Source organism: Arthrobacter glacialis (genome assembly GCF_002909415.1).
In the GTDB taxonomy this organism is placed as follows: domain Bacteria; phylum Actinomycetota; class Actinomycetes; order Actinomycetales; family Micrococcaceae; genus Specibacter; species Specibacter glacialis.
In genome coordinates this window covers 56,416-112,723 of the sequence record NZ_PPXB01000010.1, presented here as the reverse complement: position 1 = coordinate 112,723, position 56,308 = coordinate 56,416, and the positions used below count along the sequence as shown (strand labels likewise).

The 56,308-nt window shown below is 61.6% G+C and carries 59 protein-coding genes (2 of these 59 running past the window's edge); 44 read left to right on the top strand and 15 right to left on the bottom strand.

The genetic code is table 11. The features are described 5' to 3' along the window. The 3 genes from CVS28_RS19755 to CVS28_RS13265 all read right to left on the bottom strand — a co-directional run. Positions 1–25, bottom strand: the 5' end (the start) of a protein-coding gene (locus tag CVS28_RS19755) for a hypothetical protein (RefSeq protein WP_165788156.1). It extends 545 nt beyond the left edge of the window; only the first 25 of its 570 coding nucleotides appear in the window; its start codon is at positions 23–25; its stop codon lies off the left edge, out of view. A 92-nt stretch (positions 26–117) separates the two neighbouring features. Further along, positions 118–1,605: a WXG100 family type VII secretion target gene (locus CVS28_RS13270; RefSeq protein WP_133159136.1), complete on the bottom strand. Its 1,488-nt coding sequence runs from the start codon at positions 1,603–1,605 to the stop codon at positions 118–120. An 80-nt stretch (positions 1,606–1,685) separates the two neighbouring features. Further along, the gene (locus CVS28_RS13265) at positions 1,686–2,465 is read right to left on the bottom strand and encodes a hypothetical protein (protein WP_103466360.1); all 780 of its coding nucleotides are present in this window, start codon (positions 2,463–2,465) and stop codon (positions 1,686–1,688) included. A gap of 123 nt (positions 2,466–2,588) precedes the next feature. Here CVS28_RS13265 and truB point away from each other — a divergent pair, with 123 nt between their 5' ends. The 8 genes from truB to CVS28_RS13225 all read left to right on the top strand — a co-directional run bounded on the left by truB (position 2,589) and on the right by CVS28_RS13225 (position 10,953). Continuing rightward, the gene (truB, locus tag CVS28_RS13260; RefSeq protein WP_207797210.1) at positions 2,589–3,554 is read left to right on the top strand and encodes a tRNA pseudouridine(55) synthase TruB; all 966 of its coding nucleotides are present in this window, start codon (positions 2,589–2,591) and stop codon (positions 3,552–3,554) included. Next, positions 3,551–3,973, top strand: a complete 423-nt coding sequence (locus CVS28_RS13255; RefSeq protein ID WP_243399886.1) for a hypothetical protein — start codon at positions 3,551–3,553, stop codon at positions 3,971–3,973. The genes truB and CVS28_RS13255 overlap by 4 nt, the downstream gene beginning before the upstream one ends. Further along, positions 3,970–4,395 carry a hypothetical protein gene (locus tag CVS28_RS13250; protein ID WP_103466483.1) on the top strand — a complete coding sequence of 142 codons (426 nt, stop codon included), beginning with the start codon at positions 3,970–3,972 and terminating at the stop codon, positions 4,393–4,395. The genes CVS28_RS13255 and CVS28_RS13250 overlap by 4 nt, the downstream gene beginning before the upstream one ends. Further along, positions 4,392–5,606, top strand: a complete 1,215-nt coding sequence (locus CVS28_RS13245) for a GNAT family N-acetyltransferase (protein WP_165788155.1) — start codon at positions 4,392–4,394, stop codon at positions 5,604–5,606. Before CVS28_RS13250 ends, CVS28_RS13245 begins: the two co-directional genes overlap by 4 nt. 72 nt (positions 5,607–5,678) lie before the next feature. After that, entirely contained in the window at positions 5,679–6,626 is a 948-nt protein-coding gene (locus CVS28_RS13240) for a bifunctional riboflavin kinase/FAD synthetase (protein ID WP_103481820.1), read from the top strand. Between the two features lie 161 nt (positions 6,627–6,787). Next, the gene (rpsO, locus tag CVS28_RS13235) at positions 6,788–7,057 is read left to right on the top strand and encodes a 30S ribosomal protein S15 (protein ID WP_103466364.1); all 270 of its coding nucleotides are present in this window, start codon (positions 6,788–6,790) and stop codon (positions 7,055–7,057) included. Between the two features lie 293 nt (positions 7,058–7,350). Beyond that, positions 7,351–9,591, top strand: coding sequence for a polyribonucleotide nucleotidyltransferase (locus tag CVS28_RS13230; protein ID WP_103466365.1), 2,241 nt, complete (start codon positions 7,351–7,353; stop codon positions 9,589–9,591). Between the two features lie 3 nt (positions 9,592–9,594). Then, on the top strand, positions 9,595–10,953 hold the full coding sequence (locus CVS28_RS13225; RefSeq protein WP_103481819.1) for a M16 family metallopeptidase: 1,359 nt from the start codon (positions 9,595–9,597) through the stop codon (positions 10,951–10,953). A gap of 84 nt (positions 10,954–11,037) precedes the next feature. Here CVS28_RS13225 and CVS28_RS13220 read toward each other — a convergent pair whose 3' ends face one another. Continuing rightward, positions 11,038–12,006, bottom strand: coding sequence for an AraC family transcriptional regulator (locus CVS28_RS13220; protein WP_103481818.1), 969 nt, complete (start codon positions 12,004–12,006; stop codon positions 11,038–11,040). 80 nt (positions 12,007–12,086) lie between these two features. On the opposite strand from CVS28_RS13220, the gene CVS28_RS13215 reads away from it, so the two are divergent. After that, positions 12,087–12,929 carry a Rossmann-fold NAD(P)-binding domain-containing protein gene (locus tag CVS28_RS13215; protein WP_103481846.1) on the top strand — a complete coding sequence of 281 codons (843 nt, stop codon included), beginning with the start codon at positions 12,087–12,089 and terminating at the stop codon, positions 12,927–12,929. Then, positions 12,926–13,411, top strand: coding sequence for an anthrone oxygenase family protein (locus CVS28_RS13210; protein ID WP_103481817.1), 486 nt, complete (start codon positions 12,926–12,928; stop codon positions 13,409–13,411). The genes CVS28_RS13215 and CVS28_RS13210 overlap by 4 nt, the downstream gene beginning before the upstream one ends. Positions 13,412–13,428: 17 nt before the next feature. Here the strand turns inward: CVS28_RS13210 and CVS28_RS13205 are convergent, their stop codons facing one another. After that, positions 13,429–14,397 carry a helix-turn-helix transcriptional regulator gene (locus tag CVS28_RS13205; RefSeq protein WP_103481816.1) on the bottom strand — a complete coding sequence of 323 codons (969 nt, stop codon included), beginning with the start codon at positions 14,395–14,397 and terminating at the stop codon, positions 13,429–13,431. Between the two features lie 61 nt (positions 14,398–14,458). Between CVS28_RS13205 and CVS28_RS13200 the strand changes: the two genes are divergently transcribed. From CVS28_RS13200 to CVS28_RS13185, 4 genes are all read left to right on the top strand, one after another. After that, the gene (locus tag CVS28_RS13200) at positions 14,459–15,493 is read left to right on the top strand and encodes an ABC transporter ATP-binding protein (RefSeq protein WP_207797209.1); all 1,035 of its coding nucleotides are present in this window, start codon (positions 14,459–14,461) and stop codon (positions 15,491–15,493) included. After that, positions 15,490–16,281, top strand: a complete 792-nt coding sequence (locus CVS28_RS13195) for an ABC transporter permease (RefSeq protein ID WP_103481815.1) — start codon at positions 15,490–15,492, stop codon at positions 16,279–16,281. The genes CVS28_RS13200 and CVS28_RS13195 overlap by 4 nt, the downstream gene beginning before the upstream one ends. Positions 16,282–16,383: 102 nt before the next feature. Beyond that, the gene (locus CVS28_RS13190; RefSeq protein WP_207797208.1) at positions 16,384–17,907 is read left to right on the top strand and encodes an amidase family protein; all 1,524 of its coding nucleotides are present in this window, start codon (positions 16,384–16,386) and stop codon (positions 17,905–17,907) included. After that, a complete protein-coding gene (locus tag CVS28_RS13185; protein ID WP_103466371.1) occupies positions 17,904–18,647 on the top strand; it encodes a DNA alkylation repair protein in 744 nt (247 codons plus the stop codon). Before CVS28_RS13190 ends, CVS28_RS13185 begins: the two co-directional genes overlap by 4 nt. Here the strand turns inward: CVS28_RS13185 and CVS28_RS13180 are convergent. Further along, positions 18,641–18,940 carry a hypothetical protein gene (locus tag CVS28_RS13180; protein WP_103466372.1) on the bottom strand — a complete coding sequence of 100 codons (300 nt, stop codon included), beginning with the start codon at positions 18,938–18,940 and terminating at the stop codon, positions 18,641–18,643. The two genes, CVS28_RS13185 and CVS28_RS13180, sit on opposite strands and share 7 nt — an antisense overlap. A gap of 122 nt (positions 18,941–19,062) precedes the next feature. Between CVS28_RS13180 and CVS28_RS13175 the strand changes: the two genes are divergently transcribed. Then, entirely contained in the window at positions 19,063–20,154 is a 1,092-nt protein-coding gene (locus CVS28_RS13175) for a helix-turn-helix transcriptional regulator (protein WP_103481814.1), read from the top strand. 569 nt (positions 20,155–20,723) lie between these two features. Here CVS28_RS13175 and CVS28_RS13170 read toward each other — a convergent pair. Together CVS28_RS13170 and moaA are read right to left on the bottom strand one after the other, a co-directional pair. Beyond that, positions 20,724–21,005 (bottom strand): MoaD/ThiS family protein, encoded by a 282-nt coding sequence (locus CVS28_RS13170; protein WP_103481813.1) that lies wholly within the window; start codon positions 21,003–21,005, stop codon positions 20,724–20,726. 2 nt (positions 21,006–21,007) lie between these two features. Beyond that, complete coding sequence (gene moaA, locus CVS28_RS13165) at positions 21,008–22,123, bottom strand: GTP 3',8-cyclase MoaA (RefSeq protein WP_103466375.1); 1,116 nt, start codon at positions 22,121–22,123, stop codon at positions 21,008–21,010. Positions 22,124–22,627: 504 nt separating this feature from the next. Here moaA and CVS28_RS13160 point away from each other — a divergent pair. From CVS28_RS13160 to CVS28_RS13135, 6 genes are all read left to right on the top strand, one after another. After that, entirely contained in the window at positions 22,628–23,152 is a 525-nt protein-coding gene (locus CVS28_RS13160; protein ID WP_103481812.1) for a GNAT family N-acetyltransferase, read from the top strand. A gap of 217 nt (positions 23,153–23,369) precedes the next feature. After that, on the top strand, positions 23,370–23,912 hold the full coding sequence (locus tag CVS28_RS13155; protein WP_165788154.1) for a Type 1 glutamine amidotransferase-like domain-containing protein: 543 nt from the start codon (positions 23,370–23,372) through the stop codon (positions 23,910–23,912). A gap of 77 nt (positions 23,913–23,989) precedes the next feature. Then, entirely contained in the window at positions 23,990–24,826 is an 837-nt protein-coding gene (locus tag CVS28_RS13150; RefSeq protein WP_103481810.1) for an alpha/beta hydrolase, read from the top strand. Between the two features lie 129 nt (positions 24,827–24,955). Continuing rightward, complete coding sequence (locus tag CVS28_RS13145; RefSeq protein ID WP_341476410.1) at positions 24,956–25,705, top strand: alpha/beta fold hydrolase; 750 nt, start codon at positions 24,956–24,958, stop codon at positions 25,703–25,705. Positions 25,706–26,003: 298 nt separating this feature from the next. Beyond that, positions 26,004–26,741: a metallophosphoesterase gene (locus CVS28_RS13140; protein WP_165788153.1), complete on the top strand. Its 738-nt coding sequence runs from the start codon at positions 26,004–26,006 to the stop codon at positions 26,739–26,741. Further along, entirely contained in the window at positions 26,735–27,361 is a 627-nt protein-coding gene (locus CVS28_RS13135) for a LysE family translocator (protein WP_103481807.1), read from the top strand. Before CVS28_RS13140 ends, CVS28_RS13135 begins: the two co-directional genes overlap by 7 nt. Positions 27,362–27,537: 176 nt before the next feature. On the opposite strand, the gene CVS28_RS13130 is transcribed toward CVS28_RS13135, so the two are convergent. Continuing rightward, positions 27,538–27,948 (bottom strand): hypothetical protein, encoded by a 411-nt coding sequence (locus CVS28_RS13130; RefSeq protein WP_133159135.1) that lies wholly within the window; start codon positions 27,946–27,948, stop codon positions 27,538–27,540. 130 nt (positions 27,949–28,078) lie between these two features. Next, positions 28,079–28,861 (bottom strand): hypothetical protein, encoded by a 783-nt coding sequence (locus CVS28_RS13125; RefSeq protein ID WP_133159134.1) that lies wholly within the window; start codon positions 28,859–28,861, stop codon positions 28,079–28,081. A 354-nt stretch (positions 28,862–29,215) separates the two neighbouring features. On the opposite strand from CVS28_RS13125, the gene CVS28_RS13120 reads away from it, so the two are divergent. Continuing rightward, a complete protein-coding gene (locus CVS28_RS13120; RefSeq protein ID WP_243399884.1) occupies positions 29,216–29,701 on the top strand; it encodes a GNAT family N-acetyltransferase in 486 nt (161 codons plus the stop codon). A 195-nt stretch (positions 29,702–29,896) separates the two neighbouring features. Here CVS28_RS13120 and CVS28_RS20160 read toward each other — a convergent pair whose 3' ends face one another. Then, complete coding sequence (locus CVS28_RS20160; protein ID WP_243399883.1) at positions 29,897–30,148, bottom strand: hypothetical protein; 252 nt, start codon at positions 30,146–30,148, stop codon at positions 29,897–29,899. A 455-nt stretch (positions 30,149–30,603) separates the two neighbouring features. Next, positions 30,604–31,074 (bottom strand): hypothetical protein, encoded by a 471-nt coding sequence (locus CVS28_RS13110; protein ID WP_103481802.1) that lies wholly within the window; start codon positions 31,072–31,074, stop codon positions 30,604–30,606. A gap of 91 nt (positions 31,075–31,165) precedes the next feature. Here CVS28_RS13110 and CVS28_RS13105 point away from each other — a divergent pair, with 91 nt between their 5' ends. Genes CVS28_RS13105 through CVS28_RS13075 form a run of 7 tightly spaced genes read left to right on the top strand, consistent with a single transcriptional unit; the run spans position 31,166 to position 35,998 of the window. Next, the gene (locus tag CVS28_RS13105) at positions 31,166–32,485 is read left to right on the top strand and encodes a molybdopterin molybdotransferase MoeA (RefSeq protein WP_103481801.1); all 1,320 of its coding nucleotides are present in this window, start codon (positions 31,166–31,168) and stop codon (positions 32,483–32,485) included. Continuing rightward, complete coding sequence (moaC, locus tag CVS28_RS13100; protein WP_423716405.1) at positions 32,482–33,009, top strand: cyclic pyranopterin monophosphate synthase MoaC; 528 nt, start codon at positions 32,482–32,484, stop codon at positions 33,007–33,009. The genes CVS28_RS13105 and moaC overlap by 4 nt, the downstream gene beginning before the upstream one ends. Continuing rightward, complete coding sequence (locus CVS28_RS13095; protein ID WP_103466379.1) at positions 33,006–33,506, top strand: MogA/MoaB family molybdenum cofactor biosynthesis protein; 501 nt, start codon at positions 33,006–33,008, stop codon at positions 33,504–33,506. The genes moaC and CVS28_RS13095 overlap by 4 nt, the downstream gene beginning before the upstream one ends. Further along, positions 33,496–33,975 carry a molybdenum cofactor biosynthesis protein MoaE gene (locus CVS28_RS13090; protein ID WP_103481800.1) on the top strand — a complete coding sequence of 160 codons (480 nt, stop codon included), beginning with the start codon at positions 33,496–33,498 and terminating at the stop codon, positions 33,973–33,975. Before CVS28_RS13095 ends, CVS28_RS13090 begins: the two co-directional genes overlap by 11 nt. Before the next feature lie 10 nt (positions 33,976–33,985). Next, a complete protein-coding gene (gene dapB / locus CVS28_RS13085) occupies positions 33,986–34,744 on the top strand; it encodes a 4-hydroxy-tetrahydrodipicolinate reductase (RefSeq protein ID WP_103481799.1) in 759 nt (252 codons plus the stop codon). Between the two features lie 4 nt (positions 34,745–34,748). Further along, positions 34,749–35,207: a hypothetical protein gene (locus CVS28_RS13080; RefSeq protein WP_103481798.1), complete on the top strand. Its 459-nt coding sequence runs from the start codon at positions 34,749–34,751 to the stop codon at positions 35,205–35,207. 2 nt (positions 35,208–35,209) lie between these two features. After that, entirely contained in the window at positions 35,210–35,998 is a 789-nt protein-coding gene (locus CVS28_RS13075) for an alpha/beta fold hydrolase (protein ID WP_103481797.1), read from the top strand. A gap of 50 nt (positions 35,999–36,048) precedes the next feature. Here CVS28_RS13075 and CVS28_RS13070 read toward each other — a convergent pair whose 3' ends face one another. Continuing rightward, the gene (locus tag CVS28_RS13070; RefSeq protein ID WP_103481796.1) at positions 36,049–36,897 is read right to left on the bottom strand and encodes an SGNH/GDSL hydrolase family protein; all 849 of its coding nucleotides are present in this window, start codon (positions 36,895–36,897) and stop codon (positions 36,049–36,051) included. A gap of 100 nt (positions 36,898–36,997) precedes the next feature. Between CVS28_RS13070 and dapA the strand changes: the two genes are divergently transcribed. The 6 genes from dapA (at position 36,998) to CVS28_RS13040 (ending at position 44,396) form a co-directional block, all read left to right on the top strand. After that, complete coding sequence (gene dapA, locus CVS28_RS13065) at positions 36,998–37,903, top strand: 4-hydroxy-tetrahydrodipicolinate synthase (protein WP_103466384.1); 906 nt, start codon at positions 36,998–37,000, stop codon at positions 37,901–37,903. 2 nt (positions 37,904–37,905) lie between these two features. Continuing rightward, positions 37,906–39,597: a ribonuclease J gene (locus CVS28_RS13060; RefSeq protein ID WP_103481795.1), complete on the top strand. Its 1,692-nt coding sequence runs from the start codon at positions 37,906–37,908 to the stop codon at positions 39,595–39,597. Between the two features lie 197 nt (positions 39,598–39,794). Further along, positions 39,795–42,659, top strand: a complete 2,865-nt coding sequence (locus CVS28_RS13055; protein ID WP_103481794.1) for an FtsK/SpoIIIE family DNA translocase — start codon at positions 39,795–39,797, stop codon at positions 42,657–42,659. A gap of 58 nt (positions 42,660–42,717) precedes the next feature. Further along, positions 42,718–43,317 (top strand): CDP-diacylglycerol--glycerol-3-phosphate 3-phosphatidyltransferase, encoded by a 600-nt coding sequence (gene pgsA, locus CVS28_RS13050; RefSeq protein WP_103466388.1) that lies wholly within the window; start codon positions 42,718–42,720, stop codon positions 43,315–43,317. Next, positions 43,317–43,808, top strand: a complete 492-nt coding sequence (locus tag CVS28_RS13045) for a CinA family protein (RefSeq protein WP_103466390.1) — start codon at positions 43,317–43,319, stop codon at positions 43,806–43,808. The genes pgsA and CVS28_RS13045 overlap by 1 nt, the downstream gene beginning before the upstream one ends. Before the next feature lie 147 nt (positions 43,809–43,955). Then, positions 43,956–44,396 carry a helix-turn-helix domain-containing protein gene (locus CVS28_RS13040; RefSeq protein WP_103466391.1) on the top strand — a complete coding sequence of 147 codons (441 nt, stop codon included), beginning with the start codon at positions 43,956–43,958 and terminating at the stop codon, positions 44,394–44,396. Between the two features lie 118 nt (positions 44,397–44,514). On the opposite strand, the gene CVS28_RS13035 is transcribed toward CVS28_RS13040, so the two are convergent. Continuing rightward, a complete protein-coding gene (locus tag CVS28_RS13035; RefSeq protein WP_103466393.1) occupies positions 44,515–44,982 on the bottom strand; it encodes a MarR family winged helix-turn-helix transcriptional regulator in 468 nt (155 codons plus the stop codon). 70 nt (positions 44,983–45,052) lie between these two features. Between CVS28_RS13035 and CVS28_RS13030 the strand changes: the two genes are divergently transcribed. The 7 genes from CVS28_RS13030 (at position 45,053) to dapF (ending at position 52,301) form a co-directional block, all read left to right on the top strand. After that, positions 45,053–45,274 (top strand): DUF3046 domain-containing protein, encoded by a 222-nt coding sequence (locus tag CVS28_RS13030; RefSeq protein WP_103466395.1) that lies wholly within the window; start codon positions 45,053–45,055, stop codon positions 45,272–45,274. A 363-nt stretch (positions 45,275–45,637) separates the two neighbouring features. Beyond that, positions 45,638–46,690 (top strand): recombinase RecA, encoded by a 1,053-nt coding sequence (gene recA, locus CVS28_RS13025; RefSeq protein WP_103466397.1) that lies wholly within the window; start codon positions 45,638–45,640, stop codon positions 46,688–46,690. Between the two features lie 9 nt (positions 46,691–46,699). Then, positions 46,700–47,227, top strand: a complete 528-nt coding sequence (locus CVS28_RS13020) for a regulatory protein RecX (protein WP_243399882.1) — start codon at positions 46,700–46,702, stop codon at positions 47,225–47,227. 83 nt (positions 47,228–47,310) lie between these two features. Further along, a complete protein-coding gene (locus CVS28_RS13015; RefSeq protein ID WP_103481793.1) occupies positions 47,311–48,618 on the top strand; it encodes an aggregation-promoting factor C-terminal-like domain-containing protein in 1,308 nt (435 codons plus the stop codon). A 157-nt stretch (positions 48,619–48,775) separates the two neighbouring features. Continuing rightward, positions 48,776–50,386: a tRNA (N6-isopentenyl adenosine(37)-C2)-methylthiotransferase MiaB gene (miaB, locus tag CVS28_RS13010; RefSeq protein WP_423716404.1), complete on the top strand. Its 1,611-nt coding sequence runs from the start codon at positions 48,776–48,778 to the stop codon at positions 50,384–50,386. After that, positions 50,383–51,306: a tRNA (adenosine(37)-N6)-dimethylallyltransferase MiaA gene (gene miaA / locus CVS28_RS13005; RefSeq protein WP_103481792.1), complete on the top strand. Its 924-nt coding sequence runs from the start codon at positions 50,383–50,385 to the stop codon at positions 51,304–51,306. The genes miaB and miaA overlap by 4 nt, the downstream gene beginning before the upstream one ends. A 62-nt stretch (positions 51,307–51,368) precedes the next feature. Further along, on the top strand, positions 51,369–52,301 hold the full coding sequence (gene dapF, locus CVS28_RS13000; RefSeq protein WP_103481791.1) for a diaminopimelate epimerase: 933 nt from the start codon (positions 51,369–51,371) through the stop codon (positions 52,299–52,301). 84 nt (positions 52,302–52,385) lie between these two features. Here dapF and CVS28_RS12995 read toward each other — a convergent pair whose 3' ends face one another. Next, positions 52,386–52,973: a class I SAM-dependent methyltransferase gene (locus CVS28_RS12995; protein ID WP_243399881.1), complete on the bottom strand. Its 588-nt coding sequence runs from the start codon at positions 52,971–52,973 to the stop codon at positions 52,386–52,388. 209 nt (positions 52,974–53,182) lie between these two features. On the opposite strand from CVS28_RS12995, the gene hflX reads away from it, so the two are divergent. Beyond that, positions 53,183–54,844: a GTPase HflX gene (gene hflX, locus CVS28_RS12990; protein ID WP_103466406.1), complete on the top strand. Its 1,662-nt coding sequence runs from the start codon at positions 53,183–53,185 to the stop codon at positions 54,842–54,844. Beyond that, positions 54,837–56,308: the 5' portion of an ATP-dependent DNA helicase gene (locus CVS28_RS12985; protein WP_103481789.1), read on the top strand. The gene runs 556 nt beyond the window's last position; the window shows 1,472 of its 2,028 coding nt (coding positions 1–1,472); its start codon is at positions 54,837–54,839; its stop codon lies off the right edge, out of view. Before hflX ends, CVS28_RS12985 begins: the two co-directional genes overlap by 8 nt.

Here is a 56,308-nt window from a genome sequence, read left to right as displayed (position 1 = left end):
TGAACTGTGAATTGCCATTGACCACGACGGAGGGCTCCTTGGATGCAGGTGAGGTTGGAAGCAGGGAACAGCCGCCCAAGAGGACCACTGCAAGTATCGCTGCACTTAGACTTCGCTTCATGGTGCCCCCAGAAGATCACGGACTGGTTTGGGTACCATACGGTACTCGTCTACTCGCTCAGGCATAGGCTTCACCATCTCACCATAGGGGTTGTCCCGGCCGTGCAGCCAATCCTCGTAAGCTCCCAGGGTGTCCTGGTCAATCAATGCCCATCGGTCTTCCCGCACGGAGATGTTACCGTGGTGGACATCCACGCCAAGGGGCGGGATCCTGCCAAAGTCAAGGTATGGATCTGCTGCCGGGAACTGCTCATAGTAGGAGTCGGCGCCCACAATGCTCGGTTTGCCCAGAACCGTCATGGCCTCGGTAAAGGCAACACCCGAGGGCCGGTCCCTGATGTTGTCGTAGTCGTCAGCAATGACAAAGTTCTGCTCTCGGTCAGCAATGTTGTAGGAAGCCTTGTGCAGAAGTTGCTTCTGGGTTGTTGTCAGACCGTGATAGTCCTGTGGATTTGAGTACTGCGGCACCGAATCAATATTGCGCCACGCTTGATCCATGGGATCCGTGACAAGCCCGGCAGCCCGCATTCGTTCAATTTCGGCGAGGCCGCCCTGTTGAAAGGCAAAGTGTTGTGAGCCAATATCGGTGAAGATTTGTTTTTGCATCGACAGGAAAGTTGTCTCGTAGTAAGCCAAATCTTCAGCGCCCAAGTTCATCAAGCTTTGCAACGCCGCGTATCGCGCGGGATCCATGTCCGCAAGGAACTCGCTTGCGTCCTGCCCGGCATCGGCCATCTTGTGCAGCACGGCAAGATCTTCAAAGCCGGCAATGAAGGTGGGGCCCACTTGGTTGGCCATGCCGATCCATTCCATGCGGGGATCGTTCTTGTAGAGCTCTGCATAAAACGCGTAGACCTTGTAGATGTCTTCGCGATTGTAGTCAACGCCTTTCGCAGGGTCCCAGTGTGCTGGATCAATCCCGGCTTGGCGCATGGCTGATTCCGCCCAATACTGCTCCAAGAATTTGCCGTAGCCGTTGGGCTTGTCAGTGAGGCGGAGCGATGCAAACTGGCCGGAGTCTGCGAGTTTGTCCAGCACGGTCTTCGCGGCGTCAGCATTGGCCTGGGTCGCACGCACCCACTTCTCAAACTCTTCGGAGCTCAGATACTTCTGAATCTCTTCCGCGCTCATCCCGGCCAGCTTGTTTTCCAAGTCTGCTCCCGGAGTGCCACTTGCGGTGGCAGTCATTGAACTGCCGCCGGTGTCTAGGGATGCCGCTGAGCTGGCCTGGTGCTGCTCGTCGGCATTGCGCAGCAGCATTTGCGCCGCCGTCTCCAGCTCGGCACTAACGCTACGAATGCTCTTTAAGTGGGATGTGCTCCAGTCCCGGCGGAAACGATCGCTGTCCTGGCCCTTCCATTGCAATGCCGCCAGTGCGCTGCCCAGAGAGGAAGAAATCGTCGTCAGACGCTTCGAGCACGCTGAGAGGTCTTGGGCAAAACCGCGCAGTTCCGCCACGTCAGCGCCATAAAATGTACCGGACAAAAGTTCCGCCTAACGGGTTGAGGCTGGTGCCTCAAGCACCTCCCCGCGGGACGGAGAGGTGCTTGCAGGAAAACAGAAGGTCAGTTGCCCCAGATGATCGGGTTGTCCCGGTAGGGGTTGTCGCCGTACTTGACGTAATTGTAGTTCGAGTCATCGTAGCTGGCGGTCGTAATGGCGTCACCCTTGGGTGCCAGGAACACCGTGCACATAGTTTTGCTGGAGCCTACGACGTAGGTGAAGGCGTCATCCTCGCCAGTTGTTTCAAAGCTGTCGCTCTTGCAATCGTCCATGGTGCCGAAAACAATGAGCTTTTGCGCGTCGGTGCCGTCCTTAAGCTGGGCGCTGATCCGGGGATCACCAATTCCAGCCGAGGGGCTGCTCAGTGAGGTCAACTTGACGTCCGTGTAGACGTAGTAGGGCACCTGGCCGGCAAACTTGGCGGCGTCCTTGAAGTCGGCAAGATCGGCTTCGCTGCCTGCCACAATTTTGGTGACGTTGGTCTCGTGTGTGGATTCCTTGTACTTGGGTGTATCGCGTTCTCCGCTGTTGCTGTGCGTGTTGGCAACCTGGCCAAACTTCAATTTGGTCCCCGGGGCCGTCAATGTGCCGGCAGCTGCAGGTGCCGCCGCGGCAGGCGTAGATTCCTCAGTGGCCGCCATGGTGGATTCGCTTCCGCCCCGGGCGCCACCTGTTGCGGATTTGCTGTCAGCAGGCGTCGCGCTCTGGGTTGCTGCTGATTTCGGGGCATCCTTGGGTGCGGCCGCGCCGGGCAAGCACCCGGTCAAGGCGATCAGCACCGCTGCGCCGGCGCCGAGTGCTGTCAACGATCGCTTGTAGCTGTTGGAAGCTGGGGTGTTCATGATTCTCCGTCTCAAAGGGTGGCCGCACAATTACTACTTTCAATAGCGTAACCAGGGTGGCCGGAGTCGGCCATGGGGACAAGTCACCATGGGCCATGCCCGGGTGCGGATATACTTCAAAGCGTGCTTTCTGGACTGGTAATTGTAGACAAACCGCAGGGATGGACCAGCCATGACGTGGTGGGTCGGATGCGAAGGCTGGCGGGGACCCGAAAAGTGGGCCACGCCGGCACCTTGGACCCCATGGCCACGGGAGTTTTGGTGGTGGGCATCAACAAGGCCACCCGCCTGCTGACCTACATCGTGGGCACCTCCAAAACCTACGAGGCCACGATCCGCCTGGGTGCCACCACCATCACGGACGACGCCGAGGGCGATGTCACCGGGACCTCCTCCACGGCGGCAGTCACCGATGAGGCCATCGAAGCCGGCATTGCGAAACTCCGCGGCCCCATTTCGCAGGTTCCCAGCAGCGTCAGCGCCATCAAGGTCAACGGTGAACGCGCCTACGCCAGGGTGCGCGCCGGCGAAGACGTCAAGCTCGCCTCCAGGCCGGTCACCATTCACACCTTTGACGTCCTGGCCATCCGCCATGGAGTTACAGCTGTTGCCACGGACGCTTCCACGCGCGACGGCGTAAGCTACGTCGACATTGACGTCACCGTGCGCTGTTCTTCCGGCACGTACATCCGCGCGCTGGCCCGGGACCTAGGCGCCGATCTGGGCGTTGGTGGTCACCTCACCGCCCTGCGCCGCAGCGCCGTTGGGCCGTACACTCTTGACCGTGCCCGCACTCTTGAAGAATTGGCCGAAAATCTGGAAATTCTCGACATTGCCGACGCGGCCCGCGCGCTCATGCCGGTGCGCGAGCTGACCGCCGCCGAAGCAAATGAGCTTTCCTTCGGGCGCCGCATTCCGGCCAGCCCCGAAGGCACCCACACAGTTGACGCGCCGGCAGCAGCTTTTGCGCCTGATGGAACCCTCGTGGCACTGCTGGCCGACGCCGGCAAGCATGCCAAGCCTGTGCTGGTTTTCCCGCCGGACCCCGAAGCTAAAACCGCTGTCGTCACCGAGGGGCCAAGCCAGTGATCCTTGACGCCTGGTTTATTATTGGCGCCATCGTTGGGTTGACCTCCACCGTTGTTTGTGTCGTTGCGGCGGTGATGAAAAAGAAACCCAACGACGTCACGCTTCTGGCGTTGATCGCCGTCGAACTTTTCATCGTGGCCTACGCCATCGGTTCGATCATTCGGCTGGCAAATGGGGAACCTCTTGCAGGGGAGCCCTGGGAATTTTGGGGCTACATGTTCACCGCGGCGGCGCTGCCCGTGGCCGGTTTCTACTGGGCCATGATGGAACGCACGCACTGGTCGAACTACGTCATGAGCGCAGTGGGCGTCACAGTGGTTGTCATGCTGGCCCGAATGGCACAGATTTGGTATGGCACGGGCCTCTCCGCACAAGCCGCGCCGGCACTGGAATCACTTCAGCAAGGACTTGGAATATGAGCACTCCCAACACAGCCAAAAAGGAAACACCAACGGGGCGAACATCGGGCCCCGGTCGGCTGCTGATCACGGTCTATGGTGTGTTTGCCATCTCGGCCACGGCCCGGGCGCTCCTTCAGATCGCCACAAAGTTTGACGAAGCCCCCGTGGCCTACACCCTTTCCGCCTTCGCCGCGATCGTTTATATCGTGGCAACCGTCTCGCTGGCCAAGCCGGGCGCGAAATGGGCCACGGTTGCCACAGTTGCCATCTGCATCGAACTTCTCGGCGTCCTGGTGGTGGGGGCCTTGAGCCTGGTTGATCCGGCCGCATTCCAGCACGCTAGCGTATGGAGCAAGTTTGGCCAGGGCTACGGCTACATTCCGCTGCTGCTGCCCATCATTGGTTTGATTTGGCTGTACCGTCACAGGGAAGCCAAGTGAGGGTTTTGGAACACACTGTGCCCAGCCCGGTCCTCTCCGACGGCTTCACCACGCTGCGTCGTTTCACCGTGGAGGATGCGCAGGCTTTTGCAGCCATCCACCACGACCCCTTGAACGTGACCTGGACAGCCTCCGACGCCACCATGAGCCGAGCCCGTGCCGCCGAGTTCATCACCGGATCCATCGCCGCCGGCTGGCATGCAGGCAGCGATCTCCGCTTCGCCATCGTGGATACGCGCTTGGGCACCGATGGTAGTGCCGGCGATATAGTCGGCACCCTGAGCCTGCACGAGATCTTTTCAACCTCCCGCGGCGGCTCCGCCAGCGTTGGCATCAAGATGCTCCCGGCCGGCCGTGGGACGGGCAGCGCACAACGGGCCATCGAACTGTTGTGCGGCTACGCCTTCGGCAACCTGGGTCTGGAAATTCTCCACTGGCGCACCACCAGCGCCAACGCCGGAAGCAATTCCCTGGCCAAACGCTGCGGATTTGTCCTGGCCGCCGAGATTCCCGGCTACGGCCACCAAGACGCACAGGTTGCCGACGGCATGGTGTTCAGCCAAAGCCTGCGTCAATTCCAGGCCAGGGACCAAGGCGCTGCCGAGCCTGAAAAAGCCGCCGTGGAGATTGCCCCAGTGGTTCCCGTCCTCCGTAACGACGCCGTGGTGCTGCGGGCGCTGACCATGGCTGATGCCACGCAATTGGTGGAAAACTGCATCAACGAAGATTCCGTACGCTGGACCACCGTGCCGCTGAATTACACCATGGAGCACGCGGAGTTCTTCATCAACACCCTCACCCCACAGGGCTGGGCCTCAGGGGAAACCCTGACCTTTGCGGTGGTGGAACCAGCCACGGACGGCCTTCTTGGCACGGTGGACCTGCAGTGCAAAAATCCGGGTGCCGCCAGCATTGGCATCAACTTCGGGCCCCACGCCCGGGGCACGGGAGCAGCGGAAGCGTCCGTCCGCCTGCTGCTGGACTACGCGTTCAACCAGCTCAACCTCAGCTATGTGCATTGGCATGCCTTGGCGCCCAACTGGGGAAGCCGGAAGCTGGCATGGAAACTCGGATTCACCTTTGACGGCGAAATTCGCGGGGACTACAACGACCGCGGCACACCGGCGGACCGATGGGTGCTTTCACTGGCAGCAACCGATCCCCAGACTCCCCAACATCCCTGGACAGGCCCGGGGCCTGTCAGCAGGTAATCTGGAAGCGGTATTGGGGACTTAGGGCATGAATGCCCGTTTGGTCATGAACTTAGTGGATGAGGAAAAGTAGTGCAGATTTGGAACTCATTGAATGAGGTTCCCCAGGATTTTGGCCCCTGTGTGGTCACCCTGGGGAACTTTGATGGGCTGCACCGCGGGCACCAGGAGGTCCTGGCCCAGGTCCGGGCCGAAGCCGCCGCGCGCAACGCCCGTTCGGTTGCGCTGACCTTTGACCCCCATCCGGCACTGATTCACAGGCCTGAATCGGCGCCGGCACAAATCATGGGCCTGGCGGACAAGATGGTTGCCATGGGTGATTTGGGCCTGGACGGCGTGCTGGTCATGCCCTACAGCCTGGAGTTCGCCCAGCAGAGCCCCGAGGAGTTCGTCAAAAGCGTGTTTGTCGACGCACTGGGTGCCTGCGCCGTCGTGGTGGGCCACGATGTCCGCTTTGGCAGGGGCAACACGGGGGATCTGAACACCATGGTGGGCCTGGGCGCGGAGCTGGGCTTCGACGTCGTGGTGGTCGATGACGAAGGCCACGACCGCCGCTGGTCCTCCACCTGGGTGCGCGAGGCGCTGGGCAAGGGCGACGTTGACACGGCGGCACAAGTCCTGGGCCGTCGGCACTCCATGAGCGGGGAAGTGGTGCACGGCGCCGCGCGTGGCCGCGAGCTGGGTTTCCCCACAGCCAACTTGTCGCCCGATGCGTGCGGGATCATCCCGGCCGACGGCGTGTACGCCGGCTGGTTGGTTGACGCCGATCAGCACCGCTGGCCCGCCGCCATCTCCGTTGGCTCCAACCCCACCTTTGTGGGTGTCAACCGGCAGGTTGAGGCCTACGTGCTGGACAGGCCGGCGGAGCCTGTTGAAGCCTTTGACCTCTACGGGCAGCATGTTGTGGTGGAATTCGTGCAGCGGCTGCGCGGCATGGTGGCCTACACAGGCCCGGAAGCGTTGATTGAGCAGATGCACCAGGATGTGCTCGACAGCCGGGAAATTCTTCGCGAACACTAAAGAGCCATTGCTCACTTCGCTTCGACTAACAGTGACTTCTGCACTAAACTAAGGCATAGAGTCCGGCTGCAGTCCGTGGTGGCTGGATTCCACTGTGTTTGACCAAGGAATTGTGTCAATGCACAGCTCAACATGTTCACGGCACATTCAAGGAGTTACTTGTGGCATTAGACGCCGCTGTAAAGCAAGAAATCATGCAGGCTTTCGCAACTAGCGAAGGCGACACTGGTTCGCCCGAGGTTCAGGTGGCAATGCTCTCACGACGCATCGCTGACCTGACCGAGCACCTGAAGATGCACAAGCACGATCACCACACCCGCCGCGGCCTCATGGGCCTGGTTGGTCGTCGTCGTCGCCTGCTTGGCTACCTCAAGGACACCGACATCGCCCGCTACCGTACGCTCATCGAGCGCCTCGGCCTGCGTCGCTAGCATGAGACGATAGGCGGCCTCCCCGCAAGGGGAGGCCGCCTATCCTAGTGTTGACCGTGACCGCGGTTGCACGAAACTTACACAAGTTGCCAACCGGACACCGCGCATTCGCGGTCCTCGGTAGTGGCCTCCGGGACGCAGCGATCATTCGCTGCACGCCCGTGGGCCTCGATCGAAGACCGGGTGTTGTACAGCCCTTCACAGCTTTACCCGGTGGAGTGTCTGGGATGGTACCGGTTGGTTACTTGGCGTAAGTGTTTACAACACCTACACAGAAATGGAGGTGACTCTCTATGGAGGGTCCCGAGATTCAGTACGCAGAGGCCGTTATTGACAACGGCCGTTACGGCAAGCGCGTTATCCGCTTCGAAACCGGACGCCTTGCCCAGCAAGCCGCCGGCGCCGCAATGGTTTACATTGACGAAGACACAGTGTTGCTGTCCGCCACCACGGCTGGCAAGCACCCCCGTGAAGGCTTCGACTTCTTCCCGCTGACGGTTGATGTGGAAGAGCGCATGTACGCCGCCGGCCGCATCCCGGGCAGCTTCTTCCGCCGCGAAGGCCGCCCCTCAACCGAGGCCATCCTGGCTTGCCGTTTGATGGACCGCCCGTTGCGCCCGGCCTTCGTGAAGGGTCTGCGCAACGAAGTCCAGATCGTTGTCACGGTTCTGGCCATCAACCCGGACGTTCTGTACGACGTGGTCGCGATCAACGCTTCCTCCATGTCAACACAGCTCTCCGGTTTGCCGTTCTCCGGCCCCATCGGCGGCGTTCGCGTTGCCTTGATCGACGACGGCCAGGGCCCCCAGTGGGTTGCCTTCCCGAAGCACTCCGAGCTGGAAAACGCCGTGTTCAACATGGTGGTTGCCGGCAAGGTTGCCGGTGACGACGTTGCCATCATGATGGTTGAAGCCGAAGCGACCGACAACTCCTGGAAGCTCATCAAGGAACAGGGCCACCAGGCCCCCACCGAAGAGGTTGTTTCCGAGGGCTTGGAGGCTGCAAAGCCGTTCATCAAGGCACTCTGTGACGCTCAGGCAGACTTGGCAGCACGCGCAGCCAAGCCCACCGTTGAGTTCCCCGTCTTCCTTGACTACGAAGATGACGCTTACGCCGCCGTCGAGCAGGCATCAGCTACCAAGCTGGCAGCCGTGTTCACCATCGCCGACAAGCAGGAGCGCGACAACGCCTCCGACGCCTTGAAGGATGAGACCATTGCCGCTTTGGCGTCCGACTTCGCAGGACGCGAGAAGGAACTCTCCGCAGCTTTCCGTTCCGTGACCAAGCACGTCATCCGCCAGCGCATCCTCACCGAGCAGATCCGCATCGACGGCCGTGGCCTGACGGACATCCGCCAGCTCACCGCCGAGGTTGAAGTTCTGCCCCGCGTGCACGGTTCGGCCATCTTCGAACGCGGCGAGACCCAGATCCTGGGTGTCACCACGTTGAACATGCTCAAGATGGAACAGCAGATTGACTCGTTGAGCCCGGTAACGCGCAAGCGCTACATGCACAACTACAACTTCCCGCCGTACTCCACCGGTGAAACCGGCCGCGTGGGCTCGCCCAAGCGCCGCGAAATCGGTCACGGTGCCCTGGCTGAGCGTGCACTCGTGCCCGTTCTGCCGACGCGTGAAGAATTCCCCTACGCCATCCGCCAGGTCTCCGAGGCCTTGAGCTCCAACGGCTCAACGTCCATGGGCTCAGTTTGTGCATCGACCCTGTCGCTGCTCAACGCCGGTGTGCCGTTGAAGGCTCCCGTCGCAGGTATCGCCATGGGCTTGGTCTCCGACCAGGTTGACGGCCAGACCCGCTACGCCGCTTTGACCGATATCCTCGGCGCCGAAGATGCTTTCGGCGACATGGACTTCAAGGTTGCAGGTACCGCAGAGTTCGTCACAGCCATCCAGCTGGACACCAAGCTCGACGGCATCCCGGCCTCCGTTTTGGCTGCTGCACTGAAGCAGGCCCGCGAAGCCCGCCTGCACATCCTCAGCGTTCTGACCAGCGCCATTGACGTTCCGGACGAGCTCTCCGAGTTCGCTCCCCGCGTCATCGCCGTGAAGATCCCCGTGGATAAGATCGGCGAGGTCATCGGCCCGAAGGGCAAGATGATCAACCAGATCCAGGAAGACACCGGCGCTGACATCTCCATTGAAGATGACGGCACGGTTTACATCGGTGCAACGAACGGTCCGTCAGCTGACGCCGCTCGTTCAGCGATCAACGCCATCGCCAACCCTCAGATTCCTGAAATTGGCGAGCGTTACCTGGGCACAGTTGTTAAGACCACCACGTTTGGCGCGTTCATTTCGCTCACGCCGGGCAAGGATGGTCTGCTGCACATCTCCGAGCTGCGCAAGCTGGCCAATGGCAAGCGCGTAGACAACGTTGATGATGTTGTTGCCGTGGGTCAGAAGATCCAGGTTGAAATCACCAAGATTGACGACCGCGGCAAGCTGTCCCTCTCACCGGTAGTTGCCGATGAAGAGAACGCTTCCGAAGAGGCCGTTACTGAAGGCGCTGCTGAGTAATTCATGGCGATAACCCTTTTGCCGCTGACAAGCGCTGCCGATGGCCTGGCCTCCGACGAATCCACACTGATCTCCGGAACGGCGGGAGGCGCAGTAGTGCGCCGCTCCGTCCTGCCCGGAGGTGTGCGGGTACTGACCGAGGCCATGCCCGGACAGCGTAGTGCGACAATCGGGTTCTGGGTTGGTGTTGGCTCTCGGGATGAATCCGAGGGCCAACACGGCTCAACCCATTTCCTGGAACACTTGCTGTTCAAGGGAACCAAGCGCCGCACGGCGTTGGAAATTGCTTCCGCCTTTGACGAGGTGGGCGGCGAATCCAATGCAGCGACGGCCAAGGAAAGCACCTGCTACTACGCACGGGTGCTTGACTCCGATCTGCCCATGGCCATCGACGTCATCGCCGACATGGTCACCTCAGCCGTGATTGACACGGCCGAGCTGGAGCAGGAACGCGACGTCATTTTGGAGGAAATCGCCATGGACGGCGACGACCCCACAGATGTTGCGCACGAAAATTTTGTGGCAGCCGTTCTTGGTGGCCACGCCCTGGGACGCCCCATTGGCGGCACCCCGGAAGCCATCAAGGCTGTTCCGCGGGAATCCGTGTGGGCGCACTACCAAAAGCATTACCGGCCCGAGACGCTTGTCATCACGGCAGCAGGCGGCCTGGACCACGACACCGTCTGCACCCTGGTCCTGGACGCCCTGCGCACAGCCGGTTGGTCGCTGGATGAGGGTGTTGCGCCGGCCCCGCGCCGTGCCAACGATGTGGTTGCCGTGTCCGGCACTGCCGGCCTGCACGTGATCAACCGGGCGGTGGAGCAGGCCAACATCATCTTGGGGTGCCCGTCACTGCGTGCCACAGACTCACGCCGCTATGTGATGAGCGTGTTGAATTCCATTCTTGGTGGCGGCATGTCCTCGCGCCTGTTCCAGGAAATCCGGGAGAAGCGGGGCCTGGTGTACTCCACCTACTCCTTCGCCTCCTCCTACGCCGACACCGGCTACTTTGGTATGTACGCGGGCTGCTCGCCGGCCAAGGTGGGCCAGGTCATTGGACTGCTCAGTGCCGAGCTGGAGAAGCTGGCAGCCGACGGCGTGAGCGACCTTGAGCTGAAGAAGGCCCTGGGCCAGCTCTCCGGCGGCATTGTGCTGGCTCTGGAAGACAGCGGATCGCGCATGTCACGCCTGGGTCGTGCCGAAATTGTCACGGGCGAATTCATGGACATTGACGAATCCCTTGACCGGATCCGCAAGGTCACGGCCGCCGAGGTGCAGGAGCTGGCCCGCGAACTCGCAGCCGCCCCGCGCACCATCACGGTGGTTGGCCCGTTTGAGGAAACCGAAACCTTCGGCCTCTAGGCTTTTCCAACTGACCCGCAGAAGTGGTCGAAAAAACGCGCATTCGCGGCATTTTTCGACCACAACTGCGGGTCAGTTTTCGTTTTAAGGAACGACGGCGTTTCCTGCCGCTTCTGTTCTCGGATAGGAGCGTCGGCGGTACCCGGTGGGACTGAGCCCGAATCGTCGCTTGAAGGCAGAGCTCAGGGCGAAGGGGGTGCCGTAGCCAACCTCGGCGGCAATCTGGGCGGTGGTCAGCTGAGGGTTTGCGAGTAGTTCACTGGCAAGGAGCATGCGCCAGTTCGTCAGGTATGTCATGGGCGGCTCGCCCACAATACTGCGGAATCGACTGGCCAGGGTCCCACGCGAAACGTTCAGGCGATGGGACAGTGATTCCAGCGTCCATGCGTCGGCGGGAGACTCGTGGAACAACGCAAGCGCCTGGGCCACGAGTGGATCGTGGCCGCCGGCGAGCCACCCGCGTGCGGTGTGGGGATGGAGTTTTGCCCAGGCCCGGATCGTGTGAACGAGCAGCACATCCAGCAGTCGATCGATGGTGCTGCCCTGTCCAGGTGCATCGCTGGCGATTTCGCGCTCGAGGAACCTGACAAGAGCAGGGTCGATCTCATGGGCCGGGACGACGGCGACCCGGGGGAGCGCAGCCGTGACGGCGGAACTGACCTCTGCGTCGGTCTCATAGGTGCCGATGAGCATTGTCGTCTGGCCGGCCGCCGTGTTTCCCCACGTGCGCATGCCGCGTTTCATGCTGAGCTGGAGGTCTTGCCCGGACGGTGAACTGCACAGTTGCCCCGGGTGGACTATCACGTCGGGGATGCGAAAAGGATCATCAGTGACGATGTAGGGGCCCGGGCCCCGAACCAGGGCGACATCTCCTGGCTGTAGCTCGAGCTGCTCGTTATCGGCTACGAGCCAAGCTCCGCTGGACAGCATGGCAATGACAGTGAGCGGCGCCTGGTCTTGGACATCGATGGACCACTTCGGAGCCATGACCACGCGCAGGGCGAAGGCCCGGCGTGCCCGAGGGCCATCGAGCAGGTGTGTGAGCGGATCCATGCAATCATCCTAGACGATCGCGTATGTAAAGACGTGTTTGAACTATTCAAACATTGAACGGGGTGTTGTTGACTGGTGTCATGACTACTCAAAGAGTTCTTGTTCTTGGTGGCACCGGCCGTACCGGTGCTCGCATAGTTCGTCGGCTTGCCGAGCGCGCCGTACCCACCCGCGTTGCCTCTAGGCAGGGGGAGTATCCGTTCGTGTGGGAAGACCGTGCAACGTGGGATGCCGCATTAAAAGGGGCGTCATCTGCTTACCTCTGTTATTCGCCAGATCTTGCCTTCCCTGGCGTCGTGGAACTGATCGCGGAGTTTGCCCAACGCGCACGGGAGTTGGGCGTGAATCGTCTCGTGCTTTTGTCGGGCCGAGGAGAAGAGGGCGCACAGGCCAGCGAACGGGCCGTGCAGACCACGGCAGCTGAATGGACGATTGTTCGGTCGTCGTGGTTCGCGCAGAATTTCAGCGAACATTTTTTGCTCGGCCCTGTTCTGCGCGGGCGACTGGTCCTGCCGGCTGGCGACGTCGTCGAACCTTTCATTGATCTCGAGGACCTGGCGGAACTCGCCACCGCTGCGCTCATCGAGGACGGCCACGCCAACACGGTTTATGAGGTGACCGGGCCGCGACTTTTGTCCATGCACGACGTCGCTGCGGAGATTTCCGCGGCGACCGGGCGCAGTATCGACTACGCGCCCAGCACTGCAGAAGAGTTCATGGCCGATCTTGCCCGTGACGGCATCCCCCGTGATGACACTCAAGCCCTGGCTGAGCTATTCGAGGAAATTCTCGACGGCCGCAATGCCACCGTTACCAGCGACTTAGAATCTGCGCTCGGCCGACCCTGCCGGGACTTCGCCGACTATGCGCGGCGCACTGCCACGAGTAACGTCTGGCAAACAGGTTTCCAGGACCAGCGATGACGACCACGCTGCAGAGCGCCCTCACCATCGCAGCGGCGCTCGGTGCAGGAATTGCGGCAGGCGTGTACCTGGCCTTTCCCGCGCTGGTGATGCCTGCACTACGCATCGTCCCCGCCCGGACGGCAATTGCTGCGATGCAGCAGATCAATATCAGCGCGATGCGAGGGCCCTTCATGGTCGTCTTTTTCGGTGGCGCCGCGGCTGCCGCAACAATCGTCGTCTCGGAACTAGTCTCCGGCGCTGTCGCGGAGGAAGGTCCCGTTCGTATAGTGGGCGCCGGACTGGCTCTGGCCGCGGTTGGCATCACGATCGTGCGGAACGTTCCGCTCAACGATCAGCTCGCCCGTATCACGCCGGATTCACCCGATATCGCGGACCGGTGGCGGTCATTTGAGAGGAGCTGGAGCATCGCCAACCACGCTCGAGCGTTCGCCTCGATAGCTGCGACAGTCATTCTAGCTGTGTCGCTCGCAACGACATGATGCCAGACAAAGCCTGCTCAATTCCGTGTGGCGTTCAGCATCCGTTCGGCAGCCTCCCGCAGGAACGCCGTCGTCGCCGCGTCGCCACGCACCTCGTACTGGACCCCCTCCGGAATCCATGCCAGTGACGACATGAGCTCGTGCGGGCTGCGGCCCCCGATAGGCCACGCCGTTTTGAACGCACCAACGGATCGTGCGCCCTTGGCCCACGGTCCGAAGTACTCACGCATCCGCTCAATCGGAAGGTCCATCACCACCTCCGCTGTCACGGTGCCCAGCAGGGAGGACACGGCTGCGGCGACAAACTCGGCAGCATCGCCGGCTGGAAGCTCACGAGGTTCGAATTGAACCCGAGTGGCGAAGAATTTCTCGAGCCGATCAACTCGGAACGTTCGCCACGCCTCCCGGTGAAGATCCCAGGCCACCAGGAACCAGTATCGCTGGGCGGCAACGAGTGAATGCGGCTCGACGACACGATCGGTTTCTGCCCCATTGGCCGCCACGTAGTGAAATCTGATGCGCTCCCGATCGCGACAGGCAAGGGCGAGCTTCCCCAGTACTTCTGGCGTCACCGCCGGCACATCCGGGTGCACCGGCTGCACGTGACCGGCAAGCGCGTTCACCCGTGACCTCAGCGCTGCCGGCAATACCTGTTCGAGCTTGGCCAGCGCCGTCAGGGTGGTCAACGCTCCATCAGCGAGTCCCTGTGTGGCCGCCACCCGGAGGCCGATCGCCATGGTGACCGCTTCGTCATCGGTCAGCAGGAGCGGAGGAATCGAAGCTCCGGCCTCGAGGCGGTAGCCGCCATGGGTGCCCGGCGCCGACTCAATGCGGTAACCGAGTTCCCGCAGCCGCTCCACATCGCGGCGCAGTGTTCGCCCGGTGATGCCCAGACGCTGCGCAAGTTCCGTTCCTGACCAGTGCCGGTGAGTCTGCAGCAGGTTCAGAAGGGACAGTACTCGCGAGGTTGTGGTGGATTCTGACATGTTCCAAGATTAGTTTACGTTGCGGACAGAAACTGTCCTCAAGGAACAATAGCCTTGGCACATGACAAACGAAACCATCATCACAGCCCGCGGGCTGACGAAAAAATTCACTGTTAAGCGAGAACGCGTCGACGCCGTCACCGGCCTGGACCTGGATGTCCAGCGTGGAGAACTCGTGGCCTTCCTTGGCCCCAACGGTGCTGGCAAATCAACCAGCCTGCGAATGCTCACCACGCTTCTCCCTCCAACCTCCTGCACCGCTTGTGTGGCGGGCTACGACGTTCGCAGGGAACCAAACGAGGTGCGACGCCGTATCGGCTACATCGGTCAGGGCAACAGTGCCGGCCACTATCAGCGGGTACGCGACGAGCTGCTCAGCCAGGGCGCCTTCTACGGAATGGGGCGCGCCCAGACCCGGCGACGGGCGGATGAACTGCTCGAATCCCTCGACCTTGCCCCGTTGGCGAAGCGTGGCGTGTTGAGCCTTAGTGGCGGACAGAAACGCCGTCTGGACATCGCACTTGGGCTGCTGCATTCGCCGGAACTGTTATTTCTGGATGAACCCTCGACTGGGCTCGACCCGCAAAGCCGGGAAAACCTGTGGCAACACATCCTGGACCTGCGCCGCACGCACGGCACCACCATCTTCGTCACCACGCACTACCTCGATGAGGCTGACAGGTTCGCCGAACGCGTCATGGTCATGGACCACGGCAGGCTCATCGCCGATGATACTGCCTCCGGATTGAAGACCATCCTCGCAGGCGATGTGATCACGCTCGGCTTCGACAGTGCTGGCGACGCCGCGGCCGCCCGCCCCATCGCCGCCACCGTGACCGGCGCGTCCGTCTCAGTCAACGGCCAGCAGCTGGAGATCACCCTTGACCACGGTGACCGGGTGCTCCCTCGACTGCTCCGCGAACTCGACACTGCAGACACAGCCGCGGCCACCGCCGGGCTACGCCAGCCCACCCTCGACGACGTGTTCCTCGCCCTCACCGGGCGAAGCCTGCGCGACGACAGCGGAGCGGGCGAAACAGCAGCCGGAAAAGCAGCCCAAGAAGAATCAGCCCTGAAGGAAGAGGTATCGGCATGACCACCACAGCCACTCACAACACTGTGCCCGTTCGCTCCAACGCAGTTCGCGACTCCTGGAATGTGCTCGTCCGCGAGCTGCGCCCCGTGGTTCGAGATCCCTTCTCGCTGATCTTCAGCCTGTTGCAGCCCCTTGTCTTCCTGGGGCTGTTCGGTCCGCTGCTGATCGGCGGCTCGGATGCCCCGGCCGGGGAGGTGTTGCAATGGTTCGTGCCGGGCATCCTGGTCATGATCGCCTTGTTCGGCACCGGTGTCACCGGCTCGAACCTGCTCATGGAAATGCAGACGGGATCACATGAACGAACGCTGGTGGCGCCGATCGCCCGCCCGGCACTCCTGATCGGGCGGGCGCTGAAAGAGATGGCGCCGATCATGGTGCAAGCCGGGGTGATCGCGCTGGCGACCATCCCGTTCGGCTTCTCGGTGAATCCGCTCGGCATGCTGCTGGGCCTAGTGCTGATCGCCATCTTCGGGATGGGGTTTGGTGCTCTGAGTTACACGCTTGCCCTGGTCAGTCGCAGTCGGGACTGGATGTTCTGGGCCGTACAGCAGGCGACCATCTTCCCGCTGATGATCCTCTCCGGCATGCTGCTGCCACTGGAAGACGGCCCGCGGTGGATGCAGGTGGCTGCTGCCTTCAACCCGATCAGCTACGTGGTTGCGGCTGAGCGGGCACTCTTCGCGGGCGAGCTGAGTTCGCCGGATGTGCTTTGGGGTTTCCTTGCGGCAGCCGTGTTGGCCGCGATTGGCTTGGCCGTGGGGATCCGCTCGATCAGGCGCAGTGACTAAACGACGTGCGAACGGCGGCATTTTGTCTCGTAGCCCGTAGCTCCTCAGTTCTGGCAAAAGAGTTCTTGACGCTCACGCAGTGTCAGCGTATAAAACGAGAACATGGAACCGTTTAGTAGCCATGACGTGATCACAGAACCCCTGACCGCCATGTCCTCCGCAGGGCATGCTGCGGCGGCCATCCGCGCCGGACGGAGCACAGCGGCCGAGGTCACCTCGGCGTTGCTGGCACGGATTGCTGCCGTGAATCAACGAGTGAATGCCATCAGCGAGGTCGACCCGCAGGGTGCGATTGTCACCGCAGCTCTTCTGGATGAGTCGATTGCACGCGGTGAACCAGGCGGATCCCTCGGGGGAGTGCCGATGACGGTGAAAGATGCCTTCCACGCTATTGGCCTACACACCACTTGGGGCAATCCGGCATTCGCTGGTGAGGTGGCCGATTGGGACGCGGCAGTTGTCGCCCGGCTGCGCCGTGCCGGGGCCGTGATTGTGGGGAAAAGCAACGTCGCCATGATGCTCGGTGACTTTGGCCAGAGCCGCAACCCGTTGTCGGGGACCACCAACAATCCGTGGGATCTCGGACGTACCTCGGGCGGGTCATCTGGGGGAGCTGCGGCCGCCATCGCCTCTGGATTGAGCTATCTCGAGTATGGTTCGGACCTGGTGGGTTCGATCCGGATTCCGGCGGCATTCTGTGGGGTCTACGGGCTCAAGCCGACGGCGGGCACTGTGCCGCTATCGGGCCTGCAGCCGCCTGGGCCCAAGGCTCTTGCATCCGACCGGCCAGCAGTAGTTGGGGTCGGTCCCTTGGCTCGGAGTGCCGGAGATCTTCGGCTCGCCCTTCAGGTTACCGGCGGCCCCGACGACGCCGATGAGCTTGCCTATCGCTGGGAGCTGGCACCGCCGCGATGGCGGACATTGGCCGATTACACGATGGGGGTCGTGTTGGACCACCCTGCCTGTCCTGTGACGACGGCAGTCGGTGACGTGTTGTCCAACGCCATCGACGTGCTTGCCCGGGCTGGGGTCACCATCAAGTACGGCTGGCCCGATGGAATCGATCCGACGAAGGTGGCAGAGTCGTTCGGAGTGCAAGTCGGGGCGTATCTGGCCTCGGTGGAACCAGGTGGAACGCTCGATGGTCTCGATTATCTAAGGCACGAACACTTTCGGCTGGCTACCCGAGCTGCCTGGGCAGACCATTTCCGTGAAACTGATGCCTTTCTGTGCCCAGTCACTTTTTCGCCGCCGCTCCCGCATGACACCAGAGCATTCCATGAGCGGACTATCGAAACACCAGCAGGGGCGAGGCCCTACACGGATCTGCCGTTTTGGATCGCCCAAGCCTCACTTGCCGGCCTGCCACCGTTGTCCGCCCCGGCGGGGTGGACAGCAACAGGCCTGCCGGTGGGTGTTCAGATACTCGGGCCCCGGCATGAGGACGACACCGTCATCACCCTTGCTGAGCTGATGGCCGAGGTCATTGGCGGCTTCCTCCATCCACCGCTGGTGAGCTCGGTGGAAGCACCGCGGCCAAACCGTGACGGCGTCGGCAATCACCGAGGTGCCGATCACCCAGGGGCCGATCCCGCCGTCGTCGGTCACAACGGCCAACCATCGTGACCACACATCTACCGAGCGAACGGAGTGCACAAGCGTTCATCGCCGAGCTCCGGCTTCTTGCCTCGGAGGCTGAACAAGAGAAGATCCAACGCTATTTCAAATCCGGCGCCGGTGACTATGGTGAGGGGGATGTTTTCCTAGGCGTTCGCATGGGCGAGGTATTCGCTCTGGCTTCGCGTTATACGGATATGTCACTGAGCCAGCTGGAAGAGCTGTTGGAGAGTCCGCTGCACGAAGCACGGGCTGGTGCTGTGAAGATTATGGCCAAGCAGTCCGGAAGTAAGGCCGCGAGTGGCCAGCGTCAAAAGGAGCTGTTTGACTTGTTTCTGCGACGTATTGACCGCATCAACAATTGGGACCTTGTGGATCTTGGCGCATGGGATGTGATTGGCCGCTATCTCGCCGACAAGCCCCGGGGCATCCTGGACGAACTCGCAGGCTCAGATGATCTTTGGGAGCGCCGCACAGCCATCCTGGCAACCTTGCACTTCCTGCGACGCGGTGAAGTTCAGGACACCGTGCGTCTTGCCGCGTTGCTTCTAGATGATGACCAGGATCTCATTCACAAAGCCGTAGGGGGCGTGCTGCGAGAGGTGGGAAAGCATGATCGAGAGCGATTGCTACAGTTCCTCGATGCCCATGCGGCCGCCATGCCGCGGACCATGCTGCGCTACGCCATGGAGCACCTCGATGCGCAGCAGAGAGCTCACTACCGTGGTGTTGGCCCAGCGGCTTACTGACTCTGCCTCGAGGCGATCAGCTGTTCCACGATCCGTGTCTTTGGACCGCCTGCCAGCGCTGGAGAAACGCTCGGGGCAGACCACACCTGGGCCTTCAGCCGGCCTAGGAACTGCTCCGCCTCTGCCTGGGTGGCAAAGTCCAGGTCAAGCACCACATAGTGTTCCTCACCCACCGGGCGGAACACCCTTTCGGCCCTTACTCCGGAAGCTTCCCGCCCCAGCGGATCGGCGTCGTAAGCGCTCTTCCACATGCCAAAGTCCTTGATGCCGTGTTCAATTTGCAAGGTAAACATTGTCCCTGGTCCTTTCATGGATACTGCTGCCTTGACTGTAGGTGTCCTCGCTACCAGGGACCATCCCACAAATCTGGGATCTGCAGATCGTGGCCAGAACCCGAGGCGCGCATACTTGAGAGATGACCAGCGAATGGGCACTGCGCCGCTGTTTGGACCGGGTTGCGGCATTAGGGGATGCGCACCTGGAGAGTCATCTTTACCGAGCCGGCGTGCTTGGTGAGCTGCGCGCCGTCGTCAGTTTTGACGGCTGGGTATGGCCGCTCGCGGATCCTGTGACAACTGTGGGCATTGCCCCGATGGCACAGGTGCCTGGTGTGCCGGAATTGCCGCTGCTCATCGCGCTGAGGTACCGGACCCTCATCAACAGATGGACGGTCCTGCCCACGCATCCGTCTCGGGCGGTGTCTTTGCAGAAGGCAACCGGGAATGAACCTGGCCGCAGCGAGATGTGGAAGGAGCTTTTGGAACGGTACGGGGTGGTGGATGTCTTGTCCGTTGCCTTCGCCGATAAGTGGGGACTCTGGGGTTGGCTTGAGCTGTGGCGCGGACCCGGCGATTCCGATTTTTCCGACGCCGAGGCACACTGTGTGGAGTCCATGGCCGGCCTGATTGCTACGGGTTTGAGGGAATGCTCCGCCCGCGAATTTCAGCTTGGCGTCACGGGGGATGCCGTCTCTGGGCACCGGCAAGCCGTGTTGGTGCTTGCTGATGACTTGTCCGTCATCAGTCAAACCGAATCGGCCGTGTCATGGCTGGAATTGTTGCAGCGGGCACCCCAGCCGTATCAGGGGATTCCGGCGGAAGTGCTGAACGTGGCAGCACAGCTGATGGCAGTGGAACGGGGAGTTGATGCCCACCCTTCCCGTTCATGCCGACATGTTGGCCAAGGAATATGGGCTGGACTTTCGGCCGCGAGAATGACGACGACGGCGTCCGGAGCCACGGCGCCCATTACGGTCACCATCCAAGATTGCCTGCCCGCGGAACGGCTGGCAGTCTTTGAGCGCAGCTTCGCCCTAAGCCCGCGGGAATGCCAGTTGTTGGAGCGCTCTGCTGCAGGTCTGGACACGGCAGGGTTGGCCGGCCACCTGGGAATCAGCCGGTATACCGTCCAAGATATTTTCAAGGCACTTTTTGGAAAATGCGGTGTTCAAAGCCGCGGTGCCCTGCTGGCCATGGCACTGGGGCCCCTGGCGGCAACTGGCACGTGAATTACGTGACTCGACCCGTCATGAGCGAGAGCGTGGGATGGGCCCACAAGCGCCAGGGTCCCGCTGCCATCCCGCCAACTGCAGTAGTCCCCACCCGGTCCCCAACCTCGTCGATCGGGGCCCTCGCGGGCGTGGGCCCCTTGAAAAAATCGAATTCGCGGTGTTTTTCGACCACTACTGCGGTTCAGTTGGTGGGCGGCTTCGCCGCGTCAGTGGCACCTGTAAATTCAGTGGCACCTGTAAATTCTGCCGTGGCTTATGCGCAGCCGTGGAAACGAGTGTGGCGCATACACCCCATTCTGGGCACACCAGCTTTGGCTATGCGTCGCGCCAGGAGCCAGCGCGGCGCAGCTGTGACACTGACGCAATGCCCGGTATCAGCAGTGCGCATGCCCAAAGCGGCCCCGGCTTATGCGCCACGCCAACTCCCAGGCTGGCGCATAAGCTGCCAACACCACACAGCTGGCCACCAGCGGACTCTTAAAGAGCTGTGGGCAGCTCCGATACTCAGGTCACCCTCACCCAAGCGGCCCAACGAACCCTATTTACGCATCAGTTGTCCAGTGGGATCAGCCGCCGGCGAAGGGCGGGAGGACGTCGACCACATCGCCTGGCTGTAACGCCACGGTCAGGTCACGCGCGGCGACTTCATTGAGCAGGTAGCTGCACCGGGTTAACAACTCTGAAAGTGGGGGAGTGTGGCCGGAAGCCGATACCGGAAAACTCGCCACCAACAGCTCCGACAAGTCGGCGAGTGTGAAGGGTTCGGTGCCAGCCAGCGCGGCCAGGTCAACACCCTGCTCCTCAACTCCCGTGGCAGCAGCGGCTGCGGCAAAAAAGCGTACGTTCATGCTCATCCTCCAATGGCGCTCATGCTGCGGTCGGGTTGGACAAAATCGGCGTCGCCCAAACCGGGGTGGCCCATGCCGTGGGCTTTGGGTTTGGCCCACATGGCGTCCTGCCAGCGGGCGGCGACGGCGTCATCGTCGGACGCCGAATCCCCGGCGCGCAGCAGCTCCAGCAGATCCACCTCGGTGCGGGAAAACAAGCAGCTCATGACTTTGCCTTCGGCGGTGATGCGGGTGCGGCGGCAATCGGCGCAGAAGGGCTCGGTGACGGAGGCGATGATGCCCACAGTGCCCAGGAGCTCCGTGGCGCCACGGTGGCGGACCTCAAAGCGTTCGGCGGGTGCGCCGTCGCGGGCCCGGGGATCTGCCGAAAGGTCAAAGTCGGCGGTGAGCAGTTCGCGGATCTCGGCGGCCGTGATCATGCCATCGCGCGTCCAGCCGTGGTCGGCGTCGAGCGGCATTTGCTCGATGAAACGAAGTTCGTAGCCGCGGTCAAGGCTCCACTGCAAAAGTTCCGCTGCGTGTGCGTCATTGATGCCGCGCAGCAACACCGCATTGATCTTGATGGGTGTCATGCCGGCCGCCGAGGCCGCCTCGATCCCGGCTTTCACTTGGTCCAGGAAGGGCCGGCGCGTGAGTTGCAGGAACGCATCGTGGTGCAGGGTGTCCATGGAGACGTTGAGCCGCGTCAGCCCGGCGTCGGCCAGGGCCTGGGCCTTCTTCGTCAAGCCCACGCCGTTGGTGGTCAGCGAAATGGGCAGTTCCGGATGGTTCGCACGCAGGGCAGCAATGATCTCCACCAGATCCGCACGCACCAGCGGCTCTCCGCCCGTGAGCCGCAATTCGCGCACACCCAAGCGGTTGACGCCCAAACCGACCAGCCTGACGATCTCGGCCGCGGTGAGAAGCTTGTCCTTCTTCAGCCACTCCAAACCTGCCTCGGGCATGCAGTAGGTGCAGCGGAGATTGCATTTGTCCGTCAGCGACAAGCGCATGTCGGTGGCCACGCGGCCAAACTGGTCCAGCAGGCCGGTTTCCGCCCCACCCAGACGCGGGCGGCCGGAGCCTGTGGGGGCCTGGCGGACCTCCGGAATGCCCAGTGCAACGCGTTCTGTGTCCATGTCTCAACGCTACGCCATTATTGGCGTTTCGGGGTCACTGCCGCGGCCTGCTGTCCTGTCTCATCTAGAGTGGACCAATCTCATTTCACATGGACCATTAGCAAGATCTGTCTCATTACAGGTGGACCATCCGGCTAATCTGTCTCACAACACCTGGACCACCGGAACGTGATTCGATGGAGCCTGGCGTGTTCATATCTTGTCCCGCATAGGGCCCGCGGGCTTTTTTGCGGGCTGGTCATACGGGAATTGGGTGGCTGCGGAAACGCGGTGATCGTGATCCGGAGAATTTGGGGTGTCGCTTGCGCCGGTGGTGTACCGGTTTGCTGGACGCTTGGGTTACGTCCACAGCTGACAATCCAAACGGGGTGTTTCACTATGACGACAACCGATATTCGGTGGTTGTCGTTCCGACTATTACGGCGCTAGCGGCGTGCATTCGTAATTCAAAAGACAATCGTTGCCAGTCAAAGTGGCCTCACAAACGTGTTCTAAGATGACCTAATGAAAAACGACAAAATCGTTATTAGAACAACTACCGAAGCCGACTGGCGCGAGATTCGGGAACTGCGGCTGGAAATGATCAACGACACCCCAATCGCATGCTCCGAGACTGACGCCGATGCCATGGCGGTGGACGAAACCGAGTGGCGTCGCCGTGGGGCACAAGGAACACGAGAAGGCTCCATCACAGTAGCGGCGATTGCTGAAAACGGGAATTGGGTAGGAACCATGGCCTCGTACATAGCAGACCCCAGCGTTGGGCCTCTCCTTGTAGGTGTATATGTAAACCCCGACTTCCGAGGCGCTGACGTAGGCCTAACGGACACCTTGCTATCGGCCATTGAAGTCTGGGCCCGGAACAACGGCGGACGCCTCACACTTCACGTGCATGAGGCCAACGTGAATGCACAAAGGGCCTATTCAAAAAGGGGCTTTGAGCTCACCGGCCACTCAGCTCAATACTCTCTAGATGCCAGCAGTCGTGAAGTGGAGATGACCAAGGAATTGACGCCTGCAGCAATTTGAGGCCGCCTAGATCCGTAGCGTTGAACCGGCGCTGAGGAGTCCGCTCAAGGTTCCCCTATGGGCAGACGCGGACGTGCACAATTCATGGGAAAATGACTCTCTGCGGATAAGTAAGGACAATGGCCCCATGCGCCTCTACCTGTCTTCATACCAACTTGGTGACCATCCCGAAGCTTTCACCGGCCTGGTTCGAGGCAGAAAGCGCGGGTGGCTCATCATGAACGCTTTCGATGGTGTTGATCCTGAGATACGGCGCATAGAGACCAAACGCCAGCTCGTGCATCTCGCGGGCATTGGACTCACGGCACAGGAGCTCGACCTACGGGCGCACGACGCCGAGAGCCTTTCCGTGGAGTTTGGCCAACCGGACTTCATCTGGGTTCGGGGCGGCAACGTCTTCACTCTCCGGGCCGCACTGGCCCGATCGGGAGCCGACGCGCTCATTGTGGATCGTCTCAGAGCGGATGCCCTGGTCTACGCCGGTTTCAGCGCCGGGGGTTGCGTCCTCGCCCCGAGCTTGTCGGGTCTCGAAGAGTGCGATCCAACAGGCGATGCCTTGTCACTCTACGGAGCTGTCGAGTTCGACGGCCTCAATATTCTGGACCGACCGTTTGTGCCCCATCTTGGATCTTCGGACCACCCGGAACGCGAGATCCTGACTCAGGTGGCTGCTACCTACGCCCAAGATGGCAAACAGTACTGGGCGCTTCGCGACGGCCAGGCGTTGGTGGTTGACGGCAGCAGCGTCTCGCTGCTTTGAGAGAACGCTGGATTGAGTGTTCCGGTCAAGGTTCCCCTGCAGGAATTGTCCGGATTCCACGGCTAGACTTACCAGCTGTGACCATCGAACTGCCGTACCAACCGCTGCCGATTGACCAGTCCTCCGTGCGCTACTCCCATGGACATGACTCGATTCGCCAACCCGCAGTCCCCTCCGGCACCATCGTCGAGTTCGAATGGAACCACAGCACGCTCTACCCAGGCACCTCTCGGAAGTTCTGGGTCCACATCCCGGAACAGTATCGTCCTGGACAGCCCGCCTCGCTGATGGTCTTCCAGGACGGTTGGCTCTACCTCGATCCCGAAGGGGAAGTCCGCGGCGGAATTGTCTTGGACAACCTCATCCACTCCGGCGATATCCCGGTCACTATCGGCGTCTTCGTCAACCCGGGGATCTTCACCGACTTGGAGCAACCTAAGAACCGCAACGCAGAGTATGACGCTTTCGATGACCGGTACGTCGAATTTCTCCTTACCGAGATCATTCCGCAGATCACCGGGCGCTACTCCATCTCCGAAGATCCAGAAACTTGGGGAATCTGCGGTGGGAGCAGTGGAGGCAATTGCGCTTTCACTGCCGCGTGGTTGCGCCCAGACAAGTTCCGCCGAGTCATCGGGTTCCTATCGAGCTTCGCGCAGATGCCCAACGGAAATCCCTACCCGGAACTTATCCCGACCACTCTCGCCAAACCGCTCCGCATTTTCATGCAGGCCGGTCACCGTGACCTGCATTGGAACGAACCAGACTTGAACTGGCTAGCAAACAACCTCAAAGTGGCAGCAGCCCTTGCCGAGGCAGGCTACGACTTCCGCCTCGTCCTCGGCGACGGCGGCCACAGCCCCAACCATGGAGGCGTCCTGCTCCCAGACGCCCTCCGTTGGCTGTGGAGATAGGACACAAGCATGCTCGGACCCGTGGAGTGCACCGACAAGTGCATGCGGGCTTTACAATCCCAGTAAGGGTTCGGTTTTCGGGCGCTTCAACGTGCCCCTGAGCAGGGCACCGCAGCCCTACGTGAGAGCATGAACATCATGCATGTAAGTAGATTCGGCCCCGAAGACGGCTCTCCAGTGCTCCTCCTACACGGTGGTGGAGTAGCCGGGTGGATGTGGAACTCACTTCGAAGGAGCCTCGAATCGAAGTACAACGTGCTCGTGCCCGATCTTCCCGGCCATGGCCAGAGCGCCGATAAAACGTACCAATCACACACCGACACGGTAGACGCTCTCAGCCAGGTTCTGTCGTGTGGCGGCTCGACCCCGGCGGCAGTAATTGGATTTTCCTTGGGCGCACAGCTCACTATCGAACTTGCGTCCAAGTACCCCGAACTCGTAGATCGGGCGATGGTTGTCAGCGCCCAGGCAAAGGCTATGCCCTTTACTGGACTCACCCTTCGCGCGCTCGGGGCCGGCGCACCCCTGGCACGAAATCGCAGGTTCGCCCGAATGCAGGCTCGGGAATTGTTTGTGCCCCCGGAGCTGATGGAAGAATACATCGACACAAGTGCCCACATTACGAAAGCTACGCTGCTCGCCGCTGTCGGGGACAACTTGCGGTTCGAGTTACCGGCGGCGTGGTCAGAGTTTCGCGGTCGATCCATCGTGATGGTAGGACGGCGGGAACGCTCGTTGATGCGTGACTCCGCTGCGGACATTCACACAGCGCTGCCTAGCAGCGAGATTGAAATTATCGATGGCTGCGGCCATGGAATCCCGCTGGAACGCCCAGACTGGTTCAACGGTCGCGTTGCCGATTGGCTCTCACTGCAATAGCCAAAACCGAGTCCCAAGATGATTGAACCGAAAGCCTTTTCGAGTCGGATTACGATTGCGATGAGCTCATTCCTACGCCGCATAGAAGTATCGCTACCGACTCCGCAGCTGTCCCACTCACCGTCCACAAATGGGCCGGTCGTGTATCCAGTCTGTAGCAGATTGGGCAACTGACATGCCATAAACAAGCAGCATGATTTTCAGTGACACTGCGACCTTGGCACGACCTCAATGCACAGTTGCCACCGGCAGATGATGAGATGCTGAGGACAAACAAACAAGTCCTCTGGAGGTAGAAGTGCCGGTTATTGCGCATCTCAGCGACACACATCTCGACACCAGCTCAGAACGATTGGCCCGATTTTCTGCCGCTCTCAGCCAAATCGAACAGCTGCCAGAGGTGAGTGCATTGCTCGTCAGCGGGGATCTAACGGATCATGGCACTGCCGATGAATACCGGGAGTTTTTCGATGCTCTACCCAAAGAGATTCCAACAATTGTCGTTCCTGGCAATCATGACCTCTCCGCACCGATGCAGGAAGCACTCCTGAACCGGGGTTGGGAAGGAACCCTTAACAGCAGCCTTACAGTCGACGGCGTCACGATTGTTGGACTCGATTCACATATCGATAATCACGATGAGGGAGAACTGCGAACCGACGCGCTCGCTTTCGCCCAGGATGCGATTGATGCCGCTCCAGGCCGAGTGGTCTTGGCAATGCACCATCCAGCCGTTCCCGTCGGGCACCATGTAATGGACCAATATGGTCTCCGTAACCCTGACGAATTGCGTGCACTGCTTGAGAATAACGAACAAGTCATCGCTGTTCTGACTGGCCATGTGCACACGGCCTTGGCAACCACTTTCGCCGGTCGCCCTCTCTTGGGTGCTCCAGGCATCGTATCCACCATGCGGTTGGGCAGCCGCACTGACCCCGTCGCGGACAACACCGCAGCACCAGGGTTGGCCCTGCACACATTGGCCGGTCCGACACTTCGTACGGTCTTTCACACACTCAGTTCTGACACATGGTGAGCGCAGCAATTGTCCTCGCATCTACAGCTCTCCCGTTCGTTCTAAGCCCCGGGGCAAGCTTCACCATAACAATCAATGGAGCCGCGAACGGCGACCGATGGAGTGGCCTGAAAGTCTGGACAGGAACGGCTCTCGGAATCCTGCTCCTCGCATTCGCGACGGCGCAGACAGGTCTCAGCGTGATGGTCGCGAACGATCCTCTGATCCGAACCATAGTCGGCGCGGTCGGCGGAATTGTTCTTGTGCTGTTCGGACTCCTCACCATAATCAAAGAACTACGGCAGGCACGATCGTCGTCGCTACAACCAAGGCAGCAACCAAGGCTGGTCCTATGGTCGTTCTTGGCCCTGGTCACAAACGTCAAGGCGCTGAGCCTCTACGTCCTCGTGGTCCCAACGATATCTGGCTTGGCCCTGGACGGCTTATCGCAGTACATGAGTTTCGCCGTCGTCCATATTTTGATGCTTCTGGCATGGTTGGGCCTCATTGCCATGGCCGTGGGCATCATTCCCGGTGTGGCCAGCTCGCGAGTGACTCGCTTCTTCCTCAGTGCGTTGGCAGGAGCCGTGATGGTGGCACTTGGAATACAAGCCATAGTGGGCGCTTTTCGCGTGGCTTGATGGATCATCGCGAACTGCCGAAGAAAATCCGTCCCACAGAGGGTTCCGCATACGAGAAAGACCGCCAACATCCTAGCAACGAGCCAGCAGGTGTTTTTGCGGTGTCGGTTCAGAATGGGTGCGCGACCCTGGAACTTCTGTGGGCGACTGCTCTATTCTCTGGCCGATTCCAGCGCCTAATCACATATGCTCCTACCATCCGGGATGCTGATGGTGTCGAGGACCTTGCCGGTTGCGGTGTCAATGACAATGGCATTGTTCTTCGGCCAGGAATCATCTACATGGACCTTGTAGTTGATGTCCTCTGGTGCGACGGCCTCTGCTGTCCCGTCCGGTGTCCTGCGCATGGCATCAAAAATCCGCCCTGTCTCAGACACCACCGTCACAATCTCCTGGGGAAGCTCGGACGCATCGCCCTCGGCCGGGGTCGAATTCCAGATGGTCTCGAATCCCCCGATGCAGTTCTCCATGGGAGTAGAGATATTTTCACCTACAGCTCCAGGTGACACATTGGCCTGGGTCGCGCAGCCTGTCAGCACCATCGTTCCGACCACCGCAGTCATTGCCATAATTTTCTTCGACTTCATTTCCCCACCGTTACGTTCAGATCTTCGAGGTACAGAGCCTATCAGGGCTCTCCACGCCATTCTCAGGCTTAGCCCGGGGGCCACGATGGTCAATGGCGGGCAGGGTGGCAACCTGGCGCGTGTTCACCGGTCAGGTCTTGCCGTAGGCACAATAATGCCTGTCATACCAAGGGATGAAAACGTCTATCGTAATGACCGGTCCGCATTCCCCGTGCGGGAATAGCTTGACCGCAGAGGGTTCCGAATTGGGACACGGAGGACCCCCGCCGAGGCGAGTAGGAATTATTGTCGAGGACTCCGCATATTGAAGACGGTGGCCACGGTAACCATTTGCTCCAAGGTGCGTTTTTTGTCTAGACAGTTGAATTGATTCCCGCGTAAGACCCTCCGGGTACATGTAGTCAAATACGTAGTCCAGGTCAAGCCCGGCATCTGTCCAGGTTTCTTTGTACTGCCCTTTGAGGAACGGGTCGAATCCGTCGTCCGTTGCTATCCAGACCGTCTTCGAATAGATCGGCCACGTGCGCGGTTCGTAGATGTTGAAGGACCCAAGCAGGAGGAAACTTTGGTTGAGGATCAAAACACTGCGATCGTCGTTAGGTGATTTCAGCCCGTACGAGGCAATGGGAGCACCTAGCAGCGTTACTGCTGCCGAGAAAAGCAGAACAGCCGTGAAACATGTCGCGATGATCGCTCCGAATGATTTCGCGAGGAGGAGCACCCCACGGTGCTGGACGTGGTTCACCACGCGCCGAACGAGGCCATGCACTCCGGCAATGAGTGACCCGATAGCTAGGAGTGTCATCGCCGTGGACAGTGTCGGAGAATTATCACCTGGCGCGAAGAAGACATAGATGCCACTGTCATCAAGCACTTTCAAGAACCAAGCAAGCATCCAGAGGCTTGTTGCCACAGCTAACCACGCCACTGATGTCCAGATTGTCTTGGACCGTTTGGGATTTCTCGCATAGGTTGACTGTCGGCCCCCTAAAGCATTTCCGGATTCATTCACAGGCGCCCCAAGTTCTCATCCTCCCAGCCTGTCACGGGGCAAAAACTACTGCGTCCCACTCACCGGTCATTCCGCCAACCGGAATGACCGGTGAGGGTTCCCCAAAGGGGGTGCGGTGACGTGTCGTGTGCCCTTTTGGTTGACCGCACTGAGGCTTCGGCAATACTTGAAAAAGGCTGAGCATGAGGGGTGAATTGAAGGATGACAGGTAGCGGGTTTGCTGAATACCTACCGAACCGACGTCAAGATGAAACAGTGTTAGATGGTCCCGTTGACGTCAGGCTGGCCACGAGTGACGACATCGTTGCGATACGTGACATCGACACCAAAGCGGGCCGCTCACCAGCAGATATAGCGGCCATTGCCACGGCAATTCTCGACGAAAACCGACTGGTTGTTGTCGCCTCCGCCGATGGCAACATTGTTGGGTGGGGCAAGACCCACTTCTGGTCGTACGCCGATGGACAGGCACCCGGCGGGCACTACTTGGGCGGAGTGACAGTGCTTCCCGAGTTCAGGCGCCACGGGATAGCCAAGGCCTTGAGTCAAGTGAGATTGGACTGGATCTGGGCACGAGCGAATTCGGCTTGGTACATCGTCAACCCATCCAACCAGGCATCGATCGATCTTCATCGTCAGTGGGGCTTCGCTGAGGTTGCCAGAGCCGCGAAATTTCATACGACCAGCTTTACCGGTGGCGTGGGGTTGCTGTTGCAAGCGAAACAACCACCAGGAGACTGAGAAGTACGATTCACCTGGTTCCTACCACCATCCCCTGCATGAGTGCATAAGCAAACTTGGGCAACTACCCAGCCCAACACAACAGCTTGTCCCAGTGCACGTTGTCTATACGGGACACCGGATCAGCAAGTAAGGCAACGGAATAGCGGTAGCCCTTCCCATAAGGAATGAGGTTCAGCTGATACGCCTAGCTGGTCAGTTCACTGAGACGAGCGTTGACCAGGCTACGTCGATCACACATAGACCACCATCTGTCTCACGGTAGAAGACGTTTCCCGGATAGTCGGTGCCGGGCACTGCGCCCTCCGGGAGACCTTCGAGGTTGATGCTCCACTGAGGGTCGAGCGCCACTTGGCCGTCCCAATACTCCGGGGAAAACCTTTCCGGTTCACCCGCCGAGAGCCCTGACCAATCGCTGGGCGTGCCGAGATCTGCTACGGAATCCATGCAATCAATGTCTGACGTTTCACCCGAAGCTAAGTCACTCACGAGCTTCTCGGTCGTTTGAATCACCTGGGCGCCATCGCCTCCCCAGATCAGTGGGTCAATTGAACATCCAGTCAATAGTGCCGCGAGAGCACCCAGTGAAAGTCCGTAAACGGATCTGCGAATCGGTGTCATGCTTCGAATCTACCCCCCCCACACCTACCCGGCCTGCCATGAAAAACAATCAACGGAATGTAGCGCCCGGTAAAGGTTCCCCTTACGGAACACCCAACGCTCTGGACACGAATCAAACAGACTCGATACACGTTGCGACTGGATTCAAGGTTTTGGTCCGACTGTAGTGAGACACCTGCAGCAATTTCGCCTCTCTACAGTCGGACCATTCCGCTAGCTTCCGCGCTTTTCATGGTCCAACCCACGTGAGCAGGGACACCTGCTTGGTTCGGAGCCGGGGGTCACCAACCGTTGGCCAGGGCCAGCTGCACAAAGCCCTTGGAGGTCTCAATGTTGCGCAGTGTCCGGGCCTTGCGCCGGCCCTCCGGCAGCGCCGCGGCGGCAGCAATGTCTTCAGCTGTCCAAGGCAGAACCGAGCGGCTTCCGCCCGCAGCCCGCCACCGCCGGTACCAGAGCGGCCCCCAAAACGGCGGCCACCACACGAGAGAGACCATCAGCGGCACCATCGGAATCCAAAAGAGTATGGCCCAGATGAACCTCCTGGCGTGTTCCCAATCGAGCGCCTCGAACACCAGCGACGGCATCAGCGTGACAAGTGTGAGTCCGGCCAACAACAAGGTGAAAGGGAAGTAGCTGGTGGTGCGCAGCCATTCTGCCCTGGTGACGGGCCGGGCCACTGTCCAGGACCGCCAGTCGCCGCGCAGCGCCAGATAGGCCGGGAAGGCAAGTGCAGCCACCGCGAGGGTCACCATCGGCACGCCCGGCAGCGGCCACTTTTGGGCAGGGCATTACCCTAGGATTGAGGAAAACGAGCACCGCACGGTGCCCTTTACGGAGGATGTAATGCGTAGAACTGTCGCCGAACACCAAAGTGCCGTCGTGGAGACTTTGCGCCGCAGCTGGACTCAAATGCCGGGCTCGGTGATGGACGACGGCGGTTCCCAGGAGCCGCTGATGGCCGGGCTGGGGCGTGTGCTCGCCACGGACCTGGTGGCACCCCTGGACCTGCCACCCTTTGCGAATTCACAGATGGACGGGTACGCCATCCGCGTGGAGCCGCAACAACCCGTGGACGTTGATTCGGCGCAATCAACCACATTCCGTGTAGCTGCCACCATCCCGGCCGGCGTGGTTCCCGCGGCCCTGGCTGCGGGTGTGGCCGCCCCGATCATGACAGGGGCCATGCTGCCCGACGGCGCCAATGCTGTGGTTCCCGTGGAAAAAGCAGTGCCTGCCGCGTTCCTGTCCGCAGGAGATGAGGTGGCATTGCCCGTTCCGGCGGCCGGAACCTTTGTCAGGGCGCAGGGCAGCGATGTGCGCCGGGGCAGTGTTGTGATCCCCGCCGGCACCCTGCTCAATGCGGCGCACCTGGGGTTGGCGGCCGCCTTGGGTTTCACTACCTTGCCCTTGAAGCGCCGGGCGAAAGTGCTGCTGCTGACAACAGGGGATGAAATTCTGGCACCCACCGGCAGAGCCGACGAGCTGCCCCCGGGCATGATCTTTGATGCCAATGAAACACTCCTGCGGGCCAGCCTGGGCCAGTCCTCGGTGGATGTGGTCAATGCCGTCATTGTCAAGGATGATCCGCAGGCTCTTCTGCGGCTTCTGGATACCGAGGTTGGTGGCGTGTTGGCTAGGGACGGGGGAAGCCAGCCACGTTACGACCTGGTAGTTTCGGTGGGCGGCATCAGTGCCGGTGCCTTTGAAGTGGTGCGGCAGGCTCTGGGTGCGGCCTCCGAGGGCGCCGCATCCAACGCTGCCATGGAGTTTGTGTCAGTGGGCCTGCAGCCCGGCGGTCCCCAAGCGCTGGGGACGTACCGGGGCGTACCTTTCCTGGGCTTCCCGGGCAACCCCGTTAGCGCCTTTGTGTCCTTTGAGCTGTTCCTGCGCCCGGCGCTGTTCAGCCTGCTGGGCGCCCCGGCACCGCGGCAACGCGTGGTTGCCGCCCTGGAACACGCACTCAGCTCGCCGTTGGGGAAGCACCAGGTTCGGCGCGGCGTCTACTCCGGTCCGGAATTTGAGTCGGCACCGTCGGTGCGTGAGGTGGGCGGTGAGTCCTCGCATTTGCTGGGCTCCCTTGCCCAGGCTGACGCCTTGATTCACATCCCTGCCGGTGTCACCGAATTGCGGGCGGGGGCAAAGGTGGAAGTATGGCTGTTGTGACTTCTTCTGAACAACCAGCACTCACCCATTTGCGGCAGGATGGTACGGCCCAGATGGTGGACGTTTCCGCCAAGGCCGTGACCACCCGCCAGGCCACGGCCACCGGCACAGTCACCACCACGGCCGAGGTGATGCTCCTTTTGGGCTCCGGCGGACTTCCCAAGGGTGACGCCCTGGCCGTGGCCCGGGTGGCAGGCATCATGGGGGCCAAAAAGACGCCCGAGCTCATACCCTTGTGCCATCCGCTGCCCCTTTCCAAGGTCACTGTTGATTTTGAGCTCAGCGCCACCGCCGTCACAGTGCTTGCCACAGTGAAGACCCGCGGCGTGACAGGAGTGGAGATGGAAGCGTTGACAGCCGTCTCCGTTGCCGCCCTGAGCGTGTACGACATGATCAAGGCAGTGGACAAACACGCCGTCATCTCCAACATCCAGGTGCTGGCCAAAAGTGGCGGCAAAAGCGGCGACTGGGTTGGGGAAACAGCCCAGCAAATTTCCGCCACAGAAGTAGAGGACAACGCATGAGCGCCTGCGAACCAGGAACGTCTTTGGGCGCAGCCGCCGTCATCATCGCCTCCACCCGGGCCGCACTGGGCGTGTATCCCGACACCACCGGGCCCATCATCGCTGACTGGCTGGGCGAGCACGGCTTTGAGACCATGCCCGCCGTGGTGGTGCCCGACGGCGCACCGGTGGGAGCCGCGCTGCGGGCAGTGCTGACGCAACGTCCCGCCGTCGTGATTACCAGCGGAGGCACAGGACTCAGCCACGACGACCAAACACCCGAAATGACCCTTCCGCTGCTGGATCGGCCAATCCCCGGCATCATGGAGGCTATCCGCGCCGCGGGACTGGCCAAGACCCCCATGGCGGCCCTGAGTCGGGGGCACGCGGGGCTTGCCGGGCACACGTTGATTGTGAATCTGCCCGGATCCCCCTCCGGCGTCATGGACGGACTCGCCGTGCTGGATCCCATCATCAAACACCTCTGCGAACAGGTCAGCGGACACCATGGACACTAACGTCGAGGTGGTTTCGGCCCAGCTGAGCGCCACCCCCATCTCGGTTGACGCGGCCATTGCGGCCGTGGAATCCGATGCGGCAGGGGCAGTTGTCAGCTTCAGCGGCGTGGTGCGCAACCACGACGGCGGCAAGGACGTCACGCGTCTGAGTTACAGCGCGCACCCGCTCGCCCTGGGTGTGCTGAACGAGATAGTCAGCTCCCTGGCCCAGTCCACGGCGGACCCGGACGGCCACCCCGTGCGGATCTGGGTTGCACACCGGGTGGGTGCCCTGGAGATTGGCGACCCCGCACTGGTGTGCGCCGTGGCGTCATCGCACCGGGCGGAGGCGTTTGAGCTGTGCTCGGCCCTCGTGGAGCGGATCAAGGCCGAGGTGCCCATTTGGAAGGAACAGTTCTTCAGTGACGGTTCAGTGGAGTGGGTGGGGGCAGGAAACGTCCCGGAGCAGAGCCCACCAGAAAACCAGTAGGCTTAAACCCATGAGTGAAATGCTGAAGGTGGCCGTGCTCGGTGCCAAGGGACGAATGGGAACGGCCGCCGTGACGGCCATCAATGCGGCACAGGACATGGAACTGGTGGCCGCTTTGGGCCGGGCCGACTCCCTTGACGTGCTGCTGGAACGCGGTGCCCAGGTCATTGTTGACCTGACAGTCCCGGGCTCCACCGAGGCCAACATCCACTTTGCCGTGGAGCACGGCATCCATGCCGTGGTGGGAACCACCGGCTGGGACGCTGCCCGGCTGGCCGCACTTGAGGCCCTGCTGACCAAGCACCCCGAAACCGGTGTCTTGATTGCCCCCAACTTTGCCCTGGGCTCCGTGCTGGCAACCCGCTTTGCCGCCCAGGCCGCCCGCTACTTCGACTCCGTGGAGATCATTGAGCTGCACCACCCGCGCAAGGTGGATGCCCCCTCCGGCACCGCCCTGCGCACGGCCCAGCTCGTGGCAGCGGCCCGCGCCGCCGCCGGAGTTGCTGACGCCCCGGATGCCACTGAAACCGAGCTCGACGGCGCCCGTGGAGCCTCCATTGACGGCATCCCCGTCCACAGCGTTCGCTTGGCCGGCCTGGTGGCACACCAGGAAGTCCTCTTGGGCAGCCACGGCGAGGCGCTAACCATCCGTCATGACTCCTTCAACCACGAATCGTTCATGCCCGGCGTGCTGCTGGGTGTGCGGACTGTGGGCAGCCGGCCGGGACTGACAGTGGGCCTTGACGGCTACATGGATTTGGACGGCTAGGACTGTGGCTGCGCTGAAACTGTCTAAAACAAAAATCTGGGTTGCGCTCATTTGCCTGCTGCTGGTCTTCTACATGGTGGTCATGATGCAGCGGGCAGTGCTGCTGCTGGGCGACACGGACTGGGTAGCGAAACTCCTGGGTGTCTCCTACTTTGTGATCCCGCTGGTGGCGGCCTGGGCGTTGATCAGCGAGGTTCGCTTCGGAGCCGCCACCGAGAAAATGGCCAACATTCTGGACGCCGAAGGCGGCCTGCCGGAGGACAACCTGCCCCGCACACCGGGCGGTCGCATTGTCCGTGCCGCCGCTGATGCCGAATTTGAAAAGTACAAGGCCGAAGCCGAGGCCGCGCCGGAGGACTGGCGGTCCTGGTTCAGGCTGTCGTGCGCCTACGACGCCTCAGGGGATAGGAAGCGCGCCCGCAAGGCCATGCGCGACGCCATCGTCCTGTTCCGCAAGGCCTAACCGTGGCAGTCGCCAGGAATCCGCACGACGGCGTCGAGCTCGCCTACAACCTGGTGGGGGAGGGGGCGCCCATCCTGCTGGTCCATGGGAGCGCCCTGAGCAAGGCCATTTGGCGCGGCTTTGGCTACACCAAGGCGCTGCGCGAACACTTCCAGGTCATCACCATGGACCTGCGCGGGCACGGCCTCAGCGGCAAGCCCACCACGCCGGCCGACTATGCCATGGACCTGCTCGTGGCCGACGCCTTGGCGGTGCTGGATGCGGCCGGGGCGCAACAGGCCCACTACGGCGGCTATTCCGTGGGTGCCCGGCTGGGTTTCTCCCTGGCCGTCGCGGCCCCGGAGCGCCTGCTGTCCCTGACTACTTTGGGCGGGACATTCCGCATTCAGCCGGGCAGCATCGGTCAGCTTTTCTTTGCCGAGTACGACGCCGCCCTGCACTCAGGCGGCATGCCCGCCTTTGTTGCTGGCTGGGAAGCGCGGATGGGGCGGCCCCTGGATGCCCAAACCCGGGCCGCTTTCCTGGCCAATGATGCCCAAGCCCTGCTGGCCTATTTCCGCCAAACCGAGGCAGACGCGCCGGTCCCGGAAGCGGAGGTGGCAGCCATAGAAGTTCCAGCCCTGCTCATGGCCGGAACAGCCGATCCCGCACGAGTGGCGGATTCACGCAGGGCAGCGGAACTGATGCCCCAGGCCCGCTTCGTTGAGCTGCCAGGCCGCAACCACGGCAGCACACTGGTGCCCGCCCAGCCGGTCCTGGATGATTGGCTGCCCTTCCTGCTCTCCCTCTAACCCCTCCAGAGCCTTTTGACTTGGGGCGGTCATGCCCTGTTCCGGCAGTGTCAGTCAGCCCCGGGACGCAGCGGCGGAACCGCTGTGGTTTCCGGCCCGGGTGCCGGGTACTCGTCGTCGTACGCAGCCAGAACAGCCGGCATCAACGCCAGAGACGCGGAACGGTAGCCCATGCTGGAGGGGTGAAAACCGTCAATGGAAAACATGTAACGCGGGTCGGACAGGAAGATTTGCCGGACGGCCTTGCCCAGCAGGACCGGATGTGCGCCGGCCGCGGCGGCAGCCTTGAACTGGGCCGTTGCCAAACGGCGGGACATTTGGCCGCCAAATTCGCGCAGCGGCTGCGGGAGCGAGGGGAGCGTGTCAAAGTCGGGGACGGTTCCCACCACCACCTGGCTGCCCCAGGCCTGCAAGTTGGCGATGGCAAGCTCCAAGAACTTGATGGAAGCGGCTAATGGAATATGGGTTGTCAGGTCATTTCCGCCCACAATGATCACCGTGACATCGGGTCCAAAACTGGCCGGCAGCCTGGCAATCTGCGCCAGCACCGCAGACGTTTGCGCCCCCACCACCGCCATGGTGCGCAACTCCACGGCACGGCCCGCGTGCTCGGCCAGGGCAAGCGCCAAAGCGGCGCCCAGGGTGGCTCTGGGTGTGCTGGCGCCCAGACTGGCGGCCACCGAGTCGCCAGCAATCACCAAACGCAGTGGGTTCCCCCATTCGGGGCGGTACACGGTGTCGGCGTCGGGGCCATTGTTCCCCAGGCGATGCCCCACCGTCTGCTGGGCGGCGCGCCCCTCGGCCTTGAACAAGAGTGCGATCCCGCCCAGTGTGGCGGCGAGGCTGGCGGCCACAACGCCACCAGCCAAAGATGCTTTGCGCCACTGACTGACCTCCATGCGGGATCCTCCTTGCAAGGAAGTATATTCCTGCCTGGCGGCGCGGCGACTCGTGAACAGCGTTGAACGAAAACGCCCAAGAGCAGGTAACGTTTTAGCTATGTCTGTCTCTGAAATTTCCCAGCGCCCGTTCGGAACTCTGGTGCCCGCAATGGTCACCCCTTTCACCGCTGATGGGGCAGTGGATTACAAGGCGGCCGGAGAGCTCGCCAACAAGCTGGTCGACGACGGCTGCGACGGCATCCTGGTCACCGGAACCACGGGTGAAACCTCCACCCTGACGGATGAAGAGAACCTGGGCATGTTCCAGGCCGTGATCGACGCCGTTGGACACCGTGCCCGCGTCATCGCCGGCACCGGCACCAATGACACCCGTCACTCCATTAGCCTGTCCCAGCGCGCGGCCAAGCTGGACATTGACGGCCTGCTCATTGTCACCCCGTACTACAACAAGCCCAGCCAGGCCGGCATCGCGGCCCACTTTGAGGCCATTGCCAACTCCACCGAACTGCCCGTGATGCTCTACGACATTCCCGGCCGCGCCGGGGTGCCCATCCACACCGAAACCATCATCCGCCTGGCCGACCACCCGCGCATCACAGCGCTCAAGGACGCCAAAGCCGATTTCACGGAGACCAGCCGCGTGCTGGCCAACACGGACCTGGATGTTTACTCGGGCGACGACGGACTGACGCTGCCGCTGATGGCCGCCGGCGCCGTCGGACTTGTCAGCGTCAGCGCCCACATTGCCCCGAAGCAGTTCCGCGCGCTGATTGACGCCGCCGCGGCAGGGGATTTTGTCACGGCACGCAAGATTCATTTTGAGCTGGACGCGGTTATTCGCGCCACCATGGGCCACGTGCAGGGCGCAGTGGCTGTCAAACAAATTCTTAAGTGGCAGGGAATCCTGTCCAACTCGGTTGTCCGGCTGCCCTTGGTGGAGCCGGGCGAGGCCGAGATCGCCATGATCAAAGCTGACCTTGCGGAAGCTGGAATGGAAGTTTAACCATGACTCAAATGACTGAGCCCGGACTGCGTACCCCGCCAGCCTTGGAGCCGGGAACGCTGCGGGTTGTTCCGCTGGGCGGCATCGGCGAAATTGGCCGAAACATGACAGTCTTTGAAATGGACGGCAAACTGCTCATTGTTGACTGCGGCGTGCTCTTTCCTGAAGAGGACCAGCCCGGCGTCGATCTGATCCTGCCCGATTTCTCGTACATCGAGGACCGCCTTGACGATGTGGTTGGCGTGGTGCTCACGCACGGCCACGAAGACCACATTGGTGCCGTCCCGTACCTGTTGCGCCTGCGCAATGACATCCCCCTGATCGGTTCACAGCTGACCCTGGCGTTCATTGAAGCCAAGTTGACTGAGCACAGGATCAAGCCCTGGACCCTGACTGTCAAGGAAGAGCAGGTTGAGCAGCTGGGCCCGTTCCAGTGCGAGTTTATTGCCGTCAACCACTCCATCCCGGACGCCCTGGCCGTGTTCATCCGCACCGCTGGCGGCTCCGTGCTGCACACGGGCGACTTCAAGATGGACCAGCTGCCGCTGGACGGCCGCACCACTGACCTGCGCCACTTTGCCCGCTTGGGTGAGGAAGGCGTGGACTTGTTCCTGGTTGACTCCACCAACGCAGACGTTCCCGGCTTCACCACCAGCGAAGCCGAGATTGGGCCCACCCTTGAGGGCTTGTTTGGCAAGGCTAACAAGCGCATCATCGTGGCCAGCTTCTCCTCCCACGTGCACCGCGTCCAGCAGGTTCTCAACGCAGCCGTGGCACACGACCGCAAGGTGGCGTTCGTGGGCCGCTCCATGGTCCGCAACATGGCCATCGCCGCCAAACTGGGCTACCTGCATGTGCCCGCTGACGTGCTTGTGGACCTGAAGAATGTGGACAGCCTGCCGGACAACAAGGTGGTCCTGATGTCCACCGGATCCCAGGGCGAGCCCATGGCTGCCCTGTCCCGCATGGCCAACGGCGACCACAAGATCTCCGTGGGCAAGGGCGACACCGTCATCCTGGCCTCCTCGCTCATCCCGGGCAATGAGAACGCAGTATTCCGGATCATCAACGGGCTCCTCAAGCGTGGCGCCGACGTCATCCACAAGGGCACGGCCAAGGTCCACGTATCCGGCCACGCCGCCGCAGGGGAACTGCTGTACTGCTACAACATCCTGACCCCCAAGAATGTCATGCCGGTGCACGGGGAAACCCGCCACCTGATCGCCAACGCCAACATCGCCATCGCCTCGGGCGTGCCGGCGGAGAACGTGTTGCTGACGGATGACGGTTCGGTCATCGATTTGAAGGACGGCGTCGCCCAGATTGTTGGCCAGGTCGAGTGCGGCTTCGTCTACGTTGACGGCCACAGCGTTGGCGAGATCACCGATGCTGACTTGAAGGACCGCCGCGTGCTGGGCGATGAGGGTTTCATTTCCATCATCACAGTGGTGAACCGGGCCACCGGCAAGATCGTGTCCGGCCCGGACATTCACGCCCGCGGCGTTGCCGAGGACGATTCCGTGTTCGATGACATCAAGCCCAAGATTGCCGCGGCCCTTGAGGAAGCGGTCATGGCCAGCACCGACCACACCACCCACCAACTCCAGCAGGTGGTGCGCCGCGTGATCGGCACCTGGGTCAACCGCAAACTGCGCCGCCGCCCCATGATCATCCCGGTGGTCCTCGAGGCGTAGCGGTTTTTGCAACTGACCCGCAGAAAACGACGAAAAAACCTGATTTCCGGGTGATTTTCGGCGATTTCTGCGGGTCAGTTGTGTTTGTGGGAGGGATGTACGACGGCGGGTCCCGGCGGCCCGCTGTGCTTGCCACCACGACTGCTTGAAGCCCCAAATCCGGGCCCACACCGGCTGTGGGCGGTACCGTAGGGTGTATGGCGACTCGTTCTTCCCCCGCCCGTTCCTCCGCCGGTCAGAAGGGTGGCGCAGCTTCGCGCGCCCCCAAGACCACAAAGATGTCGGTGCCGCGCAGCAAACAACCAGCTCCCGAACCGGAGACCCACCAGATTTGGCCTGTGCGGATGGCGGTTGCTTTCTGGCAGGGTCTTGGCCATTTGATCGGTGGTGCCATCCGGCGCATGGGTACCGACATGAGCCAGATCCCAGCGCATGAGCGACGCGACGGTTCGGGCCTGCTGTTCATTGTGCTGGCAACAGTCATTGCCACCTTCACCTGGTGGGGGCTGTCCGGGCCGGTGGCCGACGCCATGCGCGGAGTCTTCGAGGGCACCTTTGGCTGGTTTGCGGCCATGCTGCCGCCCATGTTCCTCATTTTCTCCATCCTGGTGTTCCGCCAGCCCACCAATGTCCGTGCCAACAACCGGGTTGCCGTGGGCTTTGGCATCATGACGATCGCAGGCTGTGCCCTGGCGCATGTGGCCGGCGGCAGCCCCAACATCAATGAAGGCTTCAACGGCATCAGCGCCGCAGGCGGCATGGTCGGGATGATCGCTGGCGCACCGCTGGCTGTCATCAGCCCCGTTCTGGCGGTCGTCACCTACTCCGTCCTGGCCTTCACCAGCCTCCTGATCCTCACCAGCACTCCGGTGCTGCGCATCCCCTCACGCCTGCACTGGGTCTACGAACAGCTGGTGGGTGTTTCCCCCGGCCGTGAGCTGGACGCTGACGGCCATGACCAGAGCTACCTCTACGACAGGGAAACCGAAGCCAAGCCTAAGAAGCCGCGCAGCCTGCGCGCGCGCAAGAAGGCCGCCGAGGACGACGAGTTTGAGGATGTGCTGGGCACCGAAGCGTTCGCCACCGCGCTGGTTGACGCGGACGACGACGAAGCCCAGGAAGCGCCGTCGGCCGCCCCTTCCGTGCGCCCCGGAGTCCGGCGGCCCACGCGCGACCAGCTGGCCGCCGACAAGATCAAGGCCCGCCAGGGACTGCCCACCGCCACCGACGTCTTTGACGTCCAGCAGTTCAACAGCGACGAGGCAGTTACAGCCGCCATTGGCATTGTGGGGGCCAACGCACTGCAAGGTGCATCAGTGGGCGCCATCCCGGCCCCGCCCATGGCCCCGCCAACTCCCATTCCGGCACGCTCAGAGCAGCTCCAGCTTTCCGGCGACGTCACCTACACGCTGCCAGAATCCGATTTCCTGCCGGCAGGACCCCCCGGCAAGGAGGCCACAGAGGCCAACGACTCCGTGGTGGCGGCCCTGACGGACACCTTGAACCAGTTCAATGTGGACGCAGCCGTCACAGGATTCAGCCGCGGACCCACGGTGACCCGCTACGAGATCGAGCTGGCCCCTGGCACCAAGGTTGAGCGCGTCACGGCACTGAGCAAGAACATTTCCTACGCTGTGGCGTCCTCGGATGTGCGCATCCTGAGCCCCATTCCGGGCAAGAGCGCCATTGGCATTGAGATTCCCAACGCCGACAAGGAAATTGTTGTCCTGGGTGACGTGCTGCGATCGGCCAACGCCCGCCGCACCGAACACCCCATGGTCATGGGTGTGGGCAAGGATGTGGAGGGCGGTTTTGTGGTGGCCAACCTGGCCAAGATGCCGCACCTTTTGGTGGCCGGTGCCACGGGTGCCGGTAAGTCGTCCTTTGTGAACTCCATGATTGTCTCCATCTTGATGCGTGCCACCCCTGACGAGGTCCGCATGGTCATGGTGGACCCCAAACGCGTGGAACTGACGGCGTATGAGGGTGTGCCCCACCTGATCACCCCCATCATCACCAACCCCAAAAAGGCTGCTGAGGCCCTCCAATGGGTGGTTCGGGAAATGGACCAGCGCTATGACGATCTGGCCAACTACGGCTTCAAGCACATCGACGAATTCAACAAGGCGGTCAAAGCGGGCAAGGTGCATCCGCCCGTTGATTCCAAGCGCATTGTGCGGCCCTACCCGTACTTGCTGGTCATTGTTGATGAGCTTGCGGACCTCATGATGGTTGCCCCGCGCGACGTGGAAGATTCCATTGTGCGCATCACCCAGTTGGCCCGTGCAGCAGGCATCCACCTGGTTCTTGCCACCCAGCGACCCTCGGTGGATGTTGTGACAGGCCTGATCAAGGCCAATGTGCCCTCCCGCATGGCGTTTGCCACTTCCTCCGTGACCGACTCCCGCGTGGTCCTGGACCAGCCGGGGGCCGAGAAGCTGCTGGGCCAGGGTGACGCCCTGTTCCTGCCCATGGGCCAGTCCAAGCCCATCCGTGTCCAGGGCGCCTGGGTCACCGAGGCTGAGATCAAGCGTGTGGTGGACCATGTTAAGGGCCAGCTCAAGGCGACGTACCGGACGGATGTTGCTGTTGAGGCGCCCAAGAAGGCCATTGAGGACGACATCGGCGATGACATGGACCTGCTGCTGCAGGCCACCGAGCTGGTGGTGACCACGCAGTTCGGCTCAACCTCCATGCTGCAGCGCAAGCTGCGCGTGGGCTTTGCCAAGGCCGGTCGACTCATGGACTTGCTGGAGTCGCGCGGCGTGGTGGGCCCCTCGGAGGGTTCCAAAGCACGTGACGTGCTCGTGAAGCCCGATGACCTGGCGGTGACGCTGGCCGCCATCCGCGGCGACGAGGGCTCGGGAGGGTCCGACGTCGAAATTCCTGCGGACCCCATGGCTGCTGCACTGGCCGAGAACGCCAATGCCAACCACGGTTGGGGTGAGGATCTGGTAGCTGCGGATTTGGAGAACCGCCCGCAAGCCACCGAATACCACGACGGTGCCGACAACGATGATGATGAGGGCGGCGAAGACGCATGGTCATTGACTGGACGTTAGCTTTAAAGATTTCCTGTTCGAATGTTCCTGCACGGGCCTTAGCGGTTAGCCTTGCACAGTGAGTGATACGGTGGCGCCTAGCCCTTCGAACTGGAATTTGCCCAACGCCTTGACGCTGCTGCGCATCGTGTTGGTGCCCTTCTTCATCTGGGCCTTCGTGGCCGACGGCGGCAATTACGGCCCCCTGCGCTGGCTGGCGGTTGCCCTCTTTGTGGTGGCAATTTACACTGACAAGCTCGACGGCGACATCGCCCGGGCGCGCGGGCTCATCACCAGCTTCGGCAAAATTGCCGACCCGATTGCGGACAAGCTGCTGATCGGCTCGGCCTTGATCATGCTCTCCGCGGTGGGGGAGCTGTGGTGGTGGGTCACCGTTGTGATGTTGGTGCGTGAAGTGGGTATTACGCTCCTGCGCTTTGTGGTGATCCGCTACGGCGTGATGGCTGCCTCCAAGGGCGGAAAACTCAAGACCGTGATGCAGACGGTGGCCATCTTTGTGTACCTCCTGCCCGTCACACCGGCTAACAGCTGGCTTTCGGTCATTGCGCTGGTCATCATGCTGGCGGCGCTGGCCGTCACCGTCGTGACAGGTGTTGATTACGTGGTGAAGGCGTGGCAATTGCGCAGTGCCGGCCGGGGCAAGGACGTCCTGAAGTGATGACCGAATCGTCCCTGACGCAACTGGTGAATGCAGCCGTAGCGGCGAAGATCACTGTTGCCACCGCCGAATCGCTGACGGGCGGCATGGTGGCGGCAACCTTGGTGCGGGTGCCGGGCGCTTCGGGCATGCTGCAAGGTGGCGTGATCGCGTACCAGAATGAGGTCAAGGAACGGCTCCTGGGCGTCCCGCCGTCGCTGTTGGAAACCCTGGGCGCAGTTGATCCGCAGGTGGCCTGCGCCATGGCACTGGGGGTTTGTGCGGCCACAGGATCCCGCGTGGGTATTTCCACCACGGGTGTGGCCGGCCCGGAACCCCACCAAGGAAAAGATGTGGGACACGTATACATTGGCGTTGCCTTGGATGGCGAAGCACTATCCTACGAGTATCACTTCGATGGGGACCGGGAAATGATCAGAACCCAGGCCACTCAGGAGGCAATTTCCTTGCTTGAACAAGTAGTCAAGGCCGCTGGGGAACAAAAGTTGTAACCAGATAGTTAGTCATAGTGAACGCAAAGTGGTCCCATCCCCTCTAGGATAAGAACACCAAGCGGGCACACCGCTTCTTTTGGCACTTGCCGGCAGAGGCGAAACCCAATGAACTGTAGTGATTGAACTAGGAGTAAGGCGATACCCATGGTGAAGCAACCCGTATCCGTAAACGGCGTAGTGCGCTGGCGGGATGTGGGTTTGGCAGACGAGAAACCGCATCAGCCGAAGGAGCGCAAAATGGTGGTATTACGCCACGAAATTGGCGATGTCCTGCGAGATGTACGTCAACGCCAAGGCCGCACTCTGCGCGAAGTCTCACATAATGCGCGCGTTTCACTGGGCTATTTGAGTGAAGTGGAACGTGGACAAAAGGAAGCATCGAGCGAGCTGTTGTCCTCAATCTGCTCAGCCCTTGAAGTACCGTTGTCGATCATGCTCCGTGAAGTGAGCGACCGTTTGGCCATTGCCGAAGGCGTGGCCGTCCCGGACACTGTTCCCCAGGAATTCTCGGCCCGCTACGGCCGGGACCTGAATCAGGAACTCTCCGAGGAATTGAGCAAGGGCCTCGTGTCCAACTCCTACTAGAGCTGACTGCGTGGCCCCAAGGTTCCCTTGAAGGCCGCCAGCGTAATAAAGAACTGGACTCCACCAACGGTGGGGTCCAGTTCTTTATGGCCCGGTCGCGGACCTCGCCCAGCGGGGTTTAGTTGAGGTATTCGTCGTTGAGTTTGGTCAAGGATGCTGCCAGGACGCTCAGCTCCGCCTCATCCCAGTGGCTGAGGCGTGCATGAAACGACTCTTGGCGCCTGGCCTGCACCGCAATGAGCTTCTCCCGGCCGCCTTCGGTGAGGTCGATGAGCTGGGCCCGGCCGTCCCCGGGGTCGGCCTCCTTGTGGACAAGCCCCAATTTCTGCAGGAATGTTATCTGCCGGCTCACGGATGGTTTGCCCACACCAATGCACTTGGCAAGCTCCGTCAGCCGCATGGCGCCCTGGTGGAGCAACACTGACAACAACCCATAGGCTGCCGGTTCCATGTCCGGATGAACGCTGCGTGTGAGTTCCTGATTGATGGCCCGTGCCCGGCGCCACAACAAGCTCAACTGGATATCCAAGGACTCCATGGCCACTGCCTTGCCAGGGCTCAAACGCGACTGTTCGGGTGTTCTCATGCTGCAAGTCTAAGCGCAGGGCCCGCGGCGGCCCGTCTGTCCGGCCCGCCAGCCATGCGAGAATGGGGGAGTGCGAGTAAGCGAGTTTTGGCGATTGATGGATGAGGAATTCAGCCCCTCATATTCACGGGTTTTGGCCAGGGACCTGGTGCTCAGCGGCGTGGGCGGAAATACGGCCATGGTGGCCCTGCGTGCGGGGTTTGAGCCACGGGAGATCTGGCTGGAGGTATGCAAGATCCAGGACGTCCCGCCGTCGAGGTGGCTGGGCCGGGACATTGCGCTCAAGGACTGAGCGCCCCGCCTGTTCCGCGGCACCATCACTAGAACAGAGAATTGACGACGCGCCGCTGATTTTCGAGTTTTCGTTCGAATTTCTATTCGATTAGCTCTATACTGGTGGTAGTGCTCTGAGCTGTGGGGAATCAAAAAAAGTTCTCCACAATTTTCGGCACAGGACGCTGTAGGAACAGACAATGTCAGTGCCTTGAACTAGCGTTTAAGTATCGGAAGAGCCTGCAGGGCCGCTCCGCCAACAGGGCGCCGGGAAACCGGCCAAAATTGTATGAGCAATGCATCAGACCACTCACTGTGCACTGGGCCAACGGCGCAGATGCATGGAGCCGGAAACGGCACATAGGAAAGACCGAGGTGAATCATGGCCGCTCCCGCAGACCGTGAAAAAGCGCTGGCAGCAGCACTGGCCCAGATTGACAAGCAGTACGGCAAGGGTTCAATCATGCGCTTGGGTGACGACGTCCGCGCACCCATTGAAGTGATCCCCACCGGGTCCATCGCCTTGGACGTGGCCCTGGGCATTGGCGGACTGCCGCGCGGACGCGTCGTGGAGATTTACGGGCCTGAGTCCTCCGGTAAAACCACGCTTGCCCTGCACGCTGTTGCCAGTGCCCAGAAGCTCGGCGGAATTGCTGCGTTCATTGACGCCGAGCACGCGCTGGACCCTGACTATGCAGCCAAGCTGGGTGTGGATGTTGACGCACTCCTGGTCTCCCAGCCGGACACCGGTGAGCAGGCACTGGAGATCATGGACATGTTGATCGGTTCGGGCTCCTTGGATGTCATTGTCATTGACTCCGTGGCGGCTTTGGTGCCGCGTGCGGAAATTGAAGGCGATATGGGTGACAGCCACGTAGGCCTGCAGGCTCGCCTCATGAGCCAGGCCTTGCGTAAGATCACCGGCCGCCTGAGCCAGACCAAGACGACAGCGATCTTCATCAACCAGCTGCGTGAAAAGATTGGTGTCTTCTTCGGCAGTCCGGAAACCACTACCGGTGGCAAGGCGTTGAAGTTCTACGCCTCAGTTCGCCTTGATATTCGCCGTATCCAGACCCTGAAGGAAGGCGCGGATGCTGTTGGCAACCGCACCAAGGTCAAGGTTGTCAAGAATAAGATGGCCCCGCCCTTCAAGATTGCCGAATTCGACATCATCTATGGTGTTGGAATTTCGCGTGAGGGCGGCATCATCGACATGGGTGTTGAGCATGGCATCGTCCGCAAGTCCGGCTCCTGGTACACCTACGACGGCGACCAGCTGGGGCAGGGCATGGAGAACTCCAGGCGTTTCCTGAAGGATAATCCTGAGCTGGCCGATGAACTGGAACGCTTGATCAAGGCCAAGCTGGGTGTGGGTGTCATTGCTGAAGCCGAAGAGCCCGCAACGCCCAAGCTCAAGGCTGTTGACGGCTTCTAGGGGCACCTGGTGAACAACGCCCGTCGCGCGCCGGAACTGGATCCCGATGCCAACCCGGCATCGGTGGCCAGGGCCATTGTGCTGCGCCAGCTGACCAATTCACCCAAGAGCCGCTTTCAGCTCAGTCAGAAGCTCGCCGAACGCCACATCCCGGAGGATGTGGCGGAGGCGGTGCTGGACAGATTTGTTGAGGTCAAGCTTATTGACGACGCCGAATTTGCCATGCTCTGGGTGCGCAGCAGATCAATGTACAAGTCACTGTCCCGGAGCGCGCTCCAACGCGAATTAGCGGAGAAGGGCATCGCCGAGGATGTGGCTCAGGAGGCGCTGGAGCAGATTGATCCAGACACCGAACGCGACCAGGCCAAGGAGCTGGTCCGGCGCAAGCTCAAGGGATCCCTTGACCTGAGCGAGCGCTCCGAGCGGGACAAGTACACACGGCGGTGGGTTGCCATGCTGGCCAGGAAGGGATTCAGCCCGTCGCTGGCGTTTGCCATCGTTGCCGAGGTCATTGATGAGAGCTTTCTGGACGACTAGGGCCCGGCGCTTTGGGCGGGTGCCGGAGTCTTGAATGGCACCGGCACCGCGCCCAGCGCCGGCACCGGCTATGCTAGCGGCATATGAGTAAGCACCTGCTCCGAGTTCCCCGCTTCCTGGCCGTCTCTGCGACGGCCGGGATTTTGCTGTTATCGTGCGTCACGGCGCTGCCGGCGCAGGCCGACGATGCCCCGCCGGGAGGATTCCCGAGTTGGAGCGATGTTGAGAACGCCAAGGGCAACGCCACAGCCACGGCCACCGAGGTGGCCAAAATTTCGCAGTTGTTGGACGGGCTTGAAAGCGAAGCCGGCGAGCTGGGCACAGCCGCCGTCAAGTCCGGCTCCGATTTTGCTCTCACCCAGCAAAAACTTGATGCTGCCACAGCCGAAGTCGGCGTCCTGGGTGCGCAGGCCACGCGTGCCGCCGAGGAAGCTGCAAAGTACAAGAAAGACGCAGTTGCCGTCGCGGTGCAAAGCTACAAGAGCGGCGGAGCAGGACTGGGCATGGTTGCCACCATCTCGGCCTTGGAATCCGCCGAATCCCTCAATGGCATGGACATGATGCATCAGGTGGGTGAGAAAGCGGCACTCAAGCAAATTCGTGCCACGGAATCCGCTGCCGCAGCCACAGCCCTTGAAGCAACCCGAAAAAATGCCCAGGACGCCCAGAACCAGCTGACGTTTGCCGCGGAGAACGCCCGGGATGCAGCGGTGGCGGCCCAGACCGCGGTAACCAAGCAACTTGATGCCAAGAAGGCCCAAAGCACCACCCTGATTGCCCAATTGGCCTCACTGAACAACACCTCCGCATCCATCGAAAAGGAGTTCCGGGACGGTCAGGATGCGCTGGCCGCCTACAACCTGGCCCAGGCGGCGAAACGTGAGGCCGCTGCCGAGGCTGCCCGTCGCGCTGCCGCACTGAATCCGCAGCCCGTTGCCCCCAATCCGGCACCGAATCCTGGCGCAGCGAATCCTGCCCCGAACCCCGCGAAGCCCGCGAAGCCTGCGCCCGTGGATCCGGACCCCGATGACGGGTACATCCCCGTGGACGTGCTGCTCCCGAACATTCCAGGTGGCGCCGTTAACGATCCAGCGGGAGCAAAGGCCTACGCCTCCTCGCGGCTGGGCGCTTATGGGTGGGCGCCCAGCCAGTTCCAATGCCTGGTGCAGCTGTGGGAACGCGAATCCAATTGGCGCACCAATGCCACCAACCCCTACAGCGGGGCCTATGGCATTGCCCAATCACTGCCGCCGAGCAAGTACGCCTCCGCCGGTGCGGACTGGTTGACCAACTATAGGACGCAGATCAACTGGGGTCTGGGCTACATTCAAAACCGCTACGGGTCGCCGTGTGGAGCCTGGGGCCATTCCCAGTCCGTGGGCTGGTACTAAAGGCGTATTTCCGGCTTGCCTGCGGTTTGGCGGCTTGTGTGCGGTTGTAGAACCGCACACAAGCCGCCAAACCGCCAGCAAGGCGTTGTCCGGAGATCTGGGCCGTGTCACGGTGGCTGTTTAGCGGATAGCAAGGGGTAGGTCTTAAGCTGTTCTGGTGAGCCTGACCCAAAACAGCGTTGATTCTTCCGCCCCCACAAGCAACACAGCCAACACCGCCGTCGAGAGTACAACCGACGCTGCCGGACACCCCCGGACCTACCAGGTGCGCACTTACGGCTGCCAAATGAACGTCCATGACTCCGAGCGCATGGCCGGGTTGCTGGAAACTGCCGGTCTGGTGGCTGTGGAGGAAGCCGGACCGGGGCGAATTCTTGACGCCAACGGTGACGCGGTGCCTGACGTAGTGGTGTTCAACACTTGTGCAGTGCGTGAAAACGCCGACAACAAGCTCTACGGCAACTTGGGCATGTTGGCCCACATCAAGGAGATCAACCCGGGCATGCAAATCGCCGTGGGCGGCTGCTTGGCTCAGAAGGACCGGGACACCATCCAAAAGCGTGCCCCGTGGGTTGATGTGGTGTTTGGCACCCACAATGTGGGCGCGCTGCCAGTGCTGCTGGAGCGGGCACGCCACAACGCCGACGCAGAAATGGAGATCCTGGAGTCGCTGGAAGTCTTCCCTTCAACCCTCCCTACTAGGCGCGACGCCGTTTACTCCGGTTGGGTGAGCATCTCTGTGGGCTGCAACAACACCTGCACTTTCTGCATTGTGCCGTCCCTGCGCGGCAAGGAACGTGACCGCCGTCCGGGCGAGATTCTTGCCGAGGTTCAGGCGTTGGTGGACGACGGCGCCATTGAGGTGACGCTGTTGGGCCAGAACGTGAATTCCTACGGTGTTGAATTTGGCGACCGGCTGGCATTTGGCAAGCTGCTGCGCGCCTGCGGGCAGATCAAGGGTTTGGAGCGCCTCCGCTTCACCAGCCCGCACCCGGCGGCCTTCACCGACGACGTCATTGCCGCCATGGCGGCAACACCCAACGTCATGCCCCAGCTGCATATGCCCCTGCAGTCGGGCTCGGACAAGGTTCTCAAGGACATGCGCCGTTCCTACCGCTCGGCAAAGTTCCTGGGCATTTTGGACAAGGTCCGCGAACAAATACCCAACGCGGCCATCTCCACTGACATAATTGTTGGCTTCCCCGGCGAGACGGAAGAGGATTTCTTGGCAACGCTGGATGTGGTGGAGAAGTCACGTTTTGCCACGGCGTTCACATACCAATACTCACAGCGGCCCGGCACCCCAGCGGCAGACCTTCCCGACCAGCTGCCCAAGGAAGTCGTCCAGGAACGCTTCCTGCGACTCACAGCCTTGCAGGACAGGATTTCTGCCGAGGAAAATGCTGCCCAGATTGGCCGCGAGGTGGAGGTCATGGTGACCGCCACCTCCGGTCGCAAAGCTGCCCAGACCAACCGACTCTCCGGCCGTGCAAAAGATCAGCGCCTGGTCCACTTCAGCGTTCCCGAAGGGGCGCCAACACCCCGCCCCGGGGATCTTGTCACCGTCACCATCACCGCGGCTGCTTCGTTCCATGTGGTGGCCGACCCCGCAACAGCTGCCGACTACTCCCTGCGCCGTTCGCGCGCAGGGGATGCTTGGGACCTGGCCCAGGCTGAGTCCTGCGGTGTTCCCACGCCAGGAGCGGCCAGCGGCGCCCGGCCCAAGGTCAGCTTGGGCATGCCGTCCCTGCAGGTTCGCACAGCGTGAACGTGAACGCAGCAGCGTTGCCGGTTGTCGCCGTCGTCGGCCCAACAGGTTCGGGGAAGTCCGAGCTGGCCCTGCAGTTGGCCGAACGCTTTGACGGGGAGGCCATCAACGCCGATTCCATGCAGTTCTACCGGGGCATGAACATTGGCACCGCGAAACTGCCGTTGGAGCAGCGCCGCGGGATTCCGCACCATCTGATGGATTTTTTGACGGTGCGTGAAGACACCACCGTGGCTACTTTTCAGGACCTGGCCCGGGCAGCCATTGCCGGTGTCCGCTCCCGCGGCAAACTGCCTATTCTGGTGGGCGGATCCGGGCTTTATGTTCGGGCAGCCCTGGATGTGCTGGAATTCCCCGGCACCGACCCTGCTGTGCGGTCGGCGTTGGAGGCGGAACTGGAACGTACGGGCCTGGCCATGCTGGCCGCCCGACTCGCTACGGTGGATCCCATCTCCGCAGCGCGCATCAGCGACGCTAAACGGGTGGTGCGGGCCTTGGAAGTCCATGAGCTGACGGGCCGGCCGTTTAGTTCGTTCATGCCCGAGCGTGAGTACTTTTCGCCGGCCGTGCAGATCGGTCTCAATGGCGACCGCGCCGAACTCCATCAGCGCCTTGCCAGCCGTGTCCACGGCATGGTTGCCGAGGGCCTGCTCAATGAGGTTCAAGCGCTCATTCCACAAGGGCTGCGTGAGGGGCGCACTGCCCACAAAGCGCTGGGCTACCAGCAGTTCCTGCAGGTCCTAGACGGCGACTCCTCGGTGGCTGCGGCCAGCGAGGAAACCATTGTGGCAACACGGCAATTTGCCCGCCGCCAGCTGACCTGGTTCCGGGCCGATCCCCGCGTCCAGTGGCTGGATTGGGCCCAGACGGACTTGGGCACGGCCGCGGCCCAGCTAGTGGCCCGGACCATTCAGGGCTGATCGGCTTCGGCGGTGTACGCCTTTTGTTCGGCGCGGAACGCAGGGTGCTTTAGTCTTAATCCATGACTGAAGCCACCACTTCCCTGACAGGCATGCGCTTTTCCAAAGGCCATGGAACCGGCAACGACTTTGTCTTGATGGCCGATCCCGACGGCTTGCGCGAACTCACACCGGAGCAGATTGCCGTACTGTGCGATCGCCACCGCGGGATTGGTGGCGACGGATTGATCCGTGCCGTGCGGTCCAAGCATGTCAGCGACGGCGCCGCACTGTTGGCCGCCCACCCGGACGCCGAGTGGTTCATGGACTACAACAACGGTGATGGGACGCGCTCGGAAATGTGCGGCAACGGGGTGCGCGTCTTTGTCCATTTCCTGCTGTCCCAAGGCCTTGTGACCCTGGCGCCTGGCGAAGAGCTCACCATTGGCACCCGGGCCGGCATCAAAGTGGTGTCGCGGACCGCCAACGGATACCGGGTGGACATGGGTCCCTGGGACTTCATTTTTCCCGAGCAAGCAGCACAAGGCGGCTCCGATTCCGTGGTGTCCGCTGCAGGCCTGGAAGTGGACCGCCCGGCTCTTTCCATCAACATGGGCAATCCGCACACCGTGGTGGCTCTGGCAGACTTGAGCGAGCTGGCCGGCACCAAACTCGGCGAGGCCCCGATAGTTGTCCCGGCACCCCCGTACGGAACCAACGTTGAGTTTGTGGTGCCGGCCGAGCCCTTGGTGAGGGACGACGTCGGACACATCAGCATGCGCGTCCACGAGCGTGGGGTGGGGGAGACGTTCTCCTGTGGCACGGGAGCGTGCGCGGCCGCCGCAGCCATCCGGTTCTGGGCAGGCGCCGAGGCCCCCGACGTCTGGACGGTTGCGGTGCCCGGCGGCGAGGTGGGAGTGCGGTTCTTCCCCGGCGCCGAGGGCAGAGAGCATGTTGAACTGAGCGGCCCAGCCGTGATCGTCGCCGAGGGCGTCATCGCGGACGGCATGGGCTAAGGCCCTCCCGCAAGCAGCAGCACTCAACGAAAGAGGCCGTGCCCATCATGGGCGCGGCCTCTTTCGTGCAACAGCGTCTTGGAACTACGGATTGGTGCGGGTAACCCGCAGAATTCTGAACGCCTTGTTGGTCGAGTCACGGGCCACGGTGAATCCGGCGTCGGGGAACTGTTCGGTGAGCTCGGTGGTCAGCCAACGCTGCAAGGAGTCCGAACCCAAGTTCTTTTGAACCACCAAGTAGGCGATGCCATTGTGTGCCAAGCGGGGAAGCCACATCAGCAGAATGGAATGGAGCTCCGACTTGCCCACGCGGATGGGCGGGTTGGACCAGATGGTGTTGAAGCGCACATCCGGATCAACGGCCTCCGGGGTGGAGGCGTGGACGTTGCCCAGGTCAAGAGACTTGGCGTTGTCATTGGTCAGCTCGATGGAGCGCTCATTGACGTCAACGGCGTAGACGGTTGCTTCGGGGGAGTGCAGTGCAAGGCTCAAGGCGATGGGGCCCCAGCCGCAGCCAATGTCCAGCAAGTTCCCTTCCGTGGCGGGCGGCGGCGCCTCGGAGAGCAAAATGGTGGTGCCCTTGTCCACTCCGTCCGGGCTGAAAATTCCCCCGGCTGTTTGTAGTTGACGTTTTTCGCCGGCCAACACCACGCTGAGCGGTCGCCGCTTCATCGGAGTTGACGGTTGTGAACTGAAATAGTGCTCTGCACCCTGAGTACCCATAGTCATGCAAGATTAGTGCGAATTCGCGAGATTGTGAATCTAGGCGCGCCTAAGCGCCGTCGGGAGCGGGAACCGGCTTATCCACAAGCTCTGGGCGGAAAAGGTGTGAGTGTGGGCGGCCGCGACTAAGATTGAAGATAAGCGTCTATGAGGAGAATATGTCCAACGCATCTGCACACACTGGTTCCGACGATCACAAGCTGCCCGACGGCGGCAAGAACGGGACGCCTTCGCAAGAGTCCGGCCAGGGCGGCACGGATCTATCCGTTGCCGAAATTGAAGCCGTAATTGACCGGATCTTGGCGAAGGACGCGGCAACAAGCCGTGCTGTGCGTGCCGACAGCGACCTGGACGCACAGGATCCCCACGGCGGCACTCCGGCCACCCGACCCTTGGGAGGGCAGGCCCAGGCGGTGTCCACCTTGGACTTCCAACACAGCAGCTTTGATGGTGCCCAGGAAGAGCTTGCCGAGCGTAACGCCCTGCGCCGCCGGTCCGGGCTGTCCACGGAACTTGAAGACGTCACAGAGGTGGAATACCGCCAGCTGCGATTGGAGCGGGTTGTCTTGGCCGGCCTGTGGTCCCAGGGCACCATGGCCGACGCCGAGAATTCCTTGCGCGAGCTGGCGGCACTGGCCGAAACAGCCGGCTCCGAGGTTTTGGATGGCATGGTGCAGCGACGTGCCAAGCCGGACCCGGCCACCTATCTTGGTACAGGCAAGGCCCAGGAGCTCAAGGAAATTGTCCAAGCCACAGGCGCGGACACGGTGATCATTGACGGGGATCTGGCCCCGTCCCAGCGGCGCACCCTGGAAGAAGTTGTCAAGGTCAAGGTCATTGACAGGACGGCGTTGATCCTGGACATCTTCGCCCAGCACGCCAAATCCCGTGAAGGCCGCGCCCAGGTGGAGCTGGCCCAAATGGAATACCTGCTGCCGCGCCTGCGCGGCTGGGGCGAATCCATGTCCCGCCAGGCTGGTGGGCGGGTGGGTGCCGCCGGTGGCGGTATTGGTTCCCGTGGCCCGGGTGAAACCAAGATGGAGCTCGACAGGCGCAAAATCCGCACCAAGATGGCCAAGCTGCGCCGCGAGATTGCCGCGATGAAGCCGGCTCGCGACACCAAACGCGCCAACCGCAAGCGCAACAATGTGCCCTCCGTGGCCATTGCCGGCTACACCAATGCCGGAAAGTCTTCCCTGCTGAACCGTCTCACCGACGCTGGGGTGCTGGTGGAAAACGCCTTGTTCGCCACCTTGGACCCCACGGTGCGCAAGACCGAAACAGCCGATGGCCTGGGTTACACCCTGGTGGATACCGTGGGTTTTGTGCGGTCGCTGCCCACCCAATTGGTGGAGGCTTTCCGCTCCACCTTGGAAGAGGTGGCTGATGCGGATTTGATCTTGCACATTGTGGACGCCTCCCACCCCGATCCTGAGGGCCAGATTGCTGCCGTGCGGACAGTCTTCGCTGAAGTGGAAGCCCTGCAGATTCCTGAGCTGATCATCTTGAACAAGGTGGATATTGCTGACCCGTTTGTGGTGGAACGTCTGCGCCAGCACGAGGCCAACACTGTGGTGGTTTCCGCCCGAACCGGGCAAGGCATCGATGAGCTGCTCCAAGCCATCAGCGAAGCAATTCCACACCCCAGCGTCACCTTGACTCTGCTCATCCCGTACGACCGAGGCGATGTTTTGAACAAGCTGCACCGCTCCGACGCGGAAATCATCACGCTGGAGCATGGCGAGCACGGAACTGTGGCCCACGTCCGGGTCCGCGAAGATCTGGCAGCTGAGGTTGAACCGTTTGTCCAACATGGCTGACACTGAATTCTCGCAACAAGCACTGGAACTTCTGGACCGGGCTGTTGAAGCCATGGGCGGCCAGCGCCGTGACGGCCAGCATGAGATGGTGCGCCGCGTGGTGGACGCCATTGAAAGTGGCGACCACCTGCTGGTGCAGGCAGGGACTGGCACCGGAAAGTCGCTGGCCTATCTGATCCCGCTGATTGTCAATGCCCTCACCAGTGACAAACCGGCAGTGGTGGCCACGGCCACCTTGGCGTTGCAGGCCCAGATCGTGGGCCGCGATGTGCCGCGCCTTTTGGCTGCCCTGGAACCTGTTTTGCCGCGCGCCATTGATGTTGCCCTGGTCAAGGGCCGCAGCAATTACGTGTGCAAGCAAAAACTAGGCGGCGGTTTCCCCTCCGAGGACACCGGCGAAGGGGCCTTGTTTACCCTGGGTGAAGATTCTTCCGTCACTCACCTGCCGGGCGCAACCACTGGCCCCACCTCCGCGCTGGGGCGTGAAGTGGTGCGTCTGCGTGAGTGGGCACAGGACACCGAGACGGGCGACAGGGACGAGCTGATCCCCGGAGTTACCGACAAGGCGTGGCGGCAGGTGTCGGTCACCTCCATGGAATGTCTGGGGGCGCAAAAGTGTCCACTGGCCACAGAATGCTTCTCGGAACTGGCTCGCGCCCGCGGCGCCGAGGCTGACATCGTGGTGACAAACCACGCCATGCTGGCCATCAGCGCGTTTGAAGGCATTGCTGTTCTGCCCGACTACGACGTGGTGGTGGTGGATGAGGCCCATGAATTGCAGGACCGGGTCACTGGTGCCGTCACCGGGCAGTTGTCGGTGCAAATGGTGCAGGCAGCTGCCTCCAGCACCCGCAAACACACGGCGGTTTCCGTTGACGCAATTCACGCCAGCGCTGCAGCGCTTGACCTGGCCTTCGCCGGCACGGCCGAGGGCCTGCTGCCCAATGGTCTGAATCAAACTCAAAGCCAAGCGATTGAACAAGTGCGCGACGCCGTTCGGGCGGCACTCTCAGATTCCAAGCCCGAGGGCAATGCAGCCGTGGACGGTGGCCGTTCCATTGCCCGGGCCCGGCTGAACCTGATCTTTGACCTGTGCGAGCGGATGCTGGTCGCCGCTGAGGCGCGTGAGGTGGTGTGGGCCTCGCGGCCAGGAAGTTTCACCCCCGGCAAGGGCTACCAGAAGGCGGACGACGGCGAGCCGGCAGTCATCAACATCGCACCGCTCAGTGTGGCCATGAAACTGCGAGAGGGCCTGTTTGCTGACCGTACTGTGGTGCTGACGTCGGCAACGCTGGCCATTGGGGAGTCCTTTCAGGCAACAGCTGGCGGGCTCGGCCTGTTGGGCCCCAACGCACCCGCCTGGACAGGGGCCGACGTCGGCTCTCCCTTTGACTACCCCAAGCAAGGCATGCTCTATGTGGCAGCGCACCTGCAAAAACCCGGTTTTGGTATGTCATCCGAACA

Bases quoted from the DNA above. Each gene is read 5' to 3' on its own strand.
- CVS28_RS13215 (WP_103481846.1), top strand. From the start codon at position 12,087: ATGACTACTCAAAGAGTTCTTGTTCTTGGTGGCACCGGCCGTACCGGT.
- CVS28_RS13040 (WP_103466391.1), top strand. From the start codon at position 43,956: ATGGTGAAGCAACCCGTATCCGTAAACGGCGTAGTGCGCTGGCGGGAT.
- moaA (WP_103466375.1), bottom strand. From the start codon at position 22,123: ATGGACACAGAACGCGTTGCACTGGGCATTCCGGAGGTCCGCCAGGCC.
- CVS28_RS13205 (WP_103481816.1), bottom strand. From the start codon at position 14,397: ATGTCAGAATCCACCACAACCTCGCGAGTACTGTCCCTTCTGAACCTG.
- CVS28_RS13090 (WP_103481800.1), top strand. From the start codon at position 33,496: ATGGACACTAACGTCGAGGTGGTTTCGGCCCAGCTGAGCGCCACCCCC.
- CVS28_RS13110 (WP_103481802.1), bottom strand. From the start codon at position 31,074: ATGGTGACCCTCGCGGTGGCTGCACTTGCCTTCCCGGCCTATCTGGCG.
- CVS28_RS13130 (WP_133159135.1), bottom strand. From the start codon at position 27,948: ATGAAGTCGAAGAAAATTATGGCAATGACTGCGGTGGTCGGAACGATG.
- CVS28_RS13210 (WP_103481817.1), top strand. From the start codon at position 12,926: ATGACGACCACGCTGCAGAGCGCCCTCACCATCGCAGCGGCGCTCGGT.
- CVS28_RS13160 (WP_103481812.1), top strand. From the start codon at position 22,628: ATGAAAAACGACAAAATCGTTATTAGAACAACTACCGAAGCCGACTGG.
- dapF (WP_103481791.1), top strand. From the start codon at position 51,369: ATGACTGAAGCCACCACTTCCCTGACAGGCATGCGCTTTTCCAAAGGC.
- CVS28_RS13055 (WP_103481794.1), top strand. From the start codon at position 39,795: ATGGCGACTCGTTCTTCCCCCGCCCGTTCCTCCGCCGGTCAGAAGGGT.
- CVS28_RS13175 (WP_103481814.1), top strand. From the start codon at position 19,063: ATGACCAGCGAATGGGCACTGCGCCGCTGTTTGGACCGGGTTGCGGCA.
- CVS28_RS13230 (WP_103466365.1), top strand. From the start codon at position 7,351: ATGGAGGGTCCCGAGATTCAGTACGCAGAGGCCGTTATTGACAACGGC.
- dapB (WP_103481799.1), top strand. From the start codon at position 33,986: ATGAGTGAAATGCTGAAGGTGGCCGTGCTCGGTGCCAAGGGACGAATG.
- CVS28_RS13105 (WP_103481801.1), top strand. From the start codon at position 31,166: ATGCGTAGAACTGTCGCCGAACACCAAAGTGCCGTCGTGGAGACTTTG.
- CVS28_RS13200 (WP_207797209.1), top strand. From the start codon at position 14,459: ATGACAAACGAAACCATCATCACAGCCCGCGGGCTGACGAAAAAATTC.
- CVS28_RS12995 (WP_243399881.1), bottom strand. From the start codon at position 52,973: ATGAAGCGGCGACCGCTCAGCGTGGTGTTGGCCGGCGAAAAACGTCAA.
- CVS28_RS13060 (WP_103481795.1), top strand. From the start codon at position 37,906: ATGACTCAAATGACTGAGCCCGGACTGCGTACCCCGCCAGCCTTGGAG.
- recA (WP_103466397.1), top strand. From the start codon at position 45,638: ATGGCCGCTCCCGCAGACCGTGAAAAAGCGCTGGCAGCAGCACTGGCC.
- CVS28_RS13035 (WP_103466393.1), bottom strand. From the start codon at position 44,982: ATGAGAACACCCGAACAGTCGCGTTTGAGCCCTGGCAAGGCAGTGGCC.
- CVS28_RS13170 (WP_103481813.1), bottom strand. From the start codon at position 21,005: ATGAACGTACGCTTTTTTGCCGCAGCCGCTGCTGCCACGGGAGTTGAG.
- CVS28_RS13015 (WP_103481793.1), top strand. From the start codon at position 47,311: ATGAGTAAGCACCTGCTCCGAGTTCCCCGCTTCCTGGCCGTCTCTGCG.
- CVS28_RS13045 (WP_103466390.1), top strand. From the start codon at position 43,317: ATGACCGAATCGTCCCTGACGCAACTGGTGAATGCAGCCGTAGCGGCG.
- CVS28_RS13095 (WP_103466379.1), top strand. From the start codon at position 33,006: ATGAGCGCCTGCGAACCAGGAACGTCTTTGGGCGCAGCCGCCGTCATC.
- CVS28_RS13195 (WP_103481815.1), top strand. From the start codon at position 15,490: ATGACCACCACAGCCACTCACAACACTGTGCCCGTTCGCTCCAACGCA.
- CVS28_RS13250 (WP_103466483.1), top strand. From the start codon at position 3,970: ATGAGCACTCCCAACACAGCCAAAAAGGAAACACCAACGGGGCGAACA.
- CVS28_RS13135 (WP_103481807.1), top strand. From the start codon at position 26,735: ATGGTGAGCGCAGCAATTGTCCTCGCATCTACAGCTCTCCCGTTCGTT.
- CVS28_RS13180 (WP_103466372.1), bottom strand. From the start codon at position 18,940: ATGTTTACCTTGCAAATTGAACACGGCATCAAGGACTTTGGCATGTGG.
- CVS28_RS13265 (WP_103466360.1), bottom strand. From the start codon at position 2,465: ATGAACACCCCAGCTTCCAACAGCTACAAGCGATCGTTGACAGCACTC.
- CVS28_RS13145 (WP_341476410.1), top strand. From the start codon at position 24,956: ATGAACATCATGCATGTAAGTAGATTCGGCCCCGAAGACGGCTCTCCA.
- CVS28_RS13220 (WP_103481818.1), bottom strand. From the start codon at position 12,006: ATGGATCCGCTCACACACCTGCTCGATGGCCCTCGGGCACGCCGGGCC.
- dapA (WP_103466384.1), top strand. From the start codon at position 36,998: ATGTCTGTCTCTGAAATTTCCCAGCGCCCGTTCGGAACTCTGGTGCCC.
- CVS28_RS13155 (WP_165788154.1), top strand. From the start codon at position 23,370: ATGAACGCTTTCGATGGTGTTGATCCTGAGATACGGCGCATAGAGACC.
- CVS28_RS13225 (WP_103481819.1), top strand. From the start codon at position 9,595: ATGGCGATAACCCTTTTGCCGCTGACAAGCGCTGCCGATGGCCTGGCC.
- CVS28_RS20160 (WP_243399883.1), bottom strand. From the start codon at position 30,148: ATGGATTCCGTAGCAGATCTCGGCACGCCCAGCGATTGGTCAGGGCTC.
- CVS28_RS13190 (WP_207797208.1), top strand. From the start codon at position 16,384: ATGGAACCGTTTAGTAGCCATGACGTGATCACAGAACCCCTGACCGCC.
- CVS28_RS13070 (WP_103481796.1), bottom strand. From the start codon at position 36,897: ATGGAGGTCAGTCAGTGGCGCAAAGCATCTTTGGCTGGTGGCGTTGTG.
- hflX (WP_103466406.1), top strand. From the start codon at position 53,183: ATGTCCAACGCATCTGCACACACTGGTTCCGACGATCACAAGCTGCCC.